The organism is Flavobacterium sp. UBA2787 (assembly GCA_002352205.1).
In the GTDB taxonomy this organism is placed as follows: domain Bacteria; phylum Bacteroidota; class Bacteroidia; order Flavobacteriales; family Flavobacteriaceae; genus Flavobacterium.
In genome coordinates this window covers 57,672-115,342 of sequence record DEHZ01000010.1, presented here as the reverse complement: position 1 = coordinate 115,342, position 57,671 = coordinate 57,672, and the positions used below count along the sequence as shown (strand labels likewise).

Here is a 57,671-nt window from a genome sequence, read left to right as displayed (position 1 = left end):
CAATGCCATTATTCGAAATGCAATAGCGAATAAGCAAAAAAACTCCCTGAAAACAGCACGATTTACAGCAGACTTTTATTCTCGTGGAATTTTTCGATTGAAAAATGCTCCTAAAAAAATATTAGGTCAAGAATTAGGTGATTTTGATGGTGCGTTAGACTCTACCGGAACCGGAATTTTATATTTATCAGAAACTGTCTCCAAAATTATCTTTGAAAAACCTGATAATTTGAATGAAAAAATCATCGCTTCAAAAATTAGTGGAAGAGACAATGGCTATAGCTACAACACAGCCAGAGCAACCATGTATGATTTTTATGATAATACAATTAATGTAAATATCAGTATGATTTCACCGCTTGCAGAAAATGCGTTTAGTTATTACAAATACACCTTAGATGGTGCTTTTTATGATGAACGAAACAACTTAATCAATAAAATTAAAGTAATTCCGAGAAGAGACGGCGAACCTGTTTTTGAAGGTTATATTTATATTTTGGAAGACAGTTGGGCAATTTACGGTATCGATTTAGACATCAAAGGTTATCGAATGAAGCAAGAATTTTTGGATGTGATGAAATTGAAACAGAATTTCAGTTTTAATGACAACAATCAACTATGGGCAAAAAATTCGCAAAGTTTAGAATTTGAGGCCGGGGCTTTCGGAATCAAATTTACAGGAAAGTTTACGCATGTTTACAGCAATTATGACTTTAAAGAAGCCTTTGATGCTAAAACTTTTTCGAGAGAAATTTTGAGTTTTGAGGACAATGCTAATAAAAAGGATTCTACCTATTGGAACCAAATGCGACCTGTTCCATTAACTGAAGAAGAAAGTGATGATTACATTAGAAAAGACAGTATTCAATTGGTTCGAAATTCAAAACCGTATTTGGATTCTATTGATCGTTTGAATAATAAATTTAAGATTCAGAAAATAATCACGGGTTATTCTTATCAAAATTCAGAAAAAAATTGGCGTTTAAATTATGCGGGATTGTTCAAAATTCCTTTGTATAACACAGTGCAAGGTTGGAATTTATCAACTTCATTATCGTATACTAAACGAAGTAAAGATGATCGAAAATATACCACCTTTGGCACAAAATTTAATTATGGTTTTGCCGAAGAACGTTTTCGGGCATCAGGTTATTTTCTGTCGCGATTAAGTGCAAAGACAAATAGTTTTTTAAGTATAAAAGGTGGTAGCGAAGTCACACAATTTAACCAAAACGAGCCCATCGGCAGACTTGCAAACACAGTTGTTTCTTTATTTTTAAAAGAAAACCACATGAAAGTGTATGAAAAAAACTTTGCTAATGTGACCTATAGTCAAGAAGTTATTAACGGGCTACATATGCAGGGTTCATTGGAATATGCAGAAAGAAGTCCGCTTTTTAATAACACCGATTATGTGATTATTAAAAATAAAATTGATTTTATGTCGAATAATCCGCTAGATGAAGATGATTATGTAAATCCCGGCTTTGAACGAAATAATTTAGTGAAAGCAAATGTAAATGCTCGTATCAATTTTGGACAAAAATACTTTTCAAGACCGGACGGAAAATTTATTATTCCAAATGAAAAGTACCCTACTCTTTATTTAGGCTATGAAAAAGGTTTTGCCGCAAGTGAATCAAAATATAATTATGATTTTGTTGCAGCACGAGTATTTTATGAACAAACACTTGGAAATAAAGGAAATTTCGCCATTAATTTAAAAGGTGGAAAATTCTTTAATGCAGATGAAATTTCATTTGTAGACTATAAACATTTTAATGGAAATCAAATCATTATCAGTCCAAATAATCGTTATTTAGATATGTTTAATTTACTTCCATACTATTCGCATAGCACGAATGATAGTTATACGGAAATGCATGTTGAGCATAATTTTGATGGTTTTATTATGAATAAAATACCATTGCTCAACAAACTAAAATCTACAATGATTATTGGCTATCATCATTTAGCCACACCGGAGAATAAACCTTATCAAGAATTTAGCATCGGTTTAGACAAATTGGGCTTTGGAAAATTTAAATTGCTTCGATTAGATTATATTCGATCGTATAACGGAACTACTTTCTTAAACGATGGAATTATGATTGGTCTTGAATTATTGAAGGTTATCGACTAAAACAAAAAAGAGAGTAATTAAAAAACTACTCTCTTTTTTTTATTTTTTATATGTAAAACTAAATTCTGACAACGTTTGCACCAATGGCTCTTAATCGTTCGTCAATTCGTTCATAACCTCTATCAATCTGTTCAATATTCTGAATAGTACTTGTTCCTTTTGCCGACAAAGCAGCAATTAATAATGAAATTCCTGCTCTAATATCAGGTGATGACATAGTAGTAGCTTTCAATTGCGATTGAAAATTATGTCCGATAACAATGGCACGGTGCGGATCACACAGAATAATTTTTGCTCCCATGTCAATCAATTTATCCACGAAGAACAAACGGCTTTCAAACATTTTTTGGTGAATTAACACTTCCCCTTTTGCTTGTGTAGCCACCACGAGAACAATACTCAATAAATCAGGCGTAAATCCTGGCCACGGAGCATCGGCAACGGTTAGAATAGAACCATCGATATCTTTCTTAATTTCATAACCATCTTTATGTTCAGGAATATAAATATCGTCGCCACGACGTTCAATCGTGATTCCTAATTTTCTAAAAACCGATGGAATTACACCTAAATTATCCCAACTTACATTTTTAATGGTAATTTCACTTCTGGTCATAGCAGCTAAACCAATCCAGCTTCCAATTTCAATCATATCGGGAAGAATACGGTGTGTGCAACCACCTAAACTTTCAACACCTTCGATATTTAATAAATTTGAACCAACGCCGGTGATCTTTGCTCCCATCGAATTTAGCATACCACACAATTGCTGCAAATAAGGTTCACAAGCAGCATTATAAATTGTTGTTGTTCCTTCTGCCAAAACAGAAGCCATTACAATATTAGCCGTACCCGTAACGGAAGCTTCATCCAAAAGCATATAAGCTCCTTTTAATCTTCCTTCATTTTCAACGCCATAAAAATGGTCTTCTCTATTGTATCTGAATTTTGCACCTAAATTGATAAATCCTTCAAAATGCGTATCTAATCGTCTTCTTCCAATTTTATCGCCACCCGGTTTTGGAATATATCCTTTTCCGAAACGAGCCAAAAGCGGACCAACAATCATGATAGAACCACGTAATGAACCACCTTCTTTTTTAAATGCTTCGGTCTCCAAATAACCTACATTTACTTCATCTGCTTGAAACGTAATGGAACCGGGTCCGTTTTTTTGCATTTTTACACCTAAGTTTCCTAAAAGTGTAATTAATTTATTGACATCCAAAATATCCGGAATGTTGTTAATCGTAACCTTTTCAGGCGTTAGCAGTACCGTACATAAAATTTGTAATGCTTCATTTTTTGCTCCTTGCGGATGAATTTCTCCTTTAAGACGATGACCGCCTTCTATTTTGAATGTTCCCATATTCGTTTATAGCGATTATTTCTGATTGTTATTTTTATACGGTTTTGCCTTTATATTTTTGTTGTTTTTCTTAATCAGAGGATTTTTTTGAATAAGCGGCATGTTTTTATTGGAAACCTTTTTATTGGTTCGCATTAAATCAGACGTATTCAGCAATTCTTCTGTACTTTGATGCAAATCAATTCGTCCGCCGGAAAGTTCAAATAAATGATCAAAGATTGCCTTATCATCAACGGTATCTTTATTCCAACTTAAATAAGACTTTTTCATGTGGTTGGCAATAACTTTGATGAGAGCCGATTTTAACTCACTTTCTTCCCAACTGTTAGCCACATCAATCATGTATTTGATGTTGTTTCCGTAAAAACGATACTTTGGAAATTTTTGAGGATACCCCAATCGTTCCGGTTTAAGGTTGATAACTTCACGAGTTGGAATAGGATACGGACTATCAACCTCTAATTTAAAATTAGACATGATGAAGAGTTGATCCCATAATTTATGTTGAAAATCAAGCACATCACGCAAGTGCGGATTCAAACTTCCCATTACTTTAATGATATATCGAGCAGCTTTGTTACGCTCTTCTCTATCTTCAATAATGGTTGCCTGATCGATTAATTTTTGTAAATGACGGCCATATTCAGGTATCATTAAATGAGGTCGCTCGGCATTATATTCTAATACATGCACAATATCATGTGCTTTTTCATTGTGAGTCATTTTCGTATTTTTTAAAGCGAAATTATTCCTTCTACTGTAGAAACTTCTTGGTATTTTGCCACTACATGTTCCGGACTTTCCATGCTAACATTAATGGAAACGCTGGTAAACTTACCGGTTTTTGATTGTACGGTGTTAATCACTGCACCCATGTTATTAAACGCTTCTTCCACAGCAATTATTTTTGAAGTATCGGTTGGAACAATAAATTTATAAAGGTAAATGGAAGGCCAATTTGAAGTAGTTCGTAATTCTTCTTTCAGTCTTTCATAAAATTCTTCTGTATTCTTATCCATAACATTTTTATTATAGGCAAATATACAGTATTGATTTTAGATTTTAGAAAATTGAAATTGAATTTTAATGATTTGTAGCTGAGTTTAAATCATTCATTTAGTTTGAATTGAAAATTATCTTATTAAATTTCTGAACAAATTTATTTAATAAGACTTAAAGTTCTGCAAAAGTTTGTTTACAAGCTGAGTATTTTTCTAAATTTACCACCTTATTGAATACTTGTGAATAAAGAAATTATAGTTATAACCGGTGGTCCCGGAACAGGAAAAACAACAATTATTAACGGATTACTTGAAAAAGGTTACACTTGTTTTCCTGAAATTTCCAGAGAAATTATTAACGATGCCCGAAAACAGGGAATTGAACAATTATTTCTGGAAAAACCATTATTGTTTAGTGAATTGTTGTTGGAAGGAAGAAAAAAACAATACATTCAGGCGAATGAACATTCAGAAAAATTAATTTTTTTAGATCGCGGCATTCCTGATATTTTAGCCTATATGCATTATATTGGAGATAGTTATCCTTCTTTTTTTGATGAAGAATGCCGTACAAATAAATACACAAAAGTCTTTCTTTTACCGCCATGGGAAGAAATTTATCAATCGGATGAAGAACGTTATGAAAACTTCGAACAAGCCAAACTCATCTATAATCATTTGAAGGAAACTTACGAAAATTATGGCTACGAACTGATAGAAGTTCCGTTGGATGTACAAGATAAAAGAATTCTTTTTATCTTAGATGCCATATCGCGATAAAAAATGATAAAAGCCGAAGAAATTCTAAAAAAATATTGGGGATATGATGAATTTCGAACGCCTCAAAAAGAAATTATAAACGCCGTTCTATCCGGATCTGATACATTTGGGTTAATGCCCACCGGAGGAGGAAAATCAATATGTTTTCAAGTTCCGGCTTTAATGAAAGACGGAATATGTCTGGTAATTTCTCCTTTGATTGCCTTGATGAAAGATCAAGTAGAAAACCTTTCCAAAAGAGATATAAAAGCTTTAGCATTAACCGGCGGAATTTCTACCGACGAAACCATTACCTTGTTAGATAATTGTTTATACGGAAACTACAAATTTTTATACCTCTCACCCGAACGATTAGAACAAGATTGGGTCTTAGAAAAAATCAAAAATCTTCCGCTAAATTTAATTGCGATTGACGAAGCTCATTGTGTTTCGCAATGGGGCCACGATTTTAGACCGTCTTATTTAAAAATTGGACAATTAAAAAGTTTCTTTCCGGAAGTTCCTTTTTTGGCTTTAACGGCTTCGGCAACAGAACGGGTTAAAAAGGATATTATTGAGCAATTAAAATTAGAGAAACCAACCGTTTTTCAAAAATCGTTTTCCAGAGAAAATATTGCTTATATGGTTGTGGAAACGGAAGATAAGTTGCACAAAATTGAAAGAATGTTGAGCAAAAATCCGGAATCTTCTATTATATATGTGCGAAACCGTAAATCGTGTTATGATGTTGCCAATCAATTGCAACAAATGGGTTTTAAAGCCGCTTTTTATCACGGTGGTTTGCCAATGAAAGAAAAGACAAAAAACATGGATTTGTGGATGAGTGAAAAAGTACAAGTCATGGTGGCAACCAACGCTTTTGGAATGGGAATTGACAAATCCAACGTAAAAACTGTCATTCATATTCAATTGCCGGAAAATATTGAAAACTATTATCAAGAAGCCGGTCGTGCCGGAAGAAATGGAGAAAAAGCATATGCTGTTTTATTGGTTGGTCCGGGTGACGTGAATTCAGCAAAATCGCAATTCATCGCCAATTTGCCAGATAAAGAATTTCTGAAAACAGTTTATATTAAATTGTGTAATTATTTTCAAATTGCATACGGCGAAGGAATTAATGAAGAATTTCCGTTTAATTTGAATCACTTTTGTTCGCAATATAATTTTCCTATCATAAAAACGTATTCAGGTTTGCAATTTTTAGACCGTCAAGGAATCATCAGTTTTACGCAGGAATATTCAGAAAAAATCAATTTGCAATTCATTATTGAAAGTAAGGAAGTGATTCGATACATCAGCTTGAATCCTTCTGAAGAGGAAATCATTTTAGCTTTTTTGCGAACGTACCCTGGTATCTATGAATATCAAACCGCTGTAAATCTTTCACTTATTGCACGAAAAAGCAACAGTTCCGAAGAACAAGTTGAATCAGTTTTAAATCGTCTAAAAGAAAAAGGCATTGTTGATTATATTGCCAAAAATAACGATGCCATAATTACTTTTAATGAAGTTAGAGAAGACGAACGCACAATAAACCGCGTTTCAAAATATTTAGAAAAGCAAAACGATTTAAAAAAGGAACAAATTGAAGAGGTTTTTCATTACGTTACTAATAATGAAATTTGTAAAAGTCGTTTTATACTAGCCTATTTTGGAGAGAAAAACACAACCAATTGCGGAATTTGCTCCTACTGCATTTCAAAAAAAGAAAAAAGCAATAATTCAAATCAACTCAATCAATTGATTCTGAATATTATTTCTGAAAAACCGTATTCTTCCCGTGAATTAGAAAAAATCATGGATTGTAAAGAACAGGAACTTATCTTTGCATTACAAGAACTATTGGATGAAGAAAAAATCATTATTCTTCCCAATAATAAATACACAAAAGCATAGCATGGAAAAATTACGCATCGTTTTTATGGGAACGCCCGATTTTGCCGTTGGGATTTTAGATACAATTTTACAACATAAATATAATGTAGTTGGCGTAATCACAGCTCCTGATAAACCCGCCGGAAGAGGTCAGAAAATAAATACTTCTGCTGTAAAAGATTATGCTTTAGAAAAAGGATTAAAAATTCTACAACCAACCAATTTAAAAGACGATAATTTTTTAGAAGAATTAAAAAGTCTTAACGCAAACTGTCAGGTAGTAGTTGCTTTTAGAATGTTGCCCGAAGTGGTATGGAAAATGCCAAAATTTGGTACATTTAACTTGCATGCTTCCCTCCTACCTAATTATAGAGGAGCAGCTCCTATTAATTGGGCAATTATTAATGGTGAAACCAAAACCGGTGTGACTACTTTTTTTATTGATGATAAAATTGATACCGGAGCCATTATTCATTCAGCCGAAACACCAATTGAACCAACAGAAAATGTGGGTCAATTGCATGACAGATTAATGGTTTTAGGAAGTAAGACCGTAATTGAAACTTTGGTTGCGATTGAAAATGGAACGGTGCAAACAACTCTACAAAACGATTCTCCTGAAATAAAGACTGCATATAAACTCAACCGAGACAATTGTAAAATTGACTGGACAAAATCCGGAGAAGAAATTTTTAATCTAATTCGAGGTTTAAGTCCATATCCGGTAGCATGGAGCTTAGTACAAGACGGAGAACAGGAATGGAATGTAAAAATCTATGAAGCCTCTTTTGAAAAAGAAAATCATTCTTTTCAAGTTGGAACAATTCAATCCGCCAAAAAGGAAATGAAAATTGCTGTATCGGATGGTTTTATTCACATCTTAAGCATTCAATTCCCCGGAAAAAAGAAAATGAATGTTCAGGAATTGCTCAACGGAATGAAATTTTCTACCTCGGCAATGGCTCTTTAGGCACTGAAAACACTCAAAAAAGTGAAAAATACCGACGAATAACACGGCTTTATCAACAATACGACCCAAGTTATCAACAAATTTGACGAAAACTCACGAAAACACTTGTACAGTAAGGAAATCCTATTAAATTTGTTACAATTAACTTTATGTTTAACCAACAATTAATAACTATTATTATGAACAAATCAGAATTAATCGATGCTATTGCTGCAGATGCAGGTATCACTAAAGCAGCTGCTAAATTGGCTTTAGAATCATTTTTAGGAAACGTAGGTGCTACTTTGAAAAAAGGTGGAAGAGTTTCTTTAGTAGGTTTCGGATCATGGTCAGTATCTAAAAGAGCTGCAAGAGATGGTAGAAATCCACAAACTGGAAAAACTATCAAAATTGCTGCTAAGAATGTTGTTAAATTCAAAGCTGGTGCAGAATTAGAAGGTACTGTAAACTAGTCTAATTGATTTGATATAAAGAAAAGTCTTCCATTTTGGGAGACTTTTTTTTTATAGTTTTTCTCAAAATATTTGGATAATTGGAAATAAATTTGTTAAATTTAACTAAAAATTGCAAGGATATGATTTCAGAAAAACTTAAAAAAGGTCATTTACTCATTGCTGAGCCTTCTATTTTGGGTGATTTGTCCTTTAATAGGTCGGTTATTTTATTAGCCGATCACAACGATGAAGGTTCAGTTGGTTTTATTCTTAACAAACCACTTGATTATACGTTAATGGATTTAGTTCCCGAAATTGAATCGTCTTTTACTATCTATAATGGAGGTCCTGTAGAGCAGGATAATCTTTATTTTATTCATAGTGTTCCTGATTTAATTCCGGATAGTGTTGAAATTTCTAACGGTATTTATTGGGGTGGTGATTTTGAGAAAACCCGCGACTTGATAAATAGCGGAGAAATAAACAAAAATAATATTCGGTTCTTTTTAGGCTATACCGGTTGGGATGCCAATCAATTAGAAACTGAAATGAATTCTAATTCTTGGATTTTGATTGAAAATAGCTACAAACAAAAGATTCTTCAAAAGTCATCTTCCAATTTTTGGAAAGAAAAAATCATGGAATTAGGTGGAGAATATCTTATTTGGTCTAACGCTCCTGAAAATCCAATGTTGAATTAATTAATTTCTGCTAACTGATTTATTTTTTCTAATAAAATTTTAGACCAGTTTATTGCAAATTCTTTTTTACGGTACTTTGTGATGGGTTGAACTCCTTGAATAATATTGGTTATAAAAAGTTCGTCTGCTTTTTGTAAATCAAAAGGAGAAATTGGTTCTTCTAAAACTTCTAATCCTTCTACCTTTTTTGCTATTGCTAAAATCTGTTTACGCATGATTCCGTTTAAACATCCTTCCGAGAGTGGCGGAGTAATCAATCTGTTTCCGGTAATCATAAACAAATTTCCATTCAAAGCTTCCACAACATTCTTCTCCTCATTAAGTAAAAGGCAGTTTTGATAACCATTTTCATCAGCAAAAATACTTCCAACGGTATTGATTAGCTTGTTGGTAGATTTAATAGTTGAAAGCAATTGTTTGGTTACATAAAAATCTTTGAACAATTCAACCTCATAGGGCTCCTCTTTTACTATGTAAGATTTACTTTCCAATTTCGTAGTTGAAATGAGAAAAGATACATTTCTATCGGTTGGCAAATAAAATCCGCCGTTATTTCGATAAACAGTAAAACGAATTCGGCAAGAATCAGAGCAAGAGTTCTTTTCTGCCAAATCTAAAATTTGCTTTTCCAAATTCTCCAACGTAAAATTCATCGGAATTTGCATTCGAATAATTCTCATGGATGCCATTAATCGAAAATAATGATCTTCCATAAACAACACTTTACCGTTCACTACTTTAAGTGTTTCAAAGACCGCATCACCATATAGAAATGCTCTATTCTGACTTAACACCGACTCGTGTCCTACTAAATTCCCGTTGAGATTAACCATAAAAAAAGCCCTGATTTTACAGGGCAAATATACGTTTATTCCATTTAATTATACCGAACCAATAACATGCTTTAAATCAGATATTTGGTTTTCCCATAATAATTTCGACTCACTCAATTCGTCTTCAAAGGCAAAATCAATCACCACCAAAGAAACGTCTTTTGTGATTTCATCTTCCATAATTCTCAATTCAAAAAAATAATCAGTGTCTTTATCTTGCTCATCCAACCATTTGAACTTTATTCGTTCGTTTGTTTTTTTAGAAGCTAAACGAGCCTTTTCCAGAGTATCATCCCAAATGAATGTAAAAAATTCGCCTCTAGAATTCACATTATCAGCAAACCACTCAGACAAACCCGAAGGAGTTGAGATATATTGATAAAGTAACTGTGGTGATGAGTTTAGCGGAAACTCTATTTCGTATCGTACTTTTGTATCCATTCTTACTATTTTGGGGCAATATATTGAATATTACGTCAAAAAAAAAGCATTTTCTAAAATAAAAATATTTTATCATTTTATGTTTGGAAGGTTTACTATTATTTATATATTTGCACCCGCATTACCGAAGAGGTTCTGCAAGAATTTGGCGAGATAGCTCAGTTGGTTAGAGCGTTGGATTCATAACCCAAAGGTCCCGAGTTCAAATCTCGGTCTCGCTACAAGATTATTACTTTGAAAGTAAACGGATTAAGAACCTTAATCCGTTTTTTTTTATGTCTTCAATTTTATTACTTTTACAGATAGTACATCTAAATACTTTTAATATTTATTATATCTGTTTTTAATTCATACCTTTTAAAAATTTCTATTTTTAAACCTCTATAATAATTTCTTGCTCGCTTGTCTTTATTTAAAATCACTTTATAAAAAATAAATTATACCCGATAGATTATGTTTTGAAATAATCAATATTAATTAGGTATAAAACAATTCTATAACATATCTTAATTTTAAAACATATTGTAAGTTTTTTACATATATTAATTATATTTTTATGTATTTCATCGATTATTTTATACATTTAATCGATTATTTAAAATTAGCTTCTTACTTTTGGCTTGTCAAAAATTCAATTAAAAAAAGTAATAGCTAAATTTTAGTATTATGAAAACTATTCAATTTAATAATGTAAAAAAAGGATGCTTATTTGCATTCCTAATTTCTACAATGTTAAGTTTTTCGCAGGTTTTGCTTAAAAACCAAGGATTTGAAGGAAGTACTTCCGATAATTTATCGTACGCTGTATCCTCTTCATCGTATGTTACCGTATCAACTACAACTGCAATGAGCGGAACAAGATCACTTCGATTTTCCGGATCTTCAAACAATTCAAGCAATGTTGTATTCGAAAATGTTTCATTATCAAATTACACCAATGCTCAAGTTTCTATTGCCTTTGCTGCGACGAATGTAGATGATAGCGAAGATTTATTTATCGATTTTTCATATGACAATGGCTCAAACTACACAACATCTATTCAACTTGTTGATGGTAATAATGGTGGTAGCGGTCAAAGTTTAGCTTTTGGAACTGGCGATACCACACCTGGTCAAGCCAATAATCCTTACTTTTTTAATATACCAAATAATAATTCGAGCGTGAGAATTCGTGTGAGATCAACGAATCTTGATTCAAGTGAATTCTTCTACATCGATAATATTACAATTACCGCAATGGTTGATACCGATGGAGATGGTATCGAAGATAATGCAGACCTCGATTCAGATAACGACGGAATTTTAGATTCCATTGAATGCGAATCGTGCTTTACCGACTTTTTTACCAACGGTGATTTTGAAAGTCCTTCTATCTCCGCTTCAAGTTACTCTATTTTACCAACAAACAGTGTTCCCGGATGGCAAACCAGTGCCGAAAACTTTATTGAAATTTGGAGTTCTGGATTTAATGGCGTTACAGCTGCTTCCGGAAATCAATTTGCAGAATTAAATGCAAATGTACCGGGAATTTTATACCAATCATTTTGCTTAAACGGTGCCGGTGGAACAATCAATTGGTCTGTTAAACATAGAGGAAGGTCAGGTGTAGATCAAGCTTTTGTAAAATTTGGTTCTTCATTATCAAATGCATTAGCATCAACTCCAATTGCAACAATGGTGGATGGAAACACAGCATGGGGAACTTATTCCGGTGTGTTTGTAATTCCTGAAGGTCAAACTCAAATTGTTCTAACTTTTCAAGCAGGTTATACCGCTTCCGGAAGTCAATCGATTGGAAATTTTATTGATGATGTAAAAATTTCAATAAACCAATCATGTATCGATACAGACAAAGATGGCGTTCCTGATTATTTAGATTTAGATTCAGATAATGACGGTATTCCGGATATTGAAGAAGCGGGTTTTAAACAAATGAGTAACCAAAAATCTACCTTTGATTTAAACAATTCTTCCTTGTGGAAAGATGAAAATGGTAATGGTCTAAACGATTACATTGAAACATTAACTTCAGCAGGAAACTATTCCATTCCTGACACAGATGGCGATTCTATTCCTGATTATCTTGACTTAGACAGTGATAACGATTCACTTTTTGATGTAGATGAAGCTGGATTATTAAACGGCGATGGCGACATCAATGGCGATGGAACCGGTGATGGTGCAGACAGTGATGGAGACGGAATTTTAGATTTATATGACAATTCAACTTCTTTTGGAACTATTGAAAGAGCTTACGCCCAAGATAGCGATTCAAACGGAGTGAGTGATTATCTTCAATTAGATTCAAATTCTGATGGTACTTTTGATATTCAATCGGGATTGTATGCCAATTTAGATGCTAATAATGATGGGAAAATTGATGGCTCTGCCGATTTAGATAAGGACGGAATTGTTGATACTTTCGACACCAATACTTCAAATTTTGGATCTCCAAGAGATTTAAATCGAAAATTATTTCTGGAATTTGATGGTAGAAACGATTATGCTCAAGGTTCTTCCGTATTGGGTGGATTATCACAAGTTTCAGTCATGGCTTGGATTAATTTAACGCATCCATACAATTCAAACGGAATAGTGGTTGGACAAAACAGATTTTACATACGTGTAAACAGTAGTCGAAGACTCCAAGTAGTTTTAAACGGAAGTACTATTTCATACAATACCGCTCTAAGTGCCTCCAGATGGTATCATGTTGCAGCAACGCTTGGTGACGGATATTTAAGAATTTATGTAAATGGTAATAATGTTTTAAGTTATGCTACAGACAGTTCAATTAATGCAGACACTACGCCATTAACCTTAGGTAAAAACCCTAATGCAAACAATAACTTCTTCAAAGGAAAAATTGATGAAGTTAGAATTTTCAACACCAATTTAACTGCTCAACAAGTGCAAAGAATGGTGTATCAGGAAATTGAAAATAATAATGGTCAAGTGAGAGGTGCAATCGTTCCTAAAAACATTGAAGAGTTACCTTTTGCAAACTTACTTCGATACTATAGAATGGATGTTTACAAAGATGATATTATTGATGATTTAACCACTCCAAGTATTGATACTGAAAGCGGAATGAGAATTTTTAACCATAAAATTATAAATTCACAACAAGCTCCTATGCCTTTTGTAACTTCACAATCCGGAAATTTTGCTAATGCAATTCATAATTCCACTGATGAAGTTAGAGGAATGGATGTTATAGATTCGAATTATTCAATTATTCAAGTGAAACACGATATCACAGAAACATCAAATATTACTACTGTTGGATTACTTGTTGATCCAAACGTAAAAATAACCATGAACAATGATACTAAACTTCAAAATGATTGGTATCTTAAACTAGACGGAAAAATTGATTTAAAAGATCGTTCGCAACTTATTCAAACTGTAAATAGTGAATTAGCTGCAACAAGTACTGGTAATTTGGAACGTGATCAGCAAGGTCAAAGCAATAAATTTAATTATAACTATTGGTCTTCGCCAGTGAGTTCTATCAATAATTCAACCATAAACCATGGTTACACCGTTGCCGGAGTGATGAAAGACGGAACAAACCCTGACAATCCAACAAATATTGCTTGGGTTAGCAGCACCAATAATCCGTTAACTAGTAATCCGATTACGTTGAGTAGCTATTGGATTTATAAATTCCAAAACGTATCTCCAATTTATGCCAACTGGGCAACTGTTGGTCAGAACGGAGCTTTATTAGCAGGTCAAGGCTTTACCTTAAAAGGAAGCGGAGCCTCTACCCCATCGCAGAATTTCACTTTTATCGGCAAACCAAACAATGGTGAAATCACAAGTTATGTTTCTGCTAACAATTTGAATTTATCCGGAAATCCATATCCATCTGCTTTGGATGCGAATGAATTTATTAGTCAAAATTTAGGTTCAATTAACGGAACATTGTATATCTGGGAACATTTTGCAACCAACAACACACATACTCTTTCAGGTTATCAAGGTGGTTATGCAACGCGTAATTTAGTGGGCGGAACAGCTCCTGTTTCTCCATCAGGAATTAGCGGATTAGGTTCAAGTACGAGAATCCCAGGAAGATTTATTCCTGTCGGACAAGGTTTCTTTGTAAGAGGAAATACAACAGGAGGAAGCTTTGTTTTCAATAACAGTCAACGTTTATTCATCAAAGAAAACAATGCCAATTCAAGCGTGCTTTTCAGATCAAGTGAAAATCAAACAACTAGTGAAGATGATATTGAATATGGAGCAGATAACAACCAAGAAGATACGTATAGCGAAGATGAATTCATGAAAATCAGAATTGGTTTTAATTCCTATAACAATTACCACAGACAATTGTTGATTGGTTTTATGGATGAATTGGCAACGGAAGATATTGATTTAGGATATGATGCTATTCACATCGACAACCAACAAAATGACATGTATTTCTTAAATAATGGTGTAAAACTGATTATTCAAGGTGCTTCGTATTTTGATGTGAACAAAACCTATCCGTTAGGAATAAAAACGTATGCTGCCGGAAATGTTCAGTTTACATTGGATGGAACAGAAAATGTGGATGAAGCAACAGACATTTTTATTCATGACAAAACAACCGGATTATATCATTCAATTAAAAACGAACATTTTACTATTGAATTACCACAAGGAGAAATTCACAACCGCTTTGAATTAACGTTTAACAACGGAACCTTATCTACAGGTGAACATAACCTTGATAATGAAATTGCGGTTGCTTTTACCAATGCCCAAAATCTACTAACGATAAAAAATAACTTAACCGATGTAACTGTGGAAACAGTGAGCATCTTTACGATCCTGGGTCAGACCCTTGCCACCTGGAATGTTGAAAACCAAACCCAAACCAACATTTCATTACCGGTGAGCAACGTGAGTGCTGGCACCTACATTGTTCGTGTGCAAACGAATGCCGGAACAATTAGCAAAAAAATCATTATTAAATAGGGTTTTGATAATTGATTTTTGACACCGAAAGGCCCCTCGACGTGAGGGGCTTTTCATTTTTATATACTTTTTGAAAATATTTTGCATTTGATGATTTGTTTTAAAAATTAGTATATTTGAGAGTAAATAAGCAAAACAAAGCTTCTAAAATCCAACAGAATGTTTTTGAATTTCTAGAAGTTTGTTTCTCAAATAAATAAATACCAATAATTAGAATGAAACAAATTCTATTCATAATTTTAATCCTTTACAATCTAAATTTTTTTGGACAAAATTCTGATATTGAAAATTTTATAAATCAAGTTGCCAAAATCGAAGTTCCTGAAAATTATGAATATTACTATTTGATTTCAAAAAGTCTTGAAAAATCAGTAATTCATGACTCGCTTCAAAATTATCAAATTCGAGAACTAAAAATAAGTGACAAAGACTTTCCTACTAATATTATTTACAAAGAGTTAGTAGGAACTATAGACTGGAAAAATTATAACTTGCAAAATGTTAGATATGTATCTAGTGAATATAAAAATCCAATTTCACCTCTTGAGAATAAAAATGTTCAATTTGTAAAATACAAAATTGAAGCAAAAGTTTATGACAGTCTTGTCAGAAATAACGAAGAAAATTCATTACTAGTAAAGAAAAAGTGGTTCTGGAATAAAAGTAGAATTTGGAAAAATAAAAAATTTTATAAAGAACTTGTAACCGCCTCGAATATTGACTCTAAAATTAATTACGAAAAAAAAATCTTTTTTCAATTTTCAAAACCATTATTTTCTGAGGACAAAAAATATGCTAGAATAACGATTTGTAAAAATAGAAGCTTTGATGGAAAGGGATTTACAGCAATTTATAGAAATGACAATGGTGTCTGGATAAAATTGATTGAATATAATCGATTTGGTTATGCTATTGCTTATACTCTCTAAAATATTAATAAATTTTGATATTCTTTTCGTTTACTACTCAATAGTTACAAAGAATAGCTCAACTTTTTGCCCCTCAAAATCCAACTTTACCTCTTCTCCAGTTACTAAATTTCTCGATCTAAAAATGTTAAATCTAAATTTATACGCATATAATTCATATATTTGCACGTACAACTTTATCGCTATGGACACAAAATTGACCTTAAAATTAAATCAAGAAATCATTGAGAAAGCGAAGATTTATGCTGCTCAAAAGAAAGTGAGTTTGTCTCGAATTATCGAGAATTACTTGAATTCGCTTACCAATGAAACAAAAAATGAGGATTCCATTGAAATCTCTCCTTTTGTAAAAAGTATAAAAACCGGTAATTCAATGCCGGCTGATTTGGATTACAAAAAAGAATATGCTGAACATCTTTTGAACAAACACAAATGAGTAAAAAGTTATTCTTAGACACTAATATTATGCTTGATTTTCTTGGAGAACGAGAACCTTTTTATACTCCAAGTGCTCAATTGGCTACTTTAGCCGATCACAAAAAAGTAAAACTGATTATTTCTCCTATTTCATTTGCTACGGTAAATTATTTTCTTACCAAGTCGGAAGGAAATGCAAATGCAAAAGAAAAACTGAGAAAGTTCAAAATTCTGTGTGAAATAGCTGCAATGAATGAAAGCATACTGGAAAAAGCGTTAAACTCCGATTTTGAAGATTTTGAAGATGCGTTACAATATTTTTGTGCTTTAGATTCAAAATGTGACATCATCATCACCAGAAATCAAAAAGATTTTAAACATTCTTTACTTCCAGTTATGTCAGCGGAAGAATATTTAAAAAGTTTATAAAAAAAACCTCGTCAGATACTTCTAACGAGGTCTAATTTATACAAAATTTGAAAAACTTATTTTAAAGCATTTTTCAACCCCTCAAAATCCAACTTCACTTGTTCACCCGTTTGTAAATTTTTCAAACCAAAAACATTCTCTTTCATTTCCGATTCTCCGGCTATCACGGCAAAAGGAATTCCGCGTTTGTCAGCATGTTGAAATTGTTTAGCGATTTTGGCGGCATCGGGATATAATTCGACTTTTATTCCGCTACGGCGTAATTTGGAAATGGCTTCCATAGCATAGAAACTTTCCGCATTTCCGTAATTGATAAAAAGTGCTTTGCTCGTGGCAGTGACCGTTTCAGGGAATAAACCTAATTCTTCCAACACTAAATAAATTCTATCTAATCCAAACGAAATTCCGACACCACTCATATTCTTTAAACCGAAAATTCCGGTCAAATCGTCATAACGACCGCCACCACCGATGGAACCCATCGCCACTTGCGGAGCAGTTACTTCAAAAATAGCTCCGGTGTAGTAATTTAAACCTCTGGCTAATGTGACATCCAAATCAATAATAGCGGTTTGCAAACCTAATTTTTGAACAGTTTCACATATAAATTGCAACTCTTCGACGCCTTTTTTTCCTTCTTCGGAAGAAGACAATAAGTCATTTAATTTTTCAATTTTTTCCGAAACCGTTCCGGTAAATTGAAACAACGGTTGCACTTTTTCGATCGCTGATTCCGAAATTCCTTTTTCAAGCATTTCTTTTTTCACACCGTCCTCGCCTATTTTGTCTAATTTGTCTAACGCAACTGTAAAATCGATTAATTTGTCTTTTGCACCAATCACTTCCGCAATTCCTGACAAAATTTTTCGGTTATTGATTTTGATGGTTGTTCCACCTAAACCTAATTGTGTAAAAACAGCATCATACAATTGAACCAACTCCACTTCTTGCCACAAAGAAGTTGAACCCACCACATCAGCATCACATTGATAAAACTCTCTGAATCTCCCTTTTTGTGGACGATCGGCTCTCCAAACCGGCTGAATTTGGTACCGCTTAAACGGAAACTCAATTTCATTTTGGTGTTGCACAACGTATCGTGCAAACGGAACGGTTAGGTCGTAACGAAGGGCTTTTTCGGAGATTTTTGAAGTTAGTTTTTTATAATCAATATTTGATAATTCTTCCTGACTTACTTTATCCAAATAATCACCCGAATTCAATATCTTAAAAATCAATCGATCCCCTTCTTCCCCATATTTACCCATCAACGTCTCCGAATTTTCAAACGAAGGCGTTTCAATTGGCTGAAAACCAAAAACCTCAAAATGATGTTTCATGATCGAGCTGATGTAATTGCGTTTTGCCACCTCTGCCGGTGAAAAATCTCTGGTTCCTTTGGGAATACTTGGTTTTTGTGCCATTTTGGGATTAATTATTAAATTTATGCTTCATTTTTTGCCCGCCTCGGCGGGAGATTCCTATTTCGACTTCGTCATCTTGCAGAATGAGAAAAATGAAAAGCTCTGCAAATATCTTACTTTTAAAATAATTTTTTCAGAATGCTTGTAACAAAATGTGTAAATTCGTGTCAAATGATGATATGGCCAGCTTAGTAAAAGAGAATATAAAAATTGCGTTGGGTTCTATTAAAACTCAACTTTTGCGTACGATATTGACTATTATCATTATCGCAATCGGAATTACGGCATTGGTGAGTATTCTAACCGTGGTTTCGGCTTTGGAAAACACCTTGTCATCCAATTTTGCTTCAATGGGAGCCAACACCTTCACTATCAGACAATATGAGCTGGAAGTGCGAATTGGTGGCGGACGAAGAGGCGAACGTGAAATAATCAACCCAATCATTTCTTACCCGCAAGCGAAAGATTTTCAAGAAAAATATAATTATCCGTTTACCAATTCTTCCCTTTCATTTACTGCAACCGGAACAGCTGAAGTTAAATTTGAAAACAAAAAAACCGATCCTGAAATTACCGTTTTAGGTGTGGATGAATATTATGCCGGAAATTCCGGTTTAGAACTATCTACCGGACGAAATTTTACCGGTTTTGACATCGAAAACAACAACTATGTTTGTGTCGTAGGTTCCGATTTTGAAAAAGGTTTACTAAAAGATGTCAATCCGATTGACAAAGTCATTTCGATTCGTGGAGCAAAATTCAAAGTAATTGGTGTTTTAAAAGAAGAAGGTTCCACCTTTGGAAACAGTCAGGATTTAAGGGTTTTTATTCCAATTCAAGTGGCTCGTTCGTTGTTTACACAACCCAACATCAATTATAATTTGAGTGTGATGGTGGAGAAAAAAGAATTGCTCGAAGCCGCTATCGATCAGGCTATTATTACGATGCGACAAGTTCGGAAACAAAATCCGGTGGAAGAAAACAACTTTGGAATCATCCGAAGTGATGAATTAATCAATCAAATTTTATCGCTAACTTCTGTATTGAGTGTCTCAGCATGGCTAATCGGAATTATTACAATTTTTGGTTCTTCGATTGCCTTAATGAATATCATGCTCGTCTCCGTAACCGAAAGAACCCGTGAAATTGGGGTACGAAAAGCCCTTGGTGCCAAACGAAAAACAATCGCTTTTCAGTTTTTCACCGAAACAATTGTCATTGGTCAACTAGGTGGATTAGTAGGAATTATATTAGGCGTAACCTTTGGTTCAATCGCCGCATCTTTATTAGAATTCACGTTCGTTATCCCTTGGATGGCAATAATTGCGGCTGTCATTACGAGTTTTGTGGTGGCGTTGGTTTCGGGTTTATATCCTGCGATTAAGGCTTCTAAATTAGATCCGGTGGAGGCTTTGAGGTATGAATAGTTATGGTAATAGGTTATTGGTAATGGGTAAAAGGTTATAAAATCAACAATCGTTATTTTTTTTTTGTAGCGAATGGCTCGGGCTTTTTCAGTAAACCATGTTCCCGCTTTCGCCTTTAGTCCCGTTTTAAAAAACGGGAGCTACCGTCTCAATCGGGGCTAAAAAGGAAACCATGAAAACGAAAGTGCTAAAATACACCTGACAGGTTTTTGAAACCTGTCAGGTGTAAAAGTTAAAAACCACGCGACAAAAGCCTTAATGTCCCTTAATTTCTTAATGGTTTGAAAAAAAAAATTATTTGAACTTATATGACTTATATGGTTCAAAAAAATAATTTAATTTCAAACCTACGATTACCTATTCAATGAACACTGATTTTAAAAATTGTTAAAATCGAAAAATTCTAAATTCTAAATTCTGAATTCTAAATTCTGAATTCTGAATTCTGAATTCTAATTTCAACCAAAAGACGTCTTCACCATCCTATCATTTCCATAAATATCCTTCCGCAATTCAATGTTTTTAAATCCCAAATCAGTTAATAGAGAAACAGTTTCTTTTCCTAAATACTGATTAATTTCAAAAAACAACAAACCATTCGGCTTCAGATTTTGTTGAGCTAACTCAGCAATTTTCCTGTAAAAAATTAGTGGATCTTCATCTGAAACAAAAAGAGCCAAATGCGGTTCAAAAGCCAACACATTCGTGTTAATTTCAGCTTTTTCCAACTGGCGAACATACGGTGGATTAGAAACAATGACATCAAATTGATTTTGCAAATCGGAAGTTTCTAAAATATTTTTTTGCATAAACTGAACGTCAACCTCATTCATTTGAGCATTTTCGTTGGCTACTTTTAACGCTTCTTCCGAAATGTCAATTCCAAAAACAGTTGATTCCGGTAAATTCTTTTTTAACGAAATGGGAATGCATCCGGTTCCGGTTCCGATATCAACAATGGTTGAATTATATTTATTTTGCTTTTTGATTTCACCTAAAATCCAATAAACCAATTCTTCAGTTTCCGGTCGAGGAATTAAGGTATGCTCATTCACTTTAAAAATCAAATCACAAAAAAACGTTTCACCTAAAATGTATTGAATGGGTTTTTGGGTTTTTAATTGCTCCAGTACGAATTTCCATTGTTCCAATTCTGATTCGGAAACTTTCAAATCGGGTTGCAAAGCCAAATCAACTCGTTTCAATTGATGGTATTTTTCCAACACCAAATAAAAGAAACTATCGATTTCTTGCTCATCAAAAAAAGGAGACAAATTGTTATGAAAGGAAGATTTTATTTCTTTAAAAGTCATATTCAATTATAATTCTTTCAACATCCAAACCGGACAAGAAGTGTGACCTGTGCATCCCATCGGTGCATCAATATAGTGAAATCCAAATTTTAAATACAATTTTTGAGCAGCATGCATATAGGGCATTGTTTCCAAATAACATTTTTCAAACCCAACAGACTGAGCAAAAGTTAAACATTTCTCCATCATTTCAGAACCAACCCCTAATCCTCTGGCTTCGGGTAAAAAATACATTTTTTGCAATTCGCAAATGGTTTCCGATTCATTTTCTAACTGACTAATGCCTGCTCCACCGATAATTTTGCCATCGTTTTCAACCACAAAATAACGACTTCTTGGTGCGGAATACGTTTCAAACATACTATCCAACGATACATCGGCATAAGCAGTTCCGACTTTTGGAACATCATGTTCAATTAGAACGGAACGAATAACGGCAGCAATCAACTTATTATCAGCTTCTTGAATAGGTCGGATGGTAATCATAAAAATCAATTCTTTTAATAAGCTGTAAAAGTAAAACTATTTCTACTTTTTTGGGCAAAAAGCGTAATTTTGTGTTCTGATGAATCACAAAAAATACATGCAACGTTGCCTTGAATTGGCCAAAAACGGATTGGGAACCACCTACCCTAACCCGATGGTGGGAAGCGTAATTGTATTTGAAAACAAAATTATTGGCGAAGGTTGGCATCAAAAAGCCGGTGAGCCACATGCGGAAGTAAATGCGATAAATTCTGTGAAAGACAAATCATTGCTTTCAAAATCAACTATTTATGTAAGTTTAGAACCGTGCAGTCATTTTGGAAAAACTCCTCCGTGTAGCGATTTGATTATTCATCACAAAATTCCGAATGTTGTGGTGGGAACAGTTGATCCAAATGAAAAAGTAGCTGGAAAAGGAATTGAAAAACTGCGAAATTCGGGAGCTTCCGTTATCGTTGGTATTTTAGAAAAACAATGCTTGGAACTCAATCGACGATTTTTTACATTTCATAACCAAAAAAGACCTTTCATTATTTTAAAATGGGCAGAAAGTGCCGATGGTTTTCTTTCTCCACAAACAAAAAATGAACAAAAACCGGTTTGGATTACAAATTCGTATTCAAGGCAATTGGTTCATAAATGGCGAACAGAAGAACAGGCAATTTTGGTGGGAACAAACACTGTTTTGGCAGACAATCCGCAATTGAACAGTAGAGATTGGCAGGGAAATAATCCCATAAGAATTGTTTTAGATCGTTCCGGAAAAATTCCAAACGATTACGAAGTAAAAAACGGAAAGCAATCAACTATTTTTATAACAGAAAAGGAAAATTTTGTTTCGGTTGAAAATTGTAACTTCGAAACTATTATCTTTGATAATCAACTTGCTGAAAAAATTAGTAGCTTACTTTTTCAAAAAGGCATTCAATCGGTTATAATTGAGGGCGGACTTCAAACATTACAAACCTTTATTGATGCCAATTTGTGGGATGAAGCTCGAATTTTTAAAGGAAGTTTGCTTTTTCAGCAAGGAACAAAAGCCCCAATCCTTGTAGGCGAAACCGTGAAACGAACAACTATTTTAAACGATGAACTTTTAATTCTTAAGCGGTATGATTAACACAATTATTTTCGATTTTGGAGATATTTTCATAAATCTGGACAAACCGGGTGTAGAAAAAGCGTTTCGCAATTTAGGTTTAACGGAATGGCATGCTGATTTGGATGAATTAAATAAACGTTTTGAAATTGGCGACGCAACAGAATTAGAGTTTATTCAAGGTTTTCAAAAACACCTTCCGAATGCTTCAATCGATGAAATTAGAAAAGCTTGGAATGCTGTTTTAGGTGATTTTCCGGAATACCGTTTGGAATTTTTACAAAGTTTAAAAGGAAAATACCGGTTATTTTTACTCACCAACACCGATATGATTCACATTGAACATTTTGAACACAAAGAAGGAATGTCTTTTACCAGAGATTTCTATAATTGTTTCGAAAAAGTGTATTATTCGTATGAACTTAAAATGCGAAAACCAAATGTTGAAATTTTTAAACTTCTACTAAATAAACATGATCTTTCTCCCAAAAGAACTCTGTTTGTTGATGATAAAAAAGAAAACACAGATGCTGCCGCTTCATTAGGAATTGAAGTTTGGAATTTACAAGTTGGACAAGAAGATGTAACGGAATTATTCGCCAAAAAAATAATTACCCTGTGATATACATTGTTTTAAGTGTTCTTTTTAACGCTGTTCTCTTTGTAATTTTAAAACTTTTCTCTCGATTCAATATCAACACTTTACAAGCATTAGTTGTAAACTATTTTACAGCTTTTGTAATGGGTTTATTTTTCTGCGAAGTTGCATTTGATTATTCTAAAATAATTGAAAAACAATGGTATCCGGGAAGCTTTATGCTAGGCTTTTTATTTATTGGTGTTTTTTATGCGACGGCAATAACCTCGCAACGTAATGGACTTTCAGTGGCATCAGTCGCTTCAAAAATGTCGGTGATTATTCCAATCAGTTTTGGCGTCTTATTATTTAATGAAAAGTTAGGGATTGCCAAAATCATCGGAATTATAATGGCTTTGATTGCTGTGTATTTCACATCAAAAAAAGAAAAAGGTACTGCTTCCGATTCAAAAAATTTACTTTTTCCACTTTTGGTTTTTGTTGGTGCCGGTGCAATTGACACCAGTTTGAAAGTATTGCAGAATGATTATTTACCCGAAAATGAAATTTCATTATTTTCATCACATACCTTTTTGATGGCTTTTTCGGTTGGAATTATAATAATAGGTATAAATATTATAAAAACTAAAACGAAAATAAATGGTAAAAATATTTTGGCCGGAATTATACTTGGCATTCCAAATTACTTTTCACTTTATTATTTAATCAAAATGTTGGATAGCGAAGTTTTTGAAAGTTCAACAATTTTCACGATTCACAATGTTGCGATTGTAATGGTTTCGACATTGGTTGGTATTTTATTTTTTAATGAAAAAATTTCCATGCGAAACGCAATCGGAATTGCCATGGCATTATTGGCCATTTTTCTTGTTACAAGTTAATATGAACGAATCAAAAGATACGTATAAAACCATTTTAGAACCATCGGAAGAAGTGTTGTTTAAAGAAAAAAACAGCAAATTCTTTGGTTATGCATTTCCTATTTTAAATGAAGAAGATGTAAAAGTACATTTGGAACAATTAAAAAAACAGCATTTTTCGGCAAGACATTGGTGTTATGCCTATCAAATTGGTACCGAAAAAATTACTTTTAGAGCCAATGATGATGGTGAACCCAACAATAGTGCAGGGATGCCAATTTATGGACAAATTCAATCGTTTGAAGTTACCAATATATTAATTGTAGTAGTTCGCTATTTCGGTGGAGTAAAATTAGGCGTTGGTGGATTAATTTCCGCCTATAAAACTGCCGCTCAAATGAGTTTAGAAAATGCTCAAATTATAGAAAAAACAATTGATGTTAATTTCCAACTCACATTTGACTACAAAAACATGAACAAAGTGATGCGGGTCATCAAAGAAAAAAATTTGGAAATCGTTTATCAAAAAATGGAAATGAATTGCGAACTCATCATTTCCACCCGAAAAAAAAATGCCGAAACAACTTTCGACATTTTTTCCAATTTATTTGAAATTAAAATAGAAAAAGTAGATTAATTTTCTAACGCTTCCATTTTATCAATAATCGTTTTTATATTTTCCGGTGGTAAGATTGGTTTACCTGTTTTGATGTCCACAAATACTAAAACAAAATCGGCTGTTGTTAATAACTCACCATTTTCGTTTTCAATTTTACATTCAAATTCTATCTTCACAGAGCTTTGATTTTTGTATTTAGTTTTTACAATAAGTAAATCATCGTAACGTGCTGGTTTTTTGTAATTTATGTTTATATTTACAATAGGAAGTGCGACTCCACTCTCTTCCATACTTTTATAGGAAATGCCTTGATTTCTAAGCCATTCCACGCGACCAATTTCAAAATAAGGTAAATAATTTCCGTGATAAACCACGCCCATCTGATCTGTTTCGGAATAACGCACACGAACGTGCAATTGATGTTCTTTCATAATTTTCTGTAATATTTTTCTTTATTCACTTTTGAAGCCGTAAATCATCTTTACAACAATTTTTTTATAAAATCAATAGCATTTTATTTTTTTTTACGTTTTTTTGTTCACATATTTGTTATCCCAAAAGTTGATAAAGAAACACCCTGTTTTCTTTGTAAGATAACCTTTAGTAAACAACAAAATTTATAGAATATATGAGCAAAACTGCGGAATCGGTATGGGAGAACTGTCTATCTTTTATAAAAGACAATATTCAGGAGCAAGCTTACAAAACTTGGTTCGAACCGATTAAGTCAGTGGAACTCACAGACAATGCTTTATACATTCAAGTACCCAGCAAATTTTTCTATGAATGGTTAGAGGAACACTACGTAAAATTACTTAAAGTGGCCTTGACCAAAGAACTTGGAAAAAACGCAAAGTTACTGTATAAAATCAAAATGGAAAACACTTACGGCAATAAACAACCTTTTACGGAACAATTGCCAAGTGCCCATCGCAGTCCGGTTAAACCACAAGACGTAGACGCTCCCTTTAAAAACCTTAGTCCAGAACTTAAAAACCCATTTGTGATTCCGGGTATCAGGAATTTAAAAATTGAATCTCAATTAAATGCCAATTACAGTTTTGATAACTTTTTAGAAGGTGATTCAAACCGATTGGCTCGTTCTGCCGGTATGGCGGTGGCTAATAAGCCTGGCGGAACTTCATTTAATCCATTATTAATTTTTGGTGGTGTTGGTTTAGGAAAAACACACTTGGCTCACGCTATTGGCGTAGAAATCAAAGATAAATATCCGGATAAAACTGTTTTGTATATATCCGCAGAAGTTTTTACTCAACAATATATTGACTCGGTTAAGAAAAACACTCGAAATGATTTTATTCATTTTTATCAATTAATTGATGTGTTGATTATTGATGATGTTCAGTTTTTATCAGGAAAATCAGGAACACAAGATGTGTTTTTTCACATTTTCAACTTCTTACATCAAAACGGAAAACAGGTTATCTTAACCTCAGACAAAGCTCCGGTTGACATGCAAGATATTGAACAACGTTTATTATCTCGCTTCAAATGGGGATTATCTGCTGAATTACATCAACCGGATTATGAAACACGAATTTCTATCCTAAAAAATATTTTATATCGTGATGGTGTTGAAATGCCCGATGAAATTATAGAATATGTTGCTCGTAACATCAAATCGAATGTGAGAGAATTAGAAGGTGCAATTATTTCGTTGATTGCTCAATCTTCTTTCAATAAAAAAGAAGTTACCTTAGAATTAGCAAAAGGTGTTGTTGAAAAATTCGTAAAAAATGTAAAAAGAGAAATTTCAATTGATTATATTCAGAAAGTGGTTTCCGATTATTTTCAATTAGACATTGATACATTACAATCCAAAACCAGAAAACGTCACGTAGTGCAAGCCAGACAATTAGCAATGTTTTTTGCTAAGAAATTCACTAAAGCTTCTTTGGCAAACATTGGTTCACAAATTGGCGATCGCGATCATGCAACTGTGTTACACGCTTGCAAAACCGTTGACAATTTAGTTACTACAGATAAACAGTTTAGAAAATTTGTGGAAGATATTCACAAAAAACTTTCCTTATAAAAAAATAATTTCAGTATTCTTACTACATTTGAATACTGAAATTATTTTAAAAGAATCTACATTTTATGCCAGTTAAAATTTTAATGGTTTGTTTGGGAAACATTTGCCGTTCGCCATTGGCAGAAGGTATTTTGGCCTCTAAACTTCCCAAAAATGACTTTTTAGTTGATTCCGCCGGAACAGGTCATTGGCATGTTGGAAATCCACCTGATAAAAGATCAATCCTTACCGCCGAAAAAAACGGAATTGATATTACCAATCAACGCGGAAAATTATTCAAACCCTCTTTTTTTCAGGAGTATGATTATATTTATGTGATGGACACGAATAATTATGCAGATGTGATTAAAATGGCAAAAAATGAGAATGAGAAAAAGAAAGTTCAACTCATTTTAGATGAACTTTTTCCCGGTGAAAATGTCGATGTTCCGGATCCCTACAACGGAATTCAAAGTAATTTTGATCAGGTTTTTGAAATGTTAGAGGAAGCTTGTGAGAGCATAGCCAATAAGCTTTTAGAAAAGAAATAATATGAAACCCATCACTTTTTTAGGAAAACTATATTTAATTCCAACCACTTTAGGTGAAGTTGCTCCTGATGATGTGCTTCCTCAAACCGTAAAAAGAGCAATAGATTTCATCAATGATTATGTGGTGGAAAATGAAAAAACTGCACGAAAATTTATCAAATCAATCAATCCTGAGAAAGTACAAGCGAATCTCAGAATCAATGTATTGAATAAACACACTGAGATTTCAGAACACAACGCTATGATTCAACCGTGTTTAGAAGGAAGAAATGTGGGTTTAATGAGTGAAGCAGGTTGCCCAGGTGTTGCCGATCCGGGAGCTGTGATTGTGAAATTAGCTCATGAAAGAGGAATTCAAGTGGTGCCGTTGGTTGGACCATCTTCTATTTTACTGGCTTTGATGGGATCCGGAATGAACGGACAAAGTTTTGCTTTTAATGGTTATTTACCTATTGATAAAAGCGAAAAAAAAGCAGCTTTAAAAAACTTGGAACGTTTGTCTTTTGAAAAAAATCAATCTCAGCTATTTATTGAAACACCCTATCGCAACAATAAATTAGTAGAAGATATTTTGCAATCACTTCAAAATTCTACACGACTTTGTATTGCAACGGATATTACCTTACCCACCGAATTCATCAAAACACTTTCTATAAACGATTGGAAAAAAACAAAGGTCGATTTACACAACCGACCTACAATTTTTATTATTCAGAAATCCTGATTTATTTCACCTTTGCATTTTTGTTTGCCACAATGTGCGACGTATCATAACCTCCAAATTTTTTGATATAACTTTTGATAGAAGTTCCAAAACCGTCTTTAATACTGCGGTTTCCGTTACTTTTTAAAAATTTCTTTACAGAACCTGCACCACCTAAGTGAGCGGCAGCCAACAATCCTGATTCGGTAATGGTTACACCTTTAATAACTTTTCCTTCGTATTTTTCAATTTCATCACGAAGAATCCATTTGTTAATTGATGCTAAGGCATTGAAAGCTTTTTCCTGTAATTGCGGAGAATTCATAAATGCTAAACTATCACGAACACCAATAGTTCGTAAGGTTCCCATACCAAATTGGTATTTTCCCATATATCCAAAGGAATTCACCAAATGATATTTTCCTTGTGATTCTTTAAAAGCTAAGGCTTGTTTGAAACCGGCATAAGTTTTTCCGGTTTGTGGGAATATCACGTTTGTATATTCCAATTCTTCTGCAGTGGGAACGGTGTAATGTAAAACCTCATCCGATTCATTTACATAAAACCAATTCAAATTCTCAAATTTATATGGTTTAAAACCTGTAGTAATTACGCCTACAATCAAGGCTATACAAGAATAAAAATACCATTTTTTCGACATATATGTTTATTTCTCAAGCTCTGTCACCATCTTGAATTTCACGGTGCAAATATACACATTTTTATTAGAAAATTGACTATCAACAAGTTAAACTTTTCTAAAAGTACAAAACGTGAAATTTAGACCTCCCTAAGCTATTGATTTCAAACGTTGGAGCTGGAATTTTGATAGTATTAAAAAGTGAGAAAATGGTCTTTAAAAAGTGTGAATTGGTTTCAATTTTGGATAAATCAACGTCAAAACTCAAGTAAAATTGACGAAATCTGTCGTCATTTTGCATTAAATCATTTTTTTTAGAAGAAAGCATGCCCTCTGCCCCATATCCAACTGCTAAATTTAACCATTTTGGTATTTTGGATGTTTTAGCAAAGGTGTGAAGATTAGCTGACAACCAATACGTTTGTCCGTTATAATCTTTCAGAATTTGTTCAGTAAAACTTTCACCTAATAATTCCGGTCGTTGATTGGCATATTTAGTTGTGTGAAAAGAGAATTTCGGAATAATTCGTTGTTCATCCCACAACAATTCCTGTGAAACATATAAGGCGGTTCCGGTTGCATTGGCAGCTACATCACCCCAAGAAAATCCCCATTCGGCAGAATAACCATCGAAAACCTCAACAGCGGTTAGAAAAACAAAGCCATAACCGGCACCATAAATCAACTGATTTTTTTTGGAAACCCCGCTCCAATCGAGCATTTCTGCACTCAATCGACCTAAATGATAGGAAGAATAAATGTGACCGGCTTTATCCATTTGAAGCCAATCAGCATTATCATTTTTAAAATGGAAAGAAGATTTTTCATAATCCGCATACCAAAGTTGATTCAATCCAATTAAAGCAGCAGAAGTTAATACTGATTCGGAAACGATAACTAAATTTCTCCTTTTTATATTCAGTGTATCGGAAGGTTCTAAAAAAGTATTCAACCTCGATTGAGCAACTGAACTATTTGAAAATAGCAAAAAAAATATAAAAACTATGAAAACAGAATTTTTCAATTAGTTGCCGGAAGTTTGAGCATTTAACCAAGCAGAATATTTTCTGGCATTTACATTATGTTGTTCCAATGTGGTGGCAAATTCGTGATAGCCAAAACGTTCAACACTGGCACAGAAATATAGAAAATCGTGTTGTTCCGGATTCAAAACGGCATCAATGGCATTCACATCTGCCATAAAAATAGGTCCGGGTGGCAAGCCTGCATTTCGATAGGTATTGTATGGAGATTCAACTTCCAAATGTTTGTAATACACTCGTTTAATTAATTGATTGAAGTCATTTGATACTAATTTAAATGCATAAATCACAGTTGGATCAGCTTGCAATGGCATTCCGATATCCATTCGATTTAAATAAACTTTTGCGACACGAGGTCTTTCTTCCACTTTGGCAGTTTCCTTGTGAACGATGGAAGCTAAAATAGAAACTTCAATTGGCGTTAATCCTAACTTTTCAGCTTTGGCTTTTCGTTCATCATTCCAAAAACGATAATATTCTTTTGCCATTTGATTTCTGAATTTTTCGGCAGAAGTATCCCAATAAAATTCAAATGTGTTCGGCAATAACAATGTAAAAATCGTTTCTTCAGTGAAACCATTTTCTTCTAAAAATTTTGGGTCTTTAAACGCTTGCAATAACTGAATACTGTCGGCTTCAATTTGCGAAGCAATTCGTCCGGCAAAATTTTCTAAACGTTCTTGGTTGTTAAAGGTTACTCGAACAGGAACACTTCTTCGCAAAGCAGAAACAATGGAGTTGGTATTCATATTTTTGGTTAGTTCAAACTTTCCGGCTTTCACTTCGGTGGCATAACCTCTTCGGTTGGCTAAGGTTTCAAACTTATCCATATCTTTTATAAAAGGAGAAATAATCGCTTTTACTTCTTCAAAATTGGCATTTGTTGGAACAAAAACAGTTACTTTTTCTTCCGAAAAACTCGTATTTGGGGTAAAAACAATTTGATACACTTTAAAACCAAAATAAGCAACTACCAATAAAATCACTAAGGAAATATAGAGGATTATCTTTTTAAAATTCATTTTTACTAAATTATTTTTTTATAATTAATTGATAGAATGCTTCGTCGGAATAATTTCCGTCACTAAAAATCCAATCTTTTTTTATTCCGATTAATTCAAAACCAAAGGACGTAAATAACGTTTTACTAGCCAAATTAGTCACTGAAATATTGGCAAAAAGTTGATGAATGTGCAAATAATTTTTCGCGTAAGCAATGAGTAATTCTAAAGCTTCTTTTCCAAAACCTAAACTTCTATCTTCGGGATTTTGGATGACAATGCCAATTCCTGCTCGGCTATTTTTCGGATCAAAGTCAAATAAATCAATCAAACCAATGGCTTCAAACGTTTCATTTTTGCAAATAGCTAAACGCAATTGTTTAGCTTCGTAAATATCTTTGTGGGCATTTTCCAGATAACTTTTAATCAAAAACATACTATATGGCGTTTGCGTTTGACTGACTTCCCAGACAGAAGTGTCATTTTCAAGCCGATAGATAAACTCCAAATCTTCGGGTTCTAATGCTCTTAAATAGACTTGTTTTCCTTGTAATGTACTCATATTAAATCGTAGCTAATTCAATTTTCCCTTCAAAAACAAAGGTTGCCGGTCCGATTAAGAAAACATCTGTGTAATTATTTCCGTCTTTTTTGAAAGTAACTTTCAATTCGCCACCTTCAACCAACAATGAAATTTCGTTGGAAGTTGTTTTCCCGATAGCATTCATCGCAATGGCTGCCGCTGTAACACCTGTTCCGCACGATAAGGTTTCATCCTCTACTCCTCGCTCATACGTTCGAACAGCAAAAAGTGTATCTGAAATTGCTTCCACAAAATTGACATTACTTCCCGCTTTTCCATACAAATCACTGTATCGAATTTGACTACCAATTTCTTTTACTGGAACCGATTTTACATCTTCGACTAACGTAATATGATGTGGCGATCCAGTATTCAAAAAAACATAATCAGAAGCCATTTTTATCTCATCTACATTTTTCATTTGAAGTGCCACTGTTCCATCTACTGAAATTTTGGCATAATGTTCTCCATCCACAGCTATAAAAGTCGTTTCATTATCAATAACATTTAGTTGCTTTGCGAAAGCCACGATACATCGGCCACCGTTTCCACACATCGAACTTTCATTACCGTCCGAATTATAATAGACCATTTTAAAATCTGAAATTTTGTCATTTTCTAGTAATATCAACCCATCAGCACCGATTCCGAAACGTCTGTCGCAGAGCTGTTTGATGAGTTTGGTATTATTTTTGGAGAAAACTTCTTGACGATTATCAATCATAATAAAGTCGTTTCCTGTTCCTTGGTATTTAAAAAATTGAATGGTCATTTTTGAGAATTATAGAATACAAAAGTACAATTATTTTAAAGAAAAGTTAAGGTCTGTTAAAGAGCGTTAAACCTAATTTATCGAAACAATAAAACATATAAATTTACATTAATAACTAAAATTAGATTAAATATGAAAAACGTAACCAATTTATTTTTAGTATCCTTATTTAGTGGTGTTATCACGCTAGGAACGTACAAATTATTTGTTGAAGATGATTCAATAACCAGCAAAAACATCGTAACCACCGCACCGATGTTTGCAACTAAAAATGTTGGCCTTTCGGCAGAAACAGTCGATTTTACGGAAGCTGCCGGCTCAGCGTTAAACCAAGTTGTGCACGTTAAAAATGTTTCTTATCGAACTGTTTACAATCCGATAGATTTCTTTTATGGAAATCGAGGTGGTCAACCACAACAGCAAATCGGGACCGGTTCTGGGGTAATAATTTCAGAAGATGGTTATGTGGTGACTAATAATCACGTTATTCAGGGAGCAACTGAATTAGAAATCACCTTAAATAACAAAAAAACATATCCGGCAAAATTAATAGGAACCGATTCCAAAATGGATATCGCGTTGCTTAAAGTGGAAACGGATGAAAAATTACCTTATGCCGTTTTTGCAGATTCAGACCAAGTAAAAGTGGGCGAATGGGTTTTGGCAGTCGGAAATCCATATAACCTAAATTCTACTGTGACAGCCGGAATTGTTTCGGCGAAAGCCAGAAATTTAGATACAAGTGGAATTCAGTCGTTTATTCAAACCGATGCAGTTGTAAACCCCGGAAACAGTGGTGGTGCATTGGTAAATACTCGAGGAGAATTGGTTGGAATCAATACAATGATTTCATCTAATACGGGAAGTTATGTAGGTTATTCGTTTGCAGTTCCTTCTAATATTACTAGAAAAATTATCGAAGATATTATGGAATACGGAAATGTGCAACGTGGAATTTTGGGCATTGAAGGAAGAGAATTGAATGGTGCAGCTTCTAAAGAATTAAATCTTACCGAATCACAAGGATTTTATGTGAATAAAGTAACAAAAAATTCCGGTGCTGAAAAAGCGGGTATCAAGTCTGGTGATGTTATTTTAAAATTGGATAATCAAAACGTGACTTCGTTTGCAGAACTTTCAGGTTATGTAAATACGAAACGTCCTAATGATGAAATCAATGTAACAGTGAATCGTGATGGAAGAAAATTGGTAATTCCCGTTAAATTAACCAAAAAAGAATTATTGAATTATGAATTTTACGGATTGGAATTGGAAGATTTAGAACCAGCCGATAAACAGCGATTCAAATTAAAACAAGGAGTGAAAATCAAAGATATTACGAATGAAAAATTGGCTCCTTATGCTGATGAATTAAAAGGAAGTATTATTTTAAGTATTGATGGTGTAAAAGCCACTGACGTTGAAACTATTTCGAGAGGATTAGGAAGCAAAACTGAAAAAGAAGGCGTTCGTGTTGAATTGATGCTCAGAAACGGACAAGTAATGCGAGTGATATTATAAATTAGGTTAAAGTTAAGGTAGTCCTGCAAAGTCAGATTTTGATTTTGCAGGATTTTTTTATTTAAAAAAAAGCATCAAAAAAGTTTACGAAAACGTTTGAAATCTATACTTTTGCACAAAATTTTACAACACCAACTAATTTTTAAAGTATGAACAACAATCCTTCTTTGTACGAAAAAGAGCTTTCGTTTCAAGCAGACCGCAGAAGAGCCGGGGTAGAATTTATTAAAATCATCAGCGATTTATGGTATGACAAATCAATCGAAGTCGTTCTATTCCGTAATCAATTGATAGACAAAAATGTATCTGAAATTTTAAACTTGCACGAATATGCAGGAGAATTTGTTGGGAAACCAATTTCAATTTTTGACTCGGTTGAAATTGCTAGAGAAATGTTGTCGTTAGATTTACCTCCTTCAAAATTAGATATTGGTAAATTGACTTATGAATATCATTTGGAAGATGATAAATACCACAACACCAAATCGTTTGTAATTGATAAATTGCGAAAAGCAAAAGAATCAAATTCAATTAAACCGAAAGATGTTGTTTTATATGGTTTTGGTAGAATTGGTCGTTTATTAGCAAGAGAATTAATGTCAAAGACCGGAAAAGGAAATCAATTACGTCTTCGTGCGATTGTGACAAGAGATAAAAATGATGCTACAATTTTAGAAAAAAGAGCTTCTTTGCTGCGATATGATTCGGTTCACGGCGATTTTCAAGGTTCTGTCGTAGCTGATCCTAAAAATAATGCTTTGCTAATCAACGGAACAACGGTTCATATTATTTCTGCCAATTCACCGGAAGATATTGATTATACTGCTTATGGTATTGAAGATGCCTTAATTATTGATAACACCGGAGCTTTTACCACAGAAGAAGCGTTAAAAAGACATCTTATTTCCAAAGGAGCTTCAAAAGTATTGTTAACTGCTCCCGGAAAAGGAGTTCCAAATATTGTGTATGGTGTGAACCACAAAGAGCATAATCCGGATAAAGTGGATATTTTTTCAGCGGCTTCTTGCACAACCAATGCCATTACTCCTATTTTAAAAGCCGTTGAAGATACGTTAGGTGTTGTAAAAGGCCATTTAGAAACCATTCACGCCTACACAAACGATCAAAATTTGGTTGATAACATGCACAACAAATACCGAAGAGGTCGTGCTGCTGCGTTAAATATGGTAATTACCGAAACCGGTGCAGGAAGTGCTGTGGCAAAAGCATTGCCAAGTTTAGCCGGAAAATTAACTTCAAATGCTATTCGTGTTCCTGTTCCGAATGGTTCGTTGGTGGTTTTAAATTTGGAAGTTAGCAAAGAAACCTCGGTAGAAGAAGTAAATGAAATCATGAAAAAATATGCGTTAGAAGGACAATTGGTGGAGCAAATTAAATATTCGCTTAATAATGAATTGGTTTCTTCAGATATTGTGGGTACAAATGCTCCTTCAATTTATGACAGTAATGCTACGATTGTCTCTGCCGACGGAAAAAATGTGGTACTATATGTATGGTACGACAACGAATTTGGTTACAGTCATCAAGTAATTCGTTTAGCGAAATATATTTCCAAAGTGCAACGATACGCTTATTATTAATCAGGTTATATAATTGTAAAAATCCGTTTCATTCGTTTGAAGCGGATTTTTTTTATACATTTAGATAAAATATTTCTAATGAAAAATAATAAATCCATTTTACTGCTCCTACTCTTTTTGATAATGCCGTTTTTAGCAGTTAGTCAAATTCAGCCAACACCAAAATCATATCAAAAAATCAAATTTATCTATCTGAAAAAATCAAATTTCAGGTTGGATGAAAAGGGATTTTATGCTGACACTACTCAGTTTAAAGTGATGTTTCCTGATTTAGAGTTTGAAAAAGTTTCTTCTAACTCAGGAGCAATAATTGGTTTTGCTCCGCTTTCAAAATTAAATAGGCTTCATAAAAAAACAATTACCAAAAAAATGACAGAAAACAACACTGTTATTTTTGGATTGGTTGAGGTTAAAAAAAATAAAGTTTTATTTTCAGTCGATCATAGTTCTCCGGAAACAGACTATGCTTATCAGCTATTTAATTTACCACAAAACAGATTAAACAGTTCTCACCAATTTAGTTATAAAAATAATTTTTCACTTCTGGAAATAAATTCAAATGCGACGACTCAACTAAAATCTATCCAAAAAAATAAAATTCTTTGGCAAAATGAGGAACATACAATCGGACAATATGACACAACTGAACAAGACGGAAACAAACAACTGAATGTAGTTGTTTTTCAAGCTGAATTACCAAAATTAGTCAGTCCAATTCCATTATTTGAAAATGCAAATCACGGTGTAAAAACAATTTACGCGATGGAATATCATTATGAATTGATTTCTGTTTCGTATGAATAAATTTCATTAGTAGAACAATAGATTCTTGATTTTTGAGTTAATACACTACAGATTTAACCCAAGAATCTATTATGAAAAACCTACTATTTCTGGTGATATTCACCTGTAATTTGTCGTATGCACAAAAGATGCCTGTTGCCTATCAACATGGTCAGAATAGCATGGAATTGATTGCTAAAACCAAAACCGGTACAGTAGTCGTGAGTACATTCAATGCTAAAATGACAATTCGTCAAGACATTGCTCAAAAAATATTTTCGCTTTATCAACAAAATAAAATTAAACACAATGCTGTGGTGACCGTTTTGGGTAAAGAGGCAAAAGTGGTAGGCAAATGTTTTATAAAAAAGAAACACAACTTAACTAGTATTGAATTTTATTATGACAAAGTTTTTTGGCATAACGGAATGGTTGAGGTTCATGGAAAATAGGGTTTTAATCCTATAATTTTACTCAATAAAACAAAAAACTCCCGATTGCTCAGGAGTTTTTCTATAAAATGGCATTTTAAAATTTAAGCTTTTCCGGCAGCTGCAATTAAATTTAAAGCAGATCCGGCAACAAACCAACCAATTTGGCTTTCGTTGTAGGAATGATTGGCAATAATCACATCTTTACTTCCATCAGCATGAACGAATTCTAATGTCAATGGTTTTCCTGGCGTGAAACTAACTAAATCGACAAAATTGATAGTATCATTTTCTTGGATTTTGTCATAATCTGCTTCATTCGCAAATGTTAACGCCAACATTCCTTGTTTTTTCAAATTCGTCTCGTGAATACGAGCAAATGATTTTACTAAAACTGCTTTTACACCTAAGAAACGAGGTTCCATAGCTGCGTGTTCTCTTGACGAACCTTCTCCGTAATTGTGATCTCCCACAACAATTGAAGGAACTCCGGCCGCTTTATAAGCTCTTTGCACCGCAGGAACCGCATCATATTCACCGGTTAATTGATTTTTAACAGAATTTGTTTTTTGATTAAAAGCATTCACAGCTCCAATCAACATGTTATTTGAAATATTATCCAAATGACCACGGAAACGCAACCAAGGACCCGCCATCGAAATGTGATCGGTTGTACATTTTCCGAATGCTTTGATTAATAATTTTGCGTTTGTGATATTTTTTCCATCCCAAGGAGAAAATGGCTCCAACAATTGTAAACGTTCTGAAGTTGGACTCACCGCTACTTGCACTCCGCTACCATCTTCGGCAGGAGCTTGATAACCCGGATCTTCCGCATCAAAACCTTTTGGAGGTAATTCGTCTCCGGTTGGTTCATCTAGTCTTACTTCTTCTCCATCTTCATTAATTAACGTATCTGTTAACGGATTAAATCCTAAATCTCCGGCAATTGCCAAAGCGGTAACCAACTCAGGAGAACCAACAAAAGCTAACGTATTCGGATTTCCATCAGCACGTTTAGAAAAGTTTCGGTTGAATGAATGAACGATTGTATTACGTTCTTCTTTCTCTGCTCCTTCTCTATCCCACATTCCGATACATGGACCGCACGCATTAGCGAAAACCGTTGCACCAATTTTATCGAATGTATCAATAAATCCGTCACGTTCAATCGTATAACGGACAGTTTCAGAACCCGGTGTGATCGTAAATTGAGCTTTAGTTTTTAGATTTTTATCAGCTACTTGTTTGGCCAATGAAGCCGCACGAGCAATATCTTCGTAAGATGAGTTTGTACAAGATCCAATCAATCCTACTTCAATTCGTAAAGGCCAATTGTTTTTAATGGCTTCCTCTTTCATTTTAGAAATTGGCGTGGCTAAATCCGGTGTAAAAGGTCCGTTTAAATGTGGTTCTAATTCCGATAAATTGATTTCGATTACTTGATCAAAATACTGTTCCGGATTAGCATAAACTTCAGGGTCAGCCGTTAAATGTTGAGCTACTTTGTTGGCAGCATCAGCCACATCCGGTCTTCCCGTTGAACGTAAATAGCGATCCATTGAAGCATCATAACCAAAGGTTGATGTAGTTGCACCAATTTCTGCACCCATATTACAAATCGTTCCTTTTCCGGTACACGACATTGCCGTTGCACCTTCTCCAAAATATTCAACAACAGCTCCGGTTCCTCCTTTTACAGTAAGAATTCCGGCTACTTTTAAAATTACATCTTTTGGAGCTGTCCAACCTGATAATTTTCCGGTTAATTTTACTCCAATTAATTTTGGAAATTTCAATTCCCATGCCATGCCTGACATTACATCTACGGCATCAGCACCACCTACTCCGATGGCTAACATTCCTAATCCACCTGCGTTTACAGTGTGTGAATCGGTTCCAATCATCATTCCACCCGGAAAGGCATAATTTTCTAAAACTACTTGGTGAATAATTCCTGCTCCAGGTTTCCAAAATCCGATTCCGTATTTATCGGATACAGAAGAAAGAAAATCAAAAACTTCATTGCTTTGTTGTTTTGCACGAGCCAAATCGGTTTTTGCATCAACCTTAGCTTGAATTAAGTGATCGCAATGAACGGTTGTTGGCACAGCTACTTTGCTTTTTCCGGCATGCATGAATTGCAATAACGCCATTTGAGCAGTTGCATCTTGACACGCTACACGGTCCGGTGCAAAATCAACATAATCTTTTCCTCTTGTGAATGCTTGGGTTGGAGTGCCTTCCCAAAGGTGAGAATATAAAATCTTTTCTGATAAGGTGAGCGGTCTTCCAACTAACTCACGTGCTTTTTCTACACGATCGGCTAGATTAGCATAGACCTTTTCAATCATTTCTATATCAAATGCCATAATAAATAAGTGTTATTTGTTTGTGGTGCGAATTTACGAAAACGTTAGAACATTGTAAAATTATTAGTGAAATATATCTTTTAGAAATCATTTTTTACAGAAATTCTGTTTTTTAGACATTATTTTCAACAAAAAGCAATATTCAGCCATTAAAATACAAATATGGCAAAATTAGAAACCTAAATTATCAATATCGCAAAATCAATACTGAAAAACTTCTTCAAATCAGCTACTTTCGATGAGTTTTTTACTTATCACTCAATTTTCGCAGTGGATTTTCGAAGAATTTGTACAATAATGTAGCCGATAAAAATGTAATTAGAAAATAACAAAGTGAAAACAAATGCAATTGATTCATTGAAAGATCATCCGTTGGGAAATAAAATTGAAGCAACTGAAGAATTACACCATAATGAAGCAAATAAATGGAATAGGAAATCAAACTAATAAAAATAATCGGTTTTTGAAGAAAAGAGAATGATGTTGATTTCCATTGTGATAAAATCGGAAGAAATAATAGACAAGTCAACGAAGTTAGTGGCAAATAGAAAATGTTCCAAAAGTGAGGAAATCGATCAATCGTAAGTTGAAAAAAACCAACGCCAACAAACATAAATCCAAATAAAATTACTCCTAAAAAGGCAAAAGGTAAACGGATTTTTTTCCAAAAAGGTAAACAATTTAATGAAATCCACGCGGCTAAAACTCCGATAAAAAAAGCATCTAAACGATAAATAACCAAAGCTTTTAGTGCTAAATTCCACTGATTTAGAGTTGTATTTGAAGTTGAAAACGCATAATAAATTTTGGTAAAAACAAAGAATAACGTTAGTCCTAAAACGACTAAAAGAAAAAACAATGATTTATTGCTGGGCTTCACAATGGCTGTTTTGAGATAAAGAGCAATGAGAAGTAGTAAAAATGCAAACACACCAATTGAAACAGGCCACGATTCCGGGAAAAATGGCAACATCGTTGAACTGAAATTTTGAAGAAAGAAGAAATATTTCCACCAATCGGCTACGGCATACCCAACAATAAAACTAATGATAATGTTTAAAATCAGAACTAAATAATAGTTTGGCAAAATTCGGAAGCTTCTTCGTTTGAGAAACCCAAGCACTTTTTTAATCGAAAAATCATCATCAACATATATCTGATATAAAATCCTTCCCACCAAGAAACCGCTTAAAACAAAAAAAACTTCTACTCCTAAAAAACCGAAAAATATACCTGTTTGATAAATCAAACTTTGATTAGGTGGATAAATCGATAAAGAATGTCCGAACAAAACCATCAAAATAGCAATTGTTCGCATCAAATCTAATCCAAAAATGTTATCGATTGAAGATCTTTTTTCCATTTAGTTTAAAATTGGATACTCTGAAAGTATTGATTGGTTTTTCAAAATAAGTATAAAAAAAGTAACCCAACGTGAACGTTATCAGCAGATAAACTAGCGTAAAGATATGCAATTGAATTAATGAAAAAGAACTCGTATCGATAAAATATTTCATCAAAAACAGCACAATACTGTAATGAATTAAATAAACAGAATACGATAAATTACACAAAAACGTAACTATTTTACTAAGTTTTTCCGAAGCCTTTTTCCATAAAAGTAGAGAAGGTAAAAAGCACAATACTATCAACGAAATGAATGGTAGAGCAACAATATTCCAAAACCAGGCGAGTGTATTCAAATTAAAAAACAAGAGTAAAACAATGAAAAAGAGCATTAGCAAAATTCCCATCCACAGTAGTAAGAAACTCTTTTGTTGAAAAAACTCTTTGTATTCAGCATAATAATAACCGAATAAAATGCCAAACATCACCGAATCAACTCTATAAATAACCACTGAACGAACTTCTGCAGTCCATTTTAGCAATGAAAAAGAAGGGTTTTCAATATGATAAATAATTTTCAAAATCACAGAAAGCATCAATAATCCATATACAATCCATAAAAAAAAAGATTTTCTAAAGTGTAAAGCAATCTGTTTCGCAAAAGCAAAAAGAATCAACACAACCAAAACATAACTCAATTCTTTGATTGGCAAACTCCATGATTCCGGAAACAAAGACGGAATTGGGGTTGAAAAATTCTGAACAAATAAAAAATACTTCCACCAATTAGAAATGGAAAGTCCGACAAGAAGAGCAATAAGTATGTTGACAAGCAGAATGAGATAATAGCTTGGTAAAATTCTGAATAATCGCCTTTTTACAAAATTGCCGACTTCTTTAAACGTGTATTGTTGGGTTAAGAATTGTTTTAAAATGATGCTTCCTACCAAATAACCGCTCAACATTAAAAACAGCTCAATTCCAATTAAACCTGAGAAATCTTGCATTTTTCCAATAATGCCATCAGATTGATAAATCCAAGAAATATGGGAGAAAAGCACCAATAAAATTGACAATGACCTGAGAAAATCTAATCCGAAAATTCTTTTAGACGCAACAATTTGATTATCAATCATAGAAATACTTAAATTTGCGGTCATGCGAAGAACAAAGATATATAAAATTTTAGCACTCTTAGTATTGTTTACTAATGTTGGTGGAGTGATATGGTATACCCAATTATCAACCCGTCATAAAGCGATTGTTAAGACAACTTTGTTGCACAAAACAGGTTTGGTTGATAACGATTGGCAGGTGGAAAATAGTTCAAAAGAGTATAAAATGCTATCACCAACATTTATTGTGGACGATATTTATAAATCGATGGAAGGACCAAAAGCATCCAATTATGTCATGCTTTCGCAGGATTCTACTTTGTTGTGGATTACCGGATTTAAAGTGATTGCACAAGATGCAAAAACCGGCGAAAAGATGTCGAATGATTTTATTTGTCACATGAATGTGGATATGAATGATTCGAAATATTATTCCAATTTTGGATTAGAAAATCGGATAGGCAAACAATATCCGAGACTAACTTCGCTTTCGCATGGCATGGAAACATTTGAATTTCCGGAAGGTTACGGTGTGCCGATGAAAGGTAATGATTTGCTTTTTGTGACTACGCAAACATTGAATCACAATATAAAAGATGCGTATTACAAAGTGAAGCACAAAGTTTCTATCACTTATGAAGATGATAAAAATATTAAACCGTTGATGAGCAAAACGGCTTTCATCATGTTGCCGTATGACAAATATGATCCGTATAAAAGTCCGATTGATCCCGGTGCCGATTTTTGTATTCCGGTTGAAACCAAAAACCATAGTTATAACGATGGAAGTGGTAATAAGTTATCCGGCCATTGGGTGATTCCGATAGGCAAAAACACGTATCGAAGTGGAATTAATCATCAATTAGAAACCAAAGACAGTTTGCGATTGCATGCTGCTGCCATTCATGTTCACCCGTTTGCCACACGAATTATGTTGTTTAATAAAACAACTCAAAAACCTGTTTTTGTGAGCGAAGTTACTAATCATAAAAACAGTATTGGCTTAACCAACATTGAAAATTTTACTTCTAAAGAAGGCATTTGGTTGTATGAAAATCAGGAATATGAAATTGTATTGGAGGTAAACAATACGTCAAAAGAGGAGCAAGATATGATGGGAAGTATGTTTTTGTTTTTTTATGATGAAGAAATGGATTTGATAGTGAATTCTAAATTTAAATAATTATTTTCTATCTCTCAAATTAGTCATTGGTTTTTCGAAAAAGCGATACAATAAATACGAAAAGACAATGATAAAAAACCAATACGTTAAGGTGTAAGTCAATAACGGAATACCTGTTAAATTATCGGAAGGAACTAAAACTTTCATACTATGCAAAATGATTGTGTAATGCAACAAATAAATGCTGTACGACAAAAGACTGAGTAAAGTAATGATTTTTAAAACCCATGCTGATTGAATTTTAATCGTAAACAAAAAAGGCATTAAACAACAAATGGCAACGGAATTTAGAGATAAGTAAAAGATATTAAAAAAACCCGGATTTGTTTCAAACGTAATTCCCCAATAGAAAATAAACAGATGAAGCGTGAATATGCCCAACATGCCAATTGTAAAAAGCAACTTATTCACGGTTAGATTTATGGGGAAATTTACATAAAGGTAAAAAGCCAAAAACCCATAATAAATTGCATCCAATCGATAGACTGATACTTTTCTGAGGTTTTCATTCCATTCATAAATTGAAGCCAATTCATGCGTTGAATGAAACCAAAATCGGATTAAAACTACAACGGTTATGATGAAACACGTAACCCATAAAAATAATTTTTTTCGATTTAATTTTGGAAAAAAACGAATCATCAAATAAAGTAAAACCGGTCCGAGAATATAACAAAACTGCTCTACCGACAAACTCCATGATATTCTTGAAAAGTCGGGAGAATGAGAGAAAAAGTTTTGAAGATAAACGAAATACAATCCTATCTTTTCAGGGATTTTTCCATAGATTAAATACCAAAGAATGATGTTTATAATTAGAACAAGATAGTAATTGGGAAGTGTTCTAAACCATCTGCGTTTCCAGAACTCTCCTACATCTTTAAATGAAAAATCGTCCTTTTGAATGATTCGATAGACAATTTTTCCAATTAAAAATCCACTAATGACAAAAAATATTTCAACACCAATGGTTGCTGTAAAATTCATAAACCATTTAATGTAAGGATGATAATTTTCACTAATCCATAACGAATGCGAAAAGACAACCAAAGAAATGGCAATTGCTCGAGCTAAATCTAACCCGGGAACTCTTTTTTCCAGCTCGATGTTGAGTCCAAACATTTATTAATAGTTTGGGTTGGTTTAGTATAACTTTTCAATTATTTTTTCAATCGTAAGTCCTTCTGCATCGGCTTTATAATTTTTCACTACACGGTGACGCAGAATTCCTTCGGCTACAGCCTTAACATCTTCGATATCCGGTGAAAATTTACCATTAAAAGCGGCATGAGCTTTTGCTGCCAAAATAAGGTTTTGTGAAGCTCTTGGTCCTGCACCCCAATCGATATAATTTTTGATAAAATCGGTTGCTAAATTACTTTCCGGACGTGTTTTGGTGACTAACGTTACAGCATATTCAATTACATTGTCTGCTACCGGAATACGACGAATTAAATGTTGAAAATCAATAATTTCCTGTGCTGTAAACAACGGATTTACAACCGGCTTATCATCCGAAGTAGTACTTTTTACTACTTGAACTTCTTCGGCAAACGACGGATAATCCAACTTGATAGAAAACATAAAACGGTCTAATTGAGCTTCCGGTAATGGATAGGTTCCCTCCTGCTCAATTGGGTTTTGGGTTGCTAATACAAAATAAGGCAAACTCAATTTATAGTTATGTCCGGCAATCGTTACAGCACGTTCCTGCATGGCTTCTAGAAGAGCCGCTTGCGTTTTTGGTGGTGTACGGTTAATCTCATCGGCTAAAATAATATTGGAAAAAATTGGGCCTTTAATGAATTTGAATGTTCTGTTTTCATCTAAGATTTCGCTTCCCAAAATATCAGACGGCATTAAATCCGGTGTAAACTGAATTCGCTTAAAATCTAATCCCAATGCCTGAGCAATGGTATTCACCATCAATGTTTTTGCCAAACCGGGAACACCTACCAATAGAGCATGACCTCCGGAAAAAATGCTCAACAAAATTTGATCAACCACAAGGTCTTGACCAACAATGATTTTAGAAATCTCCTGTTTGAGGTCTTTTCTTTTTTGAACTAAATTTTGAATTGCAGTTACGTCAGACATAGTGAGAATGGTATATAGATTTAAGAAATGTAATTGATTATTTTTTCATCCAGTTGTTCATGAATTGGCAATTTCGGTATTCTCCGTTAATTTTCACATAAGTTTCCATTATTTTTTCATTAGACCATTTTCCAATAGCTTCAAATTGTTTTTCTTTTAAAGCTAAATCTTTGATTTTGGTATAATCCGTTGCATAATCGGCAATGTGCGAATCGATTCGGTTGGTAACCATAAACAATTTATATCTTTTTTTACCGGTTTGGTCTTCATCTAAAATTGCCACAGAAACTTCTTTTTCTTTTAAGTTTGAAACTTGCCCGTAAAGTGCAGGATCCATTTTGGTTAATTCAAATTTGGAATCCATTGTTTTTGGATTTAACAAAATTCCACCATTTGCCCTGGTTTCTTTTTCATCAGATAGTGTTCTGGCAGCATCAGCAAAAGTTAATTCGCCATCCATAATTCGTTGACGAACCAATTGAGCTTTGTCTTTTGCTTCTTTTAAAGCATCATCTGAAACTTTTGGAGATAGCAAAATGTGTCTTAAATCAACTTCCTGACCTCTGATTTTTTCAACTAAAATGATATGATAACCAAACTCTGTTTCAAATGGTTTAGAAATTTCACCTTCGTTTAAACTGAATGCTACTTCTTTAAATTCCTTGACAAATTGTGTTTTCCGATTCATTTTATAAAATCCTCCGCTTGATCTTGATCCCGGATCTTCTGAATAAAGCACTGCTCTTGTTCTAAAGCTGGCTCCATTGATTAACACATCATTTCTAATTTCATTTAATCTGTCAATCACTTTTTGTTTTTCTTCTTGCGAAATTTTTGGTTCAATAACTATTTGAGAAACCTCCATTTCTGCTCCAAAAGTTGGTAAATCCTCTTTTGGGATTTTTTTGAAAAATGTCCGCACTTCTTCTGGGGTGATTTCAACTTCGTCCACCACTTTATTTCTCATTTCCGAGGAAAGTTTGTTTTGTTTTAACACATCAAAAAAGAACGAACGAAATTCTTCTTCATTCTTTTTGTTATAAAACTTTAACATTTTTTCCATGGAACCAATTTGGCCAAGCATATAACCTATACGCTCTTCCATCATATTGTTTATTTCAGAATCTTTTACCACAATGGTACTGTCTTGCAATGCTTGATGAGCATACAGACGATCTTCCATTAATTTTCCTAACAATTCGCATCTTGAAACGTTTTCAACAGAAATACCTTGACTGGAAAGTTCAACATATTCCATATCAATGTCTGAATCCAAAATAATATATTCACCAACGGTGGCAATAATTCCGTCGATTTTCTTTCTTTTAAAAGGTTCAACAGTATCCTTTTTTACAGGTGTTTCTTCAGAAATAATTTCTTGTGCCACGCTTGAAAATGCAAAAGAAACCAGTAAAGTAAAGGGTATTGCAATTTTATTTATAAATTTCATATTTGTTGTTTTTAATAGCATCATCAGTGATTTCCTTCTCAAATTTTTTAATTAAATCTAGTTTTCTTTTGTTTATAATTAACTCCTTTATGGTTGGTTTTACATAATCAAACGGACTAATTTCATTCTTATCTATCACATTTCTAATTTTTACAAAATAGACGTTGAGTGAATCCGGTTGTTGAATTGCTTTTCCTTCCACAATATAATTTTCTCTATTATCAGGAGTAATAAAAGGTAATTTTTTATAAATCTGATTCATTTCTACCCAAACAGAATCATTTAGAGCAGAACTTTTAAATTGTAACTGATAGGTTTCCCAAAATTTTTTATCACTTTTTTTAGTATCAAAAAACTTCCCTTTTATCAATTCAAACTTAGGATGATCTTTGGGCAGATTGATATATCGCAATCGAATTAGTGATCCATTTGTTCTGAAATTTTCTTTATTTTCGTCGTAATACGATTTAATTTCAGTATTAGAAACCACAGTATCTACCTCTCGTTTAACAATTTGCTCTAAATAAGCTTTTGTATATAAATCTACTTTATATTGTTGAATTAGCTTATCAAATTCTTCTTGTTGTTCTTTATCGATATTTAGTTCTGCCGCTTTAATGAGCAAGGTTTGTGTTGCCCAACGATCTATAAAATTATGAACGATTGTTATGCTGTCTTCTTTTGATGTTTCTTCCGAAACCAAATCAACCAAATCACTTTTAAACAAATAACTCTCACCCACTCTTGCTACTGCTTGAGGTTTTTCTTCAGGCTTGAAATACGAGCAGGAAGTAAAAACAAAATACAGCAGAACAATGGCCCAAAGTTTATTCATTATTTCTTAATTTGCTTTTTCACTTCTTCAAACACATCTTTATTAATAGAAACGTTAAACTCTTGCTTCAAATTGGCAACCCAGTTTTCTTCTAAATACTGTTGATAATCATTAATTACTCTTCCTTTGCATTCTTCTAATAATTTTGCACCGGCTTCTTTTACATCATTCACTTGAACAACGTAATAATAATTGTCTTCTTTTACAACATCAGAAAGTCCTTTAATAAACGGAATTGTTTTAGGCAACGTTTCGCTTCCTTCTTCAAAAACACCGGATGTAGCCATAATATTGATAACACCCTTTGTATTTAAAGCGGTTTTTATTTCGTCTATATTTTTTCCTTGTTTTATAAGCTTATGAGCTTTTTTAGCAATATCGGCTTTTGTTGAAGAAATGACTAACACATCATACCGTTTTTTCCACATATATTTACCACTGTTTGCCTTGTGGAATGCTTCTAATCCTAATGTATCGGTTTTCGATTTTTCCCAAATCTCCTTTTCCATCAAATCAAAAAGCAACAAACCATCACGGTATTCTTCCATAACAGCGGCAAATTCAGGAAATTCATTTTCTAAATTATCGTTATAGTATTGATTTAATTGAGAATCAACAAAATTTGAATAATGGAAATCGACCAATTTTGCAACAGGTTTTGGTTGATTAGGATTTTTTTGTTGGGAAAGAAGATAGTTTAAAAACTGAGTTCCCGGTATTTTGATTTTTCCGAATGAGATGAACTCTCCATCAAATGGTTTTGTATCAGAAGGCAATTCCCATGCCGATTCATAAAATTTATCCGTAACTGCTTTTTTGATTTTAGTATATAAAGCTTCATTGCGTTTAACCGTATATTTAGCTCTCAATTTTTCGTTCAACGATTCAGTAATTTTTCTGGAACGCTCGTCACGGCTAATTTTGGTTTCCATGTCCGCTTTTGCTTCTTCAAATGTTTTTACAGGATGCTTTTCGATCAATTTCATGATATGCCATCCAAATTGAGATTGAAATGGTTTAGAAATTTCATTTGGTTTTTGCAATGAAAAAGCAACAGTTTCAAATTCTTCCGAACTCAATTGCCCTGAACCAAAACGATTTAAAAGGCCACCTTTAGCCGAAGAAGATTTGTCTTGCGAAAATTGTTTTGCCAACGCTTCAAATTCTTCACCTTGTTGAATTTTAGTATAAATTTCGTTGATAGTAGTTTTATTTTTTTCTAATTCATCTGTATTTCCTTCTGCAGGATTCATCAACATAATGTGAGCAACGGTAACATCACCTCTGTTGTTACGAATGTCGCTTACTTTAATTAAGTGATAACCAAATCGAGTTCTAACCGGGTTTGAAATCTCGCCAACTTTAGTGTTGTAAGCAGCCGATTCAAAAGGATAAACCATTCGGAAAGCAGAAAAATAACCCAAATCGCCTTTATTTTCTTTAGCACTTGGATCTTGTGAAAATTTCTGAGCTAACTCACCAAAATCTTCGCCGTTATCAGCTCTTTTTTTCAAATCCATAATTTGTTTAAAAACAGCTAACGTATCTTCCGGCTTTGCATTTTCATCAACGGTTAACAATATGTGAGAGGCTTTGATTTCTTTTAAAGAACGAACATAACCTTCTTCAAGAAGCTCTTTGGTGACTTTAGAATCGGTTAAATAATTTTTTGAAAGTTGTGTGCGGTATGATTTTAATTCGTTTTGGTATTTAGTATTATTCTGTAAGCCTAATTTATTGGCCTTGTTGATTTTTAATTTGTAACCCACAAAAAGTTCTAAATAGTGATCTAAATCTTTTTGGGATTCATCTTTAACCAAATCTAAGTTTTTGTTGTAAACACGAACAAATTCATCCGTATAATAAGGATTTTCATCAACTGTAAAAAGTACTTTTTTTGGAGCTTGTGCGAAAGCAAAAACAGAAAAAAGAATTGAAATTCCCAGATAAAAATGTTTTTTATTCATTTTCAAAAAATTTAATTTAAGATTTATACCAATTAGCCATAGTTTCACCTATTGCAACCCACAAAATTAACAATTCAGATACATTATACAAGTATAGCTGCTACTATTAACAAAAATTTATTAACGAGAAATGTTTATACTTTTTTGGTTAAGAAATAGTATTTTTGCAAACCTTTTAAAAAGAGATATGAGTTTTACAGAAGAAATCAAGCGAAGAAGAACTTTTGGAATTATTTCGCATCCCGATGCCGGAAAAACAACCTTAACAGAAAAACTGTTGCTTTTTGGTGGAGCGATTCAGGAAGCTGGTGCCGTTAAAAACAACAAAATTAAAAAAGGAGCTACCTCCGATTTTATGGAAATTGAACGTCAACGTGGAATTTCTGTGGCTACCTCAGTTCTTGCATTCAATTATAAAAACAAGAAAATTAACATCTTAGACACGCCCGGTCACAAAGATTTTGCTGAAGATACGTTTAGAACCTTGACGGCAGTGGACAGTGTGATTGTGGTAATCGATGTTGCAAAAGGGGTTGAGGAACAAACTGAAAAATTGGTAGAAGTCTGCCGTATGCGTAACATTCCGATGATTGTTTTTATCAATAAATTAGACCGAGAAGGAAAAGATGCCTTTGATTTGATGGACGAAGTGGAAAAAAAACTCAAACTTAGAGTTACGCCGTTGAGTTTTCCAATCGGGATGGGCTATGATTTTCAAGGAATTTATAATCTTTGGGAAAAGAACATCAACCTTTTTAGTGGTGATAGCCGAAAAAACATTGAAGATACGATTGCTTTTTCCGATATAAATAATCCGGAATTAGATAAAATTGTTGGCGAAAAAGCAGCAATAAAACTTAGAGAAGAACTGGAATTGATAGATGAAGTATATCCTCCTTTTTCACGAGAAGAATATTTGGAAGGTGATTTGCAACCTGTATTTTTTGGTTCGGCCTTAAATAATTTTGGTGTTCGCGAATTGTTGGATTGTTTTATAGAAATTGCTCCTTCTCCCCGACCAAAACATTCAGATACACGTTTGGTTGAACCAACAGAACAAAAAATGTCGGGATTTGTGTTTAAAATTCATGCCAACATGGATCCAAAACACAGAGATAGATTGGCTTTTATAAAAATTGTTTCGGGAACATTTGAGCGAAACAAACCTTATTCGCATGTGCGATTGAATAAAAGTTTAAAGTTTTCGAGTCCGAACGCCTTTTTTGCAGAGAAGAAAGAGATTGTAGACATCTCTTATCCGGGAGATATTGTAGGTTTGCATGACACAGGTAACTTCAAAATTGGTGATACGTTAACTGAGGGAGAAATAATGAATTTTAAAGGGGTACCGAGTTTTTCTCCGGAACACTTTAGATACATCAACAATGCGGATCCGATGAAGTCTAAACAATTGGAAAAAGGAATTGACCAATTAATGGATGAAGGTGTTGCTCAGCTGTTTACCTTAGAAATGAATAACCGAAAAATTATTGGAACAGTTGGAGCACTACAATACGAAGTGATACAATACCGATTGGAACATGAATACGGAGCAAAATGTTCGTATGAAAATTTTCCTGCTCACAAAGCATGTTGGATAAGACCGCAAGATCCAAAAAGTGAAGAGTTTGCAGAATTCAGACGAATAAAACAGAAATTTTTAGCTCATGACAAATTTGGTCAATTAGTTTTTTTGGCAGATTCCGAATTTACGATTCAAATGACTCAAAGCAAATTTCCAAATGTAAAAATGTTCTTTACATCTGAGATGGAATAGATTATAGAATTTTTTAATTGTTAATGTAGAATTAATTTTACATCATTTTTTTAACAAAAAGTGCTTTTAATCGATATTTTTCAGAAAATGATTTATATATTTGCAACTTATTAAATTGATTCTATGAAAAGTATTTACAAAATTTACATTCTTACATTCTTATTATTGTCTGATTTCGTTCTTTTTGCACAACCTGGTGACGATGATGGTAACGGTGGATTAGAAGGCGACGATACACCAGCAGCACCAATCGATGGAAAGCTTATATGGTTAGCGATAATAAGCATTTTGTTCGCATTTTATTATTTGAATAAACGAACCCAAAAAGCAGAATAATACAAACCCCTTACAAAAGGGGTTTTTTTATAACTATTCTTAATTTTTTTATTTTGATTTTCTTTAGTAAAAAAAAATCGGTCCTCAAAGACTTAATTCCTGATAATTTTACAGATATTCATTCGCATCTCATTCCAGGAATTGACGATGGGGCTAAAACATCTGAAGATGCAATAAAGTTAATAACCGAATTAGAAAAAATTGGATTCAATCAATTCATAACTACTCCTCATATTATTCATAATCTTTGGAATAACACGCATCAAACAATTAAAGAAGGTGAAAAATCATTAAACAATTATTTAATAGAAAATTCAAATAAAAAAGTAGTAAAAGCATCAGCTGAGTACATGATGGATACCTACTTTTTAGAACTTTTACAAAAAGAAAAATTATTGACACTTAAAGATTTCTACATTTTGGTAGAAATGTCCTATTTAAACCCACCGTTACAATTATTAGACATCATTTTTGATATTCAAGTTGCCGGTTATAAACCCATTTTAGCTCACCCGGAACGTTATTTTTTTTATCATAATAATTTTGATGCTTATCACAAACTACGAAAAGCAGGCTGTTTATTTCAGTTAAATTTACTCTCTGTAACCGGTTATTATGGTGAAAATGTGGCTAGAACGGCACAGAAGTTACTTTCAAATAACATGATTGAATTTGTAGGCTCAGATGTACATCACCTCAACCATGTGCAAAGCTTTGATAACCGTTTAATCATCAAGGAAGAAAAGCCATTGTTGGAAGCAATACAAAATAATCAATTATTTATTCTTTGAGTCAAATAGTTTTTTATACCAAGGCTTCACTTCCACTTCTTCTCCATATCCATAACCGTAGCCATAACCGTAGCCATAACCATAACCGTAGGTCTTTTTCCAATCGGTATCGTTTAATATTATGGCCATATTAGGAAGTTTTTTGTCTTTATAAAGTCCATCTGCAAATTTCAACATGCGTTTATCCAAATAGTTGGCACGCATAACATAAATAAAGGCATCTGCATTTTTAGCAACAAGTAAAGTGTCAGTAACCATACTTACTGGAGCAGTATCAACAACAATATAATCATACTCTTGTTTTAACTTTTCAAATAGCTCACTTAACTTATCATTCATTAACAATTCAACAGGATTTGGAGGAATAACTCCGGACGGCAAAGCATAAAAATTTTCATAACCATCCAACTTTACTATATAATCGTTTATATCTGCATTATTCTTGGTCAGATAGTTTGTTAAACCTTTGGAAGGCAACTGGACATATTGCTCTAATTTAGGGTTTCTTATGTCAAGTCCAATCAGTAAAACTCTTTTACCAGAAAGGGCAATAGTTGTGGCCAAGTTAATAGATACGAATGTTTTTCCTTCTTTAGGAATAGAAGAGGTCACAAAAATGGTTTTACACTTATCCTCAGGAACATGTGATAAAATAAATTCTAAGTTGGTACGCACAATTCGGATCGCCTCTGCGGAGCTTGACCTACTGTTCGCTTTGATAATCTGATCACTTGAATCGGATTTTGGAATATCTCCCAGAATAGGTATTGCAACTTTACCTTCAATATCTTGACGCGTTTTAATTTTAGTATCAAATAAAAACATCAAATAAATGACACCAAAAGGAATCAACAAACCAAGGACAATTGCTCCTAGATAAAAAATCTTTCTATTTAGTGAAACTTGTCCAGTTGCAAAAGCGGAATCAATAATTTTAGCCTTAGGAGAAGTAACAGCAAGAGAAATAGCAGTTTCTTCACGCTTTTGCAGTAAATACAAATAAAGCGATTCTTTAATTTGTTGTTGTCTGGAAATACCTTTGAAAATTCTATCAATTGTAGGTACTCGTCCAACTTTGTTATTGTAACGACTTTCCTGACGAGCCAAATTATTTTTAGTAATGCGAAGCGTAGCTAATTGACTTTTTAAGCCATCAACAATGCTAGACTTCAAACTTGCTAATTGCTTATCAATGTTTTTTACTTGAGGATTAGCGGTGGTACCGCTTTTAAGCAAACGTTGACGCTCAAGAATCAATTTATTATGCTGCTCAATTAAACCGGCTGCGGGGTTGTTAGGTAAATAAATCGAAGGAACCAATTCTTGAGAATCAGAAGTTGAAACAGAATTCAATAATTCATTCAATATACTAATGTCAGTTTCAGTATCCACAACAGATCTTTCATATTCTGAAGCACTACTTAAATTTAAAGAAGCATCTTCTTCTAAATTAGTCAATCGGTTCTCTTTCTTGAACGTTTCTGCATTTTTTTCTACACCCTCTAACTCACTTGTGATTATTTCCAGACGTTCATTAATAAATTTTTCCGTTGATTTGGCTATTTGGTTTCGATCAGCTACGGCATCTTCATTATATTTTTGAATCAACATATCAATATAATCAATCCCCTTTTGCTCTACTTTATCAACAATACTAAGTTGGATAACATTCGTTTTATCTTGATTGATAACTTGAACACGATTACTGTATTCATTAGCTTTGTTAACCAATTTAGATTTGATGATAAAAACATCATTATCAAAACTACTAAAATCAGCTACTTTCTCAACGGTAAAAATACCTAAGCCGTTTTTTACCGGTTGTCCATAAGCATATTCATTACCGTTGGATTTATTAAAATCGAATAGTTTAAACTTTTCATTTGAAATTGGAGAAATAATAAATGAGGTATCAATTGAATTGTATCGTTTGGATTTCTCTTGAAATGCTATTCGTAATGGCAAATCTTTATATAATTCCGGATTAATTACACGTCCCTCAACGTAATAGGTTAAATCTAAGCCTAATTCTTCAACAACACCTCGTGAAAGCGATTTAGATTTTAAAATAGCTATTTCGTTGTCAACATTGTTCTTTCCTGCAAAAATATTCAAATCACTAAAAGCTGAAAGCTCACTGGATCCACCTTTTTTCTCATCTTTTATTAAAATCGTTGCATTCACTCCATATTCTGGTACTGAATAACGCAAATAAAAATATACACCAATCAAACACAACAAAACCCCAAGTACAAACCACTTCCAATAGGACAAATAAATAAATAGTTGCTCTTTAATGTTAACACTATTTTGATTAGAATCGTTAGAGGGTAAAGGTAAATTTTGCATACTTATCGGGTAGCTAATATGGTAAGTGTTAATAACAAACTAATAACGGATAAAGTCAAAGGAAGGTTGGCTCCAATAACAGAAGACTCAGGTTTAGTAAATCGAGGTTCAACTATAATTAAATCGTTTTGTTTTAAATAATAAATAGGCGATTTAAGTAACTCAGAATCTGTTAAGTTAACTCGGTAATAGGATTTAATGCCGGATTCTTCTCTAACGACCAAGACGTTTTCACGGTTTGCTACCGGAGTTAAATCACCAGCTTGTGCCAAAGCTTCCATAATAGTTAATCGGTCAGAGTTAATTGGAAAATTACCCGGATTTTTAACTTCACCCATTACCGTAACTTTAAAGTTAATAACCCGAACAACTAGAATAGGATCTTTTAAATATTCCTCCAATTTAATTTTTAATAAATCATGTAACTCCGTTTTGGTTAAACCGGCTGCTTTGATAATACCAATAATGGGCAGATTAATTTCTCCTTGATTATCAACTAAATAACTACTAAACTGAACTGCATTTCCACCAACAACTTGTTCTGCATTTCCTCTCAAATTAAAGGGAGCTGCTGCTTCAATGGATTCTGATGATACGTTGATATAAATTAAATCGTCCAATTGAATTTTTGGTTCATACCGAACAATTTCAGTAGTAGAAGATTCTTCAATACCTTGTAGGTATATCATTTTCTTTTTAGAAGCACAAGATATCATCAAAAGGACAATACTCAAATATAATAAAAATTTAACTTTCATAAATAATGTAAAAAAATCTTGACAAAGATAGGTTTAAAATAGGCTTGATTATAAAAAATGCTTTATTAAGTATCCAATTCTTGAAAAACGGAGTTCATGCTTTTGAACTCAGGAACAATTTTTTTCATTTTGGATACAATTTTATCATTGGTCTTTAAGTGCGATAAAATAATTAAATCCTCCACTTCATCAGTCAACTTGTTAAATTCCTTGCAAATTTCTTCGGCAATCATAATCTTTTCATGATGTGTAGGCAGGTTTTTAGCAGAATTATTCAATAGTTCTTCATATAATTTTTCGCCCGGTCGAAGGCCTACAATCTTAATCTTAATGTCTTTATCAGGTGTAAATCCTGCTAATCGAATCATCTTTTTTGCCAAATCAATAATCTTGACAGGCTTACCCATATCAAAAATAAAGATTTCACCTCCATTACCCATTGCTCCGGCTTCCAATACAAGTTGACAAGCCTCCGGAATAGTCATAAAGTAACGAATAATTTCAGGATGGGTAATAGTAATAGGTCCGCCTTCCTGAATTTGTTTAGTAAACAACGGCACTACAGAGCCATTTGAGCCCAAAACATTACCAAAACGAGTCGTAATAAATTTGGTTTGCTTGGATGACCGATTGGCATTCATAAAATGGAGTGATTGTACATACATCTCTGCAATTCGTTTACTAGCACCCATAACACTAGATGGGTTAACCGCTTTATCGGTAGAAATCATCACAAAGTGTTCTACATTAAATTTTTTAGACAAATCAGCTAAATTCTTAGTACCCATAACATTGGTAAAAATAGCTTGAGAAGGATTCTCTTCCATTAACGGAACGTGCTTGTAAGCAGCTGCATGATAAACTACTTGCGGCTGAAAGGTATTAAACACTTTTTCGAGCGAATCATAATTACGAATATCTGCAATTACATTTCTGATAGCAACATCCTTGTCTTTACTTAAAATTTCTAATGACAAACTATGCAAAGGCGTTTCGGCCTGATCAAGCATAATAATTTTTTTTGGATTAAATTCCAAGACTTGTCGAACAATCTCACTACCAATAGAACCGGCAGCTCCGGTTATTAATACCGTTTTTTCATGCAATTGATTAGAAATGGATTTTGTATCTAAAACAATCGGTTTTCGTTCTAATAAATCGTGTATTTCAAAACTCTTAATGTTTTTAGAAATTTCTTTCTGATCATCCCAATCCGTCACTAAAGGAATGGTATAAACTTTTAAGTTAAACTCCAAACATTCGTCCACAATTGTCGAGCGATCCTCTTTATTTAAGCTTTTATCAGCTATAATTAATGCTTCTGCTTTCACAAAACGCATCAAAACAGGTACTTTTCGGTTTAAATTTAAAATAGGTAAATCTAAAATCCGTTTGGTGGTATTTTGATTGTTTTTATCTATAAAACCGATTAGCTTAAATCGTCCCGGTATTTCAGATTTAAGTGCATTAGCAACAGCAATTGCATTGGCATCAGATCCATAAATAATTGCTCGTGTAAGGTCTTTTTTATCTTTCCCACTAAAGAAATGTTCAAATGACTGTTTAACAATTACCCTATAAAAAAATAAAAAGGAAAAAGACAATACTGCGTTGATAAAAATACCTGTACTTAAAAACAACTTATCTTTGTCTGATAAAATGAAAATGAAGTTGATGATAACCATTACAACCAAAGTAGCTGATTGGGCAAAGAAAAGTTTCAAAGCGTCAATATAAGACGAATGCCTAATAATACCGGAATAGGTTTTAAAAACCCAAAAGAAAAATACGTTAATTAAAATATAGCCAAAAAAAGAAATGAATTTTTCATCAGATTGAATATATTCTAACTTAACACCCTTGAACAAAAAATAAGTTAAAATACTCGATACCGAGATGGTAAAAGTATCCAACAACAAAACAATCCAACGCGGCAAATAGCCAAGATTTTTAAAGCTAAATCTTAGACTCAGGCCTGAGGCAAATTGAGAAAACTCGTGAAGAAAATTCTTTTTTTCCGAATCGTTCAAAATTATTTTTTTTTAGTTAAAGGATAGTAAAGATATAAAAAAAATTAAATCTTAAAAAAATCTTAATTTGTAAATTGTTTTAAAACAGTCGAAATTCTACTTCGATCCTCATCGGTTAAGTTTGAACCGGAGGGTAAACACAGGCCGTTTTCAAATAATTTCTCACAAATATTACCACCAAAATAGGGATACTTTTGAAAAACGGGTTGCAAATGCATGGGTTTCCATAAAGGTCTGCTTTCTATGTTTTCTGCATCAAATGCCAATCGTAAATCTTCTCTGGTTTTTCCGTGACACTTTTCAGAATCGATAACAATAGCCGAAAGCCAATGATTAGAATAAAAATCAGAATTAGGTTCTTCAAAAACACTTACTCCTACTATTCCTTTTAATTCATGAACATAAAAATCATGCATTTTTCTTCGAAGTTTCACGTGTTCATCCAACACTTCCATTTGTCCTCTACCAATTCCGGCAC

The 57,671-nt window shown here is 33.4% G+C and carries 52 protein-coding genes and 1 tRNA gene (2 of these 53 cut by a window edge); 27 read left to right on the top strand and 26 right to left on the bottom strand.

The annotated features are described in order from the left end of the window. Positions 1-2,143 carry the 3' portion of a DUF5686 and carboxypeptidase regulatory-like domain-containing protein gene (locus tag B4N66_RS07160; protein WP_291093520.1) on the top strand. The gene continues 335 nt to the left of window position 1, outside the view, so the window shows 2,143 of its 2,478 coding nt (coding positions 336-2,478); its start codon lies off the left edge, out of view; it ends in the stop codon at positions 2,141-2,143. Between the two features lie 58 nt (positions 2,144-2,201). On the opposite strand, the gene murA is transcribed toward B4N66_RS07160, so the two are convergent. The 3 genes from murA to B4N66_RS07145 are packed head-to-tail and all read right to left on the bottom strand — an operon-like array spanning position 2,202 to position 4,531. Further along, positions 2,202-3,512, bottom strand: a complete 1,311-nt coding sequence (murA, locus tag B4N66_RS07155; RefSeq protein WP_291093517.1) for a UDP-N-acetylglucosamine 1-carboxyvinyltransferase — start codon at positions 3,510-3,512, stop codon at positions 2,202-2,204. A gap of 15 nt (positions 3,513-3,527) precedes the next feature. Beyond that, a complete protein-coding gene (locus B4N66_RS07150; RefSeq protein ID WP_291093515.1) occupies positions 3,528-4,235 on the bottom strand; it encodes a DUF4290 domain-containing protein in 708 nt (235 codons plus the stop codon). 11 nt (positions 4,236-4,246) lie between these two features. Beyond that, positions 4,247-4,531, bottom strand: coding sequence for a DUF493 family protein (locus B4N66_RS07145; RefSeq protein WP_291093513.1), 285 nt, complete (start codon positions 4,529-4,531; stop codon positions 4,247-4,249). A gap of 222 nt (positions 4,532-4,753) precedes the next feature. Between B4N66_RS07145 and B4N66_RS07140 the strand changes: the two genes are divergently transcribed. From B4N66_RS07140 to B4N66_RS07120, 5 genes are all read left to right on the top strand, one after another. Continuing rightward, positions 4,754-5,293 (top strand): AAA family ATPase, encoded by a 540-nt coding sequence (locus tag B4N66_RS07140; protein ID WP_291093512.1) that lies wholly within the window; start codon positions 4,754-4,756, stop codon positions 5,291-5,293. A gap of 3 nt (positions 5,294-5,296) precedes the next feature. Next, positions 5,297-7,189 (top strand): RecQ family ATP-dependent DNA helicase, encoded by a 1,893-nt coding sequence (locus B4N66_RS07135; RefSeq protein ID WP_291093511.1) that lies wholly within the window; start codon positions 5,297-5,299, stop codon positions 7,187-7,189. 1 nt (position 7,190) lies between these two features. Next, entirely contained in the window at positions 7,191-8,138 is a 948-nt protein-coding gene (fmt, locus tag B4N66_RS07130) for a methionyl-tRNA formyltransferase (protein WP_291093509.1), read from the top strand. Positions 8,139-8,317: 179 nt separating this feature from the next. Next, entirely contained in the window at positions 8,318-8,590 is a 273-nt protein-coding gene (locus B4N66_RS07125) for an HU family DNA-binding protein (RefSeq protein ID WP_112084759.1), read from the top strand. A 122-nt stretch (positions 8,591-8,712) separates the two neighbouring features. Further along, positions 8,713-9,273 (top strand): YqgE/AlgH family protein, encoded by a 561-nt coding sequence (locus B4N66_RS07120; protein ID WP_291093472.1) that lies wholly within the window; start codon positions 8,713-8,715, stop codon positions 9,271-9,273. Here B4N66_RS07120 and B4N66_RS07115 read toward each other — a convergent pair. Both B4N66_RS07115 and B4N66_RS07110 read right to left on the bottom strand, forming a co-directional pair. Next, positions 9,270-10,106, bottom strand: coding sequence for an aminotransferase class IV (locus B4N66_RS07115; RefSeq protein ID WP_291093470.1), 837 nt, complete (start codon positions 10,104-10,106; stop codon positions 9,270-9,272). The two genes, B4N66_RS07120 and B4N66_RS07115, sit on opposite strands and share 4 nt — an antisense overlap. A gap of 48 nt (positions 10,107-10,154) precedes the next feature. Beyond that, positions 10,155-10,547, bottom strand: coding sequence for an START-like domain-containing protein (locus B4N66_RS07110; protein WP_291093468.1), 393 nt, complete (start codon positions 10,545-10,547; stop codon positions 10,155-10,157). 147 nt (positions 10,548-10,694) lie between these two features. Here B4N66_RS07110 and B4N66_RS07105 point away from each other — a divergent pair. The 5 genes from B4N66_RS07105 to B4N66_RS07085 all read left to right on the top strand — a co-directional run bounded on the left by B4N66_RS07105 (position 10,695) and on the right by B4N66_RS07085 (position 17,296). Next, positions 10,695-10,768: transfer RNA gene (locus tag B4N66_RS07105), tRNA-Met, on the top strand. 445 nt (positions 10,769-11,213) lie between these two features. Next, the gene (locus tag B4N66_RS07100) at positions 11,214-15,521 is read left to right on the top strand and encodes a LamG-like jellyroll fold domain-containing protein (protein WP_291093466.1); all 4,308 of its coding nucleotides are present in this window, start codon (positions 11,214-11,216) and stop codon (positions 15,519-15,521) included. Positions 15,522-15,736: 215 nt separating this feature from the next. Next, a complete protein-coding gene (locus B4N66_RS07095; protein WP_291093464.1) occupies positions 15,737-16,450 on the top strand; it encodes a hypothetical protein in 714 nt (237 codons plus the stop codon). A 184-nt stretch (positions 16,451-16,634) separates the two neighbouring features. Then, a complete protein-coding gene (locus tag B4N66_RS07090; protein WP_291093462.1) occupies positions 16,635-16,886 on the top strand; it encodes a DUF6364 family protein in 252 nt (83 codons plus the stop codon). Beyond that, a complete protein-coding gene (locus B4N66_RS07085) occupies positions 16,883-17,296 on the top strand; it encodes a type II toxin-antitoxin system VapC family toxin (protein WP_291093460.1) in 414 nt (137 codons plus the stop codon). The genes B4N66_RS07090 and B4N66_RS07085 overlap by 4 nt, the downstream gene beginning before the upstream one ends. A 56-nt stretch (positions 17,297-17,352) precedes the next feature. Here the strand turns inward: B4N66_RS07085 and hisS are convergent, their stop codons facing one another. Continuing rightward, complete coding sequence (gene hisS / locus B4N66_RS07080; RefSeq protein ID WP_291093457.1) at positions 17,353-18,720, bottom strand: histidine--tRNA ligase; 1,368 nt, start codon at positions 18,718-18,720, stop codon at positions 17,353-17,355. 179 nt (positions 18,721-18,899) lie between these two features. Between hisS and B4N66_RS07075 the strand changes: the two genes are divergently transcribed. Then, the gene (locus B4N66_RS07075; RefSeq protein WP_291093455.1) at positions 18,900-20,147 is read left to right on the top strand and encodes an ABC transporter permease; all 1,248 of its coding nucleotides are present in this window, start codon (positions 18,900-18,902) and stop codon (positions 20,145-20,147) included. Positions 20,148-20,605: 458 nt separating this feature from the next. Here the strand turns inward: B4N66_RS07075 and prmC are convergent, their stop codons facing one another. Together prmC and B4N66_RS07065 are read right to left on the bottom strand one after the other, a co-directional pair. Beyond that, positions 20,606-21,460, bottom strand: coding sequence for a peptide chain release factor N(5)-glutamine methyltransferase (gene prmC / locus B4N66_RS07070; protein ID WP_291093452.1), 855 nt, complete (start codon positions 21,458-21,460; stop codon positions 20,606-20,608). A 6-nt stretch (positions 21,461-21,466) separates the two neighbouring features. Beyond that, on the bottom strand, positions 21,467-21,946 hold the full coding sequence (locus B4N66_RS07065) for a GNAT family N-acetyltransferase (protein WP_291093450.1): 480 nt from the start codon (positions 21,944-21,946) through the stop codon (positions 21,467-21,469). A 79-nt stretch (positions 21,947-22,025) separates the two neighbouring features. Between B4N66_RS07065 and ribD the strand changes: the two genes are divergently transcribed. From ribD to B4N66_RS07045, 4 genes are read left to right on the top strand one after another with little or no spacing between them, the layout of a single operon-like run. Further along, positions 22,026-23,066, top strand: a complete 1,041-nt coding sequence (gene ribD, locus B4N66_RS07060) for a bifunctional diaminohydroxyphosphoribosylaminopyrimidine deaminase/5-amino-6-(5-phosphoribosylamino)uracil reductase RibD (RefSeq protein WP_291093449.1) — start codon at positions 22,026-22,028, stop codon at positions 23,064-23,066. After that, on the top strand, positions 23,059-23,667 hold the full coding sequence (locus B4N66_RS07055) for an HAD family hydrolase (RefSeq protein WP_291093448.1): 609 nt from the start codon (positions 23,059-23,061) through the stop codon (positions 23,665-23,667). The genes ribD and B4N66_RS07055 overlap by 8 nt, the downstream gene beginning before the upstream one ends. Then, positions 23,664-24,524 carry a GRP family sugar transporter gene (locus B4N66_RS07050; RefSeq protein ID WP_291093446.1) on the top strand — a complete coding sequence of 287 codons (861 nt, stop codon included), beginning with the start codon at positions 23,664-23,666 and terminating at the stop codon, positions 24,522-24,524. Before B4N66_RS07055 ends, B4N66_RS07050 begins: the two co-directional genes overlap by 4 nt. A gap of 1 nt (position 24,525) precedes the next feature. Further along, positions 24,526-25,140, top strand: coding sequence for an IMPACT family protein (locus tag B4N66_RS07045; protein WP_291093445.1), 615 nt, complete (start codon positions 24,526-24,528; stop codon positions 25,138-25,140). Here B4N66_RS07045 and B4N66_RS07040 read toward each other — a convergent pair. Next, positions 25,137-25,553, bottom strand: coding sequence for an acyl-CoA thioesterase (locus tag B4N66_RS07040; RefSeq protein ID WP_291093444.1), 417 nt, complete (start codon positions 25,551-25,553; stop codon positions 25,137-25,139). The genes B4N66_RS07045 and B4N66_RS07040 overlap by 4 nt on opposite strands. Positions 25,554-25,750: 197 nt before the next feature. On the opposite strand from B4N66_RS07040, the gene dnaA reads away from it, so the two are divergent. From dnaA to B4N66_RS07025, 3 genes are all read left to right on the top strand, one after another. Next, the gene (gene dnaA, locus B4N66_RS07035) at positions 25,751-27,178 is read left to right on the top strand and encodes a chromosomal replication initiator protein DnaA (protein WP_248434232.1); all 1,428 of its coding nucleotides are present in this window, start codon (positions 25,751-25,753) and stop codon (positions 27,176-27,178) included. A gap of 65 nt (positions 27,179-27,243) precedes the next feature. Then, a complete protein-coding gene (locus B4N66_RS07030) occupies positions 27,244-27,708 on the top strand; it encodes a low molecular weight protein-tyrosine-phosphatase (protein ID WP_291093442.1) in 465 nt (154 codons plus the stop codon). A gap of 1 nt (position 27,709) precedes the next feature. Next, positions 27,710-28,432: an SAM-dependent methyltransferase gene (locus B4N66_RS07025; RefSeq protein ID WP_291093441.1), complete on the top strand. Its 723-nt coding sequence runs from the start codon at positions 27,710-27,712 to the stop codon at positions 28,430-28,432. 1 nt (position 28,433) lies between these two features. On the opposite strand, the gene B4N66_RS07020 is transcribed toward B4N66_RS07025, so the two are convergent. The 5 genes from B4N66_RS07020 to dapF all read right to left on the bottom strand — a co-directional run bounded on the left by B4N66_RS07020 (position 28,434) and on the right by dapF (position 32,450). Beyond that, the gene (locus B4N66_RS07020; RefSeq protein WP_291093440.1) at positions 28,434-29,072 is read right to left on the bottom strand and encodes a peptidoglycan-binding protein LysM; all 639 of its coding nucleotides are present in this window, start codon (positions 29,070-29,072) and stop codon (positions 28,434-28,436) included. 97 nt (positions 29,073-29,169) lie between these two features. Further along, on the bottom strand, positions 29,170-30,075 hold the full coding sequence (locus B4N66_RS07015; protein ID WP_291093439.1) for a DUF2279 domain-containing protein: 906 nt from the start codon (positions 30,073-30,075) through the stop codon (positions 29,170-29,172). Continuing rightward, a complete protein-coding gene (gene mltG / locus B4N66_RS07010; RefSeq protein WP_291093437.1) occupies positions 30,076-31,116 on the bottom strand; it encodes an endolytic transglycosylase MltG in 1,041 nt (346 codons plus the stop codon). Between the two features lie 10 nt (positions 31,117-31,126). Next, positions 31,127-31,657 carry a GNAT family N-acetyltransferase gene (locus B4N66_RS07005; RefSeq protein ID WP_291093436.1) on the bottom strand — a complete coding sequence of 177 codons (531 nt, stop codon included), beginning with the start codon at positions 31,655-31,657 and terminating at the stop codon, positions 31,127-31,129. A gap of 1 nt (position 31,658) precedes the next feature. Further along, positions 31,659-32,450: a diaminopimelate epimerase gene (gene dapF / locus B4N66_RS07000; protein ID WP_291093435.1), complete on the bottom strand. Its 792-nt coding sequence runs from the start codon at positions 32,448-32,450 to the stop codon at positions 31,659-31,661. A gap of 132 nt (positions 32,451-32,582) precedes the next feature. On the opposite strand from dapF, the gene B4N66_RS06995 reads away from it, so the two are divergent. The 4 genes from B4N66_RS06995 (at position 32,583) to B4N66_RS06980 (ending at position 36,807) form a co-directional block, all read left to right on the top strand. Continuing rightward, complete coding sequence (locus B4N66_RS06995; RefSeq protein WP_291093434.1) at positions 32,583-33,971, top strand: trypsin-like peptidase domain-containing protein; 1,389 nt, start codon at positions 32,583-32,585, stop codon at positions 33,969-33,971. A gap of 149 nt (positions 33,972-34,120) precedes the next feature. Then, the gene (locus B4N66_RS06990) at positions 34,121-35,572 is read left to right on the top strand and encodes a glyceraldehyde-3-phosphate dehydrogenase (protein WP_291093433.1); all 1,452 of its coding nucleotides are present in this window, start codon (positions 34,121-34,123) and stop codon (positions 35,570-35,572) included. Between the two features lie 78 nt (positions 35,573-35,650). Continuing rightward, positions 35,651-36,376: a hypothetical protein gene (locus tag B4N66_RS06985; protein ID WP_291093432.1), complete on the top strand. Its 726-nt coding sequence runs from the start codon at positions 35,651-35,653 to the stop codon at positions 36,374-36,376. 71 nt (positions 36,377-36,447) lie between these two features. Further along, on the top strand, positions 36,448-36,807 hold the full coding sequence (locus B4N66_RS06980) for a hypothetical protein (protein WP_291093431.1): 360 nt from the start codon (positions 36,448-36,450) through the stop codon (positions 36,805-36,807). Between the two features lie 83 nt (positions 36,808-36,890). On the opposite strand, the gene B4N66_RS06975 is transcribed toward B4N66_RS06980, so the two are convergent. From B4N66_RS06975 to B4N66_RS06965, 3 genes are all read right to left on the bottom strand, one after another. Next, positions 36,891-39,158 (bottom strand): aconitate hydratase, encoded by a 2,268-nt coding sequence (locus tag B4N66_RS06975; RefSeq protein ID WP_291093430.1) that lies wholly within the window; start codon positions 39,156-39,158, stop codon positions 36,891-36,893. Positions 39,159-39,405: 247 nt separating this feature from the next. Next, the gene (locus B4N66_RS06970; protein WP_291093428.1) at positions 39,406-40,521 is read right to left on the bottom strand and encodes an acyltransferase family protein; all 1,116 of its coding nucleotides are present in this window, start codon (positions 40,519-40,521) and stop codon (positions 39,406-39,408) included. Further along, positions 40,496-41,665 carry an acyltransferase family protein gene (locus B4N66_RS06965; RefSeq protein ID WP_291093426.1) on the bottom strand — a complete coding sequence of 390 codons (1,170 nt, stop codon included), beginning with the start codon at positions 41,663-41,665 and terminating at the stop codon, positions 40,496-40,498. The genes B4N66_RS06970 and B4N66_RS06965 overlap by 26 nt, the downstream gene beginning before the upstream one ends. On the opposite strand from B4N66_RS06965, the gene B4N66_RS06960 reads away from it, so the two are divergent. After that, positions 41,664-42,803 (top strand): hypothetical protein, encoded by a 1,140-nt coding sequence (locus B4N66_RS06960; RefSeq protein WP_291093425.1) that lies wholly within the window; start codon positions 41,664-41,666, stop codon positions 42,801-42,803. The two genes, B4N66_RS06965 and B4N66_RS06960, sit on opposite strands and share 2 nt — an antisense overlap. Here the strand turns inward: B4N66_RS06960 and B4N66_RS06955 are convergent, their stop codons facing one another. Genes B4N66_RS06955 through B4N66_RS06935 form a run of 5 tightly spaced genes read right to left on the bottom strand, consistent with a single transcriptional unit; the run spans position 42,804 to position 49,152 of the window. Continuing rightward, the gene (locus B4N66_RS06955) at positions 42,804-43,925 is read right to left on the bottom strand and encodes an acyltransferase family protein (protein WP_291093424.1); all 1,122 of its coding nucleotides are present in this window, start codon (positions 43,923-43,925) and stop codon (positions 42,804-42,806) included. A gap of 21 nt (positions 43,926-43,946) precedes the next feature. Then, positions 43,947-44,900 (bottom strand): AAA family ATPase, encoded by a 954-nt coding sequence (locus B4N66_RS06950; protein ID WP_291093422.1) that lies wholly within the window; start codon positions 44,898-44,900, stop codon positions 43,947-43,949. Positions 44,901-44,937: 37 nt separating this feature from the next. Next, entirely contained in the window at positions 44,938-46,371 is a 1,434-nt protein-coding gene (locus tag B4N66_RS06945; RefSeq protein ID WP_291093421.1) for a peptidylprolyl isomerase, read from the bottom strand. Beyond that, positions 46,334-47,185 carry a hypothetical protein gene (locus B4N66_RS06940; RefSeq protein WP_291093420.1) on the bottom strand — a complete coding sequence of 284 codons (852 nt, stop codon included), beginning with the start codon at positions 47,183-47,185 and terminating at the stop codon, positions 46,334-46,336. The genes B4N66_RS06945 and B4N66_RS06940 overlap by 38 nt, the downstream gene beginning before the upstream one ends. Beyond that, on the bottom strand, positions 47,185-49,152 hold the full coding sequence (locus B4N66_RS06935) for a peptidylprolyl isomerase (RefSeq protein ID WP_291093419.1): 1,968 nt from the start codon (positions 49,150-49,152) through the stop codon (positions 47,185-47,187). Before B4N66_RS06935 ends, B4N66_RS06940 begins: the two co-directional genes overlap by 1 nt. 187 nt (positions 49,153-49,339) lie before the next feature. Here B4N66_RS06935 and B4N66_RS06930 point away from each other — a divergent pair, with 187 nt between their 5' ends. The 3 genes from B4N66_RS06930 to B4N66_RS06920 all read left to right on the top strand — a co-directional run bounded on the left by B4N66_RS06930 (position 49,340) and on the right by B4N66_RS06920 (position 52,056). Beyond that, positions 49,340-50,929 (top strand): peptide chain release factor 3, encoded by a 1,590-nt coding sequence (locus B4N66_RS06930; RefSeq protein WP_291093418.1) that lies wholly within the window; start codon positions 49,340-49,342, stop codon positions 50,927-50,929. Between the two features lie 123 nt (positions 50,930-51,052). Beyond that, entirely contained in the window at positions 51,053-51,265 is a 213-nt protein-coding gene (locus tag B4N66_RS06925) for a hypothetical protein (protein ID WP_291093417.1), read from the top strand. A gap of 53 nt (positions 51,266-51,318) precedes the next feature. Beyond that, a complete protein-coding gene (locus B4N66_RS06920) occupies positions 51,319-52,056 on the top strand; it encodes a tyrosine-protein phosphatase (RefSeq protein WP_291093416.1) in 738 nt (245 codons plus the stop codon). On the opposite strand, the gene B4N66_RS06915 is transcribed toward B4N66_RS06920, so the two are convergent. From B4N66_RS06915 to B4N66_RS06900, 4 genes are all read right to left on the bottom strand, one after another. After that, positions 52,042-54,405, bottom strand: coding sequence for a GumC family protein (locus B4N66_RS06915; protein WP_291093414.1), 2,364 nt, complete (start codon positions 54,403-54,405; stop codon positions 52,042-52,044). The genes B4N66_RS06920 and B4N66_RS06915 overlap by 15 nt on opposite strands. A gap of 2 nt (positions 54,406-54,407) precedes the next feature. Beyond that, positions 54,408-55,094, bottom strand: a complete 687-nt coding sequence (locus B4N66_RS06910) for a polysaccharide biosynthesis/export family protein (protein ID WP_291093413.1) — start codon at positions 55,092-55,094, stop codon at positions 54,408-54,410. Positions 55,095-55,228: 134 nt separating this feature from the next. Next, on the bottom strand, positions 55,229-57,193 hold the full coding sequence (locus tag B4N66_RS06905) for a nucleoside-diphosphate sugar epimerase/dehydratase (protein ID WP_324522779.1): 1,965 nt from the start codon (positions 57,191-57,193) through the stop codon (positions 55,229-55,231). A 62-nt stretch (positions 57,194-57,255) separates the two neighbouring features. Next, on the bottom strand, positions 57,256-57,671 hold the final stretch of the coding sequence (locus B4N66_RS06900) for a DegT/DnrJ/EryC1/StrS family aminotransferase (RefSeq protein WP_291093412.1). The gene runs 724 nt beyond the window's last position; 416 of the gene's 1,140 nt are visible here — the last part of the coding sequence; its start codon lies beyond the right edge, outside the window; it ends in the stop codon at positions 57,256-57,258.

Bases quoted from the DNA above. Each gene is read 5' to 3' on its own strand.
- B4N66_RS07100 (WP_291093466.1), top strand. From the start codon at position 11,214: ATGAAAACTATTCAATTTAATAATGTAAAAAAAGGATGCTTATTTGCA.
- B4N66_RS07110 (WP_291093468.1), bottom strand. From the start codon at position 10,547: ATGGATACAAAAGTACGATACGAAATAGAGTTTCCGCTAAACTCATCA.
- B4N66_RS07025 (WP_291093441.1), top strand. From the start codon at position 27,710: ATGAAACCCATCACTTTTTTAGGAAAACTATATTTAATTCCAACCACT.
- B4N66_RS07135 (WP_291093511.1), top strand. From the start codon at position 5,297: ATGATAAAAGCCGAAGAAATTCTAAAAAAATATTGGGGATATGATGAA.
- B4N66_RS06935 (WP_291093419.1), bottom strand. From the start codon at position 49,152: ATGAATAAAAAACATTTTTATCTGGGAATTTCAATTCTTTTTTCTGTT.
- B4N66_RS06980 (WP_291093431.1), top strand. From the start codon at position 36,448: ATGAAAAACCTACTATTTCTGGTGATATTCACCTGTAATTTGTCGTAT.
- B4N66_RS07095 (WP_291093464.1), top strand. From the start codon at position 15,737: ATGAAACAAATTCTATTCATAATTTTAATCCTTTACAATCTAAATTTT.
- B4N66_RS06940 (WP_291093420.1), bottom strand. From the start codon at position 47,185: ATGAATAAACTTTGGGCCATTGTTCTGCTGTATTTTGTTTTTACTTCC.
- B4N66_RS06985 (WP_291093432.1), top strand. From the start codon at position 35,651: ATGAAAAATAATAAATCCATTTTACTGCTCCTACTCTTTTTGATAATG.
- B4N66_RS07065 (WP_291093450.1), bottom strand. From the start codon at position 21,946: ATGATTACCATCCGACCTATTCAAGAAGCTGATAATAAGTTGATTGCT.
- B4N66_RS07120 (WP_291093472.1), top strand. From the start codon at position 8,713: ATGATTTCAGAAAAACTTAAAAAAGGTCATTTACTCATTGCTGAGCCT.
- murA (WP_291093517.1), bottom strand. From the start codon at position 3,512: ATGGGAACATTCAAAATAGAAGGCGGTCATCGTCTTAAAGGAGAAATT.
- B4N66_RS07075 (WP_291093455.1), top strand. From the start codon at position 18,900: ATGGCCAGCTTAGTAAAAGAGAATATAAAAATTGCGTTGGGTTCTATT.
- B4N66_RS07045 (WP_291093445.1), top strand. From the start codon at position 24,526: ATGAACGAATCAAAAGATACGTATAAAACCATTTTAGAACCATCGGAA.
- B4N66_RS07085 (WP_291093460.1), top strand. From the start codon at position 16,883: ATGAGTAAAAAGTTATTCTTAGACACTAATATTATGCTTGATTTTCTT.
- B4N66_RS07040 (WP_291093444.1), bottom strand. From the start codon at position 25,553: ATGAAAGAACATCAATTGCACGTTCGTGTGCGTTATTCCGAAACAGAT.
- B4N66_RS06995 (WP_291093434.1), top strand. From the start codon at position 32,583: ATGAAAAACGTAACCAATTTATTTTTAGTATCCTTATTTAGTGGTGTT.
- B4N66_RS07125 (WP_112084759.1), top strand. From the start codon at position 8,318: ATGAACAAATCAGAATTAATCGATGCTATTGCTGCAGATGCAGGTATC.
- B4N66_RS07030 (WP_291093442.1), top strand. From the start codon at position 27,244: ATGCCAGTTAAAATTTTAATGGTTTGTTTGGGAAACATTTGCCGTTCG.
- B4N66_RS07055 (WP_291093448.1), top strand. From the start codon at position 23,059: ATGATTAACACAATTATTTTCGATTTTGGAGATATTTTCATAAATCTG.
- hisS (WP_291093457.1), bottom strand. From the start codon at position 18,720: ATGGCACAAAAACCAAGTATTCCCAAAGGAACCAGAGATTTTTCACCG.
- B4N66_RS06990 (WP_291093433.1), top strand. From the start codon at position 34,121: ATGAACAACAATCCTTCTTTGTACGAAAAAGAGCTTTCGTTTCAAGCA.
- B4N66_RS06960 (WP_291093425.1), top strand. From the start codon at position 41,664: ATGCGAAGAACAAAGATATATAAAATTTTAGCACTCTTAGTATTGTTT.
- B4N66_RS07115 (WP_291093470.1), bottom strand. From the start codon at position 10,106: ATGGTTAATCTCAACGGGAATTTAGTAGGACACGAGTCGGTGTTAAGT.
- ribD (WP_291093449.1), top strand. From the start codon at position 22,026: ATGAATCACAAAAAATACATGCAACGTTGCCTTGAATTGGCCAAAAAC.
- fmt (WP_291093509.1), top strand. From the start codon at position 7,191: ATGGAAAAATTACGCATCGTTTTTATGGGAACGCCCGATTTTGCCGTT.
- B4N66_RS07090 (WP_291093462.1), top strand. From the start codon at position 16,635: ATGGACACAAAATTGACCTTAAAATTAAATCAAGAAATCATTGAGAAA.
- dnaA (WP_248434232.1), top strand. From the start codon at position 25,751: ATGAGCAAAACTGCGGAATCGGTATGGGAGAACTGTCTATCTTTTATA.
- B4N66_RS07150 (WP_291093515.1), bottom strand. From the start codon at position 4,235: ATGACTCACAATGAAAAAGCACATGATATTGTGCATGTATTAGAATAT.
- B4N66_RS07020 (WP_291093440.1), bottom strand. From the start codon at position 29,072: ATGTCGAAAAAATGGTATTTTTATTCTTGTATAGCCTTGATTGTAGGC.
- prmC (WP_291093452.1), bottom strand. From the start codon at position 21,460: ATGACTTTTAAAGAAATAAAATCTTCCTTTCATAACAATTTGTCTCCT.
- B4N66_RS07145 (WP_291093513.1), bottom strand. From the start codon at position 4,531: ATGGATAAGAATACAGAAGAATTTTATGAAAGACTGAAAGAAGAATTA.
- dapF (WP_291093435.1), bottom strand. From the start codon at position 32,450: ATGACCATTCAATTTTTTAAATACCAAGGAACAGGAAACGACTTTATT.
- B4N66_RS06975 (WP_291093430.1), bottom strand. From the start codon at position 39,158: ATGGCATTTGATATAGAAATGATTGAAAAGGTCTATGCTAATCTAGCC.
- B4N66_RS06945 (WP_291093421.1), bottom strand. From the start codon at position 46,371: ATGCTATTAAAAACAACAAATATGAAATTTATAAATAAAATTGCAATA.
- B4N66_RS07005 (WP_291093436.1), bottom strand. From the start codon at position 31,657: ATGAGTACATTACAAGGAAAACAAGTCTATTTAAGAGCATTAGAACCC.
- B4N66_RS06910 (WP_291093413.1), bottom strand. From the start codon at position 55,094: ATGATATACCTACAAGGTATTGAAGAATCTTCTACTACTGAAATTGTT.
- B4N66_RS06915 (WP_291093414.1), bottom strand. From the start codon at position 54,405: ATGCAAAATTTACCTTTACCCTCTAACGATTCTAATCAAAATAGTGTT.
- mltG (WP_291093437.1), bottom strand. From the start codon at position 31,116: ATGAATTTTAAAAAGATAATCCTCTATATTTCCTTAGTGATTTTATTG.
- B4N66_RS06955 (WP_291093424.1), bottom strand. From the start codon at position 43,925: ATGTTTGGACTCAACATCGAGCTGGAAAAAAGAGTTCCCGGGTTAGAT.
- B4N66_RS06970 (WP_291093428.1), bottom strand. From the start codon at position 40,521: ATGGAAAAAAGATCTTCAATCGATAACATTTTTGGATTAGATTTGATG.
- B4N66_RS06950 (WP_291093422.1), bottom strand. From the start codon at position 44,900: ATGTCTGACGTAACTGCAATTCAAAATTTAGTTCAAAAAAGAAAAGAC.
- B4N66_RS06965 (WP_291093426.1), bottom strand. From the start codon at position 41,665: ATGACCGCAAATTTAAGTATTTCTATGATTGATAATCAAATTGTTGCG.
- B4N66_RS06925 (WP_291093417.1), top strand. From the start codon at position 51,053: ATGAAAAGTATTTACAAAATTTACATTCTTACATTCTTATTATTGTCT.
- B4N66_RS06930 (WP_291093418.1), top strand. From the start codon at position 49,340: ATGAGTTTTACAGAAGAAATCAAGCGAAGAAGAACTTTTGGAATTATT.